This is a genomic window from Acuticoccus mangrovi (assembly GCF_016411865.1).
Lineage (GTDB): Bacteria > Pseudomonadota > Alphaproteobacteria > Rhizobiales > Amorphaceae > Acuticoccus > Acuticoccus mangrovi.
The window spans coordinates 1-54,570 of the sequence record NZ_JAEKJA010000031.1; the positions used below are offsets into that span (position 1 = coordinate 1).

Sequence of the window (54,570 nt, forward strand, 5' to 3'; positions counted from 1 at the left end):
CCGCGTCCCGGAGAGCCCCTCGATGGTGTCGAGGATCTCCTTCACCAGCACCCGCTCCTCCTCCGGCGGCACCTCGTTGAGGCGATGGGTGTTGGTCTTGCCGTGACCCATCAGCTCCCAGCCGTGGGCAAGGCAGGCCCGCACCACCTCGGGCATATGGACGCACACGTCGCTGTTCAGCGCGACGGTGCCGCGGACGTTGTGCCGATCGAGCACGCGGATCACCCGGTCGAGGCCGATGCGGTTGCCGAAGTCGCGCTGGGCCCATTCCCGCACCATCGGCGTGCCGCCTTTTGGCCTCTCGTTTGCATCCCCCGGCATTGGCGTATCGAGATGGAAGATCTCGACATTCGGCACCACCCAGAGTGCCAGCGATTTTCCGTTCGGCCACCGCAGCGGCGGCCGGCTTGAAACCATCGAAAAGCGGAACGGGCCGTAGCGGCTGGGCTCCATCGGATCATTCACTCCGGTAGGATTGTCATTGGGACACCGCTGGCATACCATTGGCCCACCAAGATGTCAGGGGGCTTTTCTGCAAGTTCGCATCGGACGCACCAGCACGGACGATTCGCTCGATCGTCTTGTCGCCTTCGCCCGCGACGTCGCCGCCGCACCGCTTGCGGACGACCTCGCCGCGCGGACGGCGCTTCTCCTCGTTGACGAAATGGCCGCTCTGCTCGCCGCCGCGTCCGACCCCCGCATGCTCGCGGTGCGCGATGGGTTGCTCCCGGCCGGGGTGGCCACGGCCGAGGACGCGGCGGTCGCCACGGCGGTAGCGCTGTCCTGGATGGAGCTCGACGAAGGGTTCACCCGGGCGAGCTGCCACGGCGGTCTCTATCTCCTTCCAGTGCTGATGACCGTCGCGGCGGAGCGCGACAGCACGCTCGGTGAGATCCTGTCGCGCCTCGCTGCGGGCTACGAAGTTCTGGCGCGGCTCGCCGCGGCCTACCGGATCGCCCGCTTCACCTGGCATCCGCACGCGATCTGGGCCCCGGTCGGCGCCGCGCTCGCGGCGGCGCTGTCCCGCGGTTCGGACCAGGGCACGACGATGGCCGCGCTGCGCGGCGCAGCCTCGCTCGCCATGCTCGGCGGATACGAAGCGGCGACGGATGGTGCGGAGATCCGCAACGTCTGGGGCGCGATCGGCACCCGCAACGGGCTCGCCGCCCACCGCCTCGCCGAGCTCGGCGTCGACGGGCCGGCCGCCGCGCCGGGTGCGGTGCTCGAGCGCCTCAACGGCACGGCCGGCGCACCGGACGTTCTGACCGCCGATCTCGGCACGCGCTGGGCCGTGTTCGACACCTTCGTCAAAGAGCACGCCTGCTGCCAGTCGATGCACTCGGCGATCGATGCGGCGCTCGCGCTCCCGGCGCTTCCCGCCGACGCCATCGCGCAGGTGGAGATCGCGACGCCGCGGCTCGAAATGAACGAAGTCGCGCCGATGAACCGCCTCGCGGCGCAGTTTTCCCTACCCCACGCGATGGCCGTCAGCCTGCTCTTCGGTGATGCCGACGCGCCGCGCTTTCGTGAGGACACGATCGCCGATCCGCGTGTCGCGGCGCTGCGCGAGCGCGTCGTCCTGTCGCCCTGGCCGGAACCGCTCGAGGGGCCGAACGCCCGCCCGGCGCGGGTCACCGTCACGTTGCGGGACGGGACCGAGCGGGCGGAGACGCGGTTGTCGGCACGCCGGCTCACCGACGCCGACCGCACCGCCGTCGTCGCGATGAAGCTCCGGCGGTACGGCGAGGGAACGGGGGCCGTCGCCGCGTGCGAGGCTCTTCTGACGGACGTCGGCGGGGCTCTCTCGCGTCCGTGGCGCGACTTCGCCGCGGCCTGTTTCGATGCTCCACAAGGGGCGCCCAGCCCGGCGGAGGCAGCGCAGTGAAGCTGACCCCCCACGCCGTCGTCTGCTTCATCCTCTCGATCGCCGCGGGGATCCTCGCGCACATCGTGCGGATGCCGCTCGCCTTCGTCCTCGGGCCGATGATCGTCACCGCGATCTTCGCGATCTCGGGCATCACGCCGTTCGCCCCGCCGCCGGGGCGCCGGGTGGGACAGATCATCGTCGGAACGTCGGTGGGGCTGTCCTTCACGGCGCCGGTGCTCGCGAGCCTCTTGGACTATGTGCCGCTCATCGTGTTCTCGGCGCTGTCGGCGATGTTGCTCGGGGCGATCCTCAGCATTCCCTATGCCCGGATCGCACGGGTCGATTCCAAGACCGCCTATTTCGCGATGATGCCCGGCGGGCTCGCCGAGATGGCCAATATCGGCGGCGCGCACGGCGGCAAGAGCGCGCCGATCTCGCTCGCGCAGGCGCTTCGCGTCGCGCTCGTCGTCTGCATCCTGCCGCCGCTGATCGTCAGCCTCGACCTGCATGGCGACTTCGAGGCCTTCGACAGCGTGCCGCTCGTCGATCCAGTCCTCCTCATACCGCTGTTCGCGGCGGCCGGCGTCGGCGTCTTCACCATCCGCACGCTGCGGCTGAACAATCCCTGGATGGTCGGCGCGCTGCTCGGATCGGCCACCGTCGGCGTGCTCGGCCTCATCGAGGGGCGTGTGCCGCACGTCCTCTTCTACGCCGGTCAGTTCTTGATCGGCATCTCGATCGGCGCGCGGTTCAAGCGGGAGCTCGTGCGCCACCTCGTCCGCCTCGCCATCACGAGCGTCGGCTTCACCCTCGTGATGACAGCCGCGTTGCTCGCCTTCGCCTTTCTCGTGGCGAAGCTCGGCGGGCTCGACTATGCGAGCGCGGCTCTGGCCGTCTCCCCCGGCGGCTTCGCCGAGATGACGGTGACGGCGCAGACCCTGCACCTCAACGTCGCCCTCGTGGTCGCCTTCCACATCGTGCGCTCGGTGCTGGTGAACAGCTTCTCGACCCACCTCATGACGATGCTCACCCACCTCGGCCTGTTCCGCCTCGGCGATCGCGCCGTCCAGCGGAAGAACCTCGCATGAGTGCCGCGTCGGGATCGGAGTCGCGGCCATGAATCTCGGCCTCGACGGACGCTGCGCGCTGGTGCTTGCCGCGACACGCGGCCTGGGGCGCGCCGCCGCCCGTGCGCTCGCCGCGGAGGGGGCGCGCGTAGCGATCACCGGCTCCGACCTCTCGCGGGCCGAGGCGGCCGCGGCCGAGATTGCGGCCGAGACCGGCGCCACCGTCGTCGGCGTCGCGGGCGACATGATGGCGGAGGGCATCGAGGCCGTCGTCGACCAGGTGGAAGCGGCGCTCGGGCCGGTCGAAATTCTCGTTCTCAACCACCCCGGCCCAGCGCTCGGCGTCGCCGCCGAGATCGATCTCGACGGGCTGCCGACGCAGTTCCGAATGATCGTGTCCAACCCCATCGCGCTGGTGCGTCGGACGATGCCGGCGATGCGCGAAAAGGGGTTCGGCCGGATCCTCGCTACCTCCGGCGGCAGCCTCGTCAATCCGTTGCCCAACAAGGTGATGGACAACACCTTGCGGCCGGCCATCGCCGGCTACCTCAAGGCGCTCTCCAACGAGATCGCGGCCGACGGGGTCACCGTCAACATCATCATTCCCGGCACATTCGTGACGGAACGCGTTCACGCTTCCACGAAAGCGAATGCTGGCCTCGACGGCATCACGGTCGAAGAGGCGATGCGACGGCGACTCGCGGGCATTCCCGCGGGCCGCTTCGGCGAGCTCGACGCCGAGTTCGGAGCCACCGTTGCGTTCCTGTGCGGCGCGGGGGCCAGCTACATAAACGGTTCGATCGTCCGCTGTGATGGTGGGCAGGTGCGGAGCTTATAGGCGCAGGACCAGGGAACGAAACGACCAAGGGCGGGAGAGCCCCACCACACCAAGAGGCACCAACGATGTTCGAACCCATTGCCCGTCTCGTCGGACGCGCAGCGCTCTGCGCCGCAGCGGCCGTGCTGCCGACCGCGACCTTCGCCCAGGACGCCGTCCCGGAGAAGCCGGCTCAGCTCTCGATCCTGTCCGGCTCCACCGGCGGCTCCTGGTACGCCTATTCCAGCGGCCTCATTCCGATCTTCCAGAAGGAAGGCATCACCGTCACGACGATGCCCGGCGGCGGCGCGTCCAACCCGCTGCGGATCTCGGCCGGCGAGTTCCTGGTCGGCTTCGGCCAGACCTCCGCGAACTTCGACGCATCGAAGGGGCAGGGGGCGTTCGAAGGCCGCGACCCGATCACCAACCTGCAGAACATCGCGCTGATGAGCACGGATCACGTCCATCTCATCTGCCTCGCGGACAGCGAGGTGAACTCCTGGAAGGACCTGCCGAAGGCGCGGTTCGCGGCGCCCGCGGCGACCACCGGCTCGTGGGGCAACTTCCTCGCCGGTCTCCACGCGGTGGGTGTCTCCGAGGATGAGCTCAACATCGTCACCCGCGGCAACTCCGGCGACAACATGACCGCGCTGCGGGACCGCGAAGCGGACTGCGCGTCCTACACTAGCGCCTGGCCGGTCTCGACCGTCACCGAAGTCGCCAACTCGGTCGACCTCAAGTTCATCGGCCTCAGCGACGACGAGATCGCCGAGGTCGAGGCGAGCAACCCGGGCTTCATCGCCGGCACGATCCCGGCCGGGGCCTATCGCGGGCTCGACAAGGACATCAAGGTCTACATGGCCGGGTCGGCGCTGATGGCGAGCGAGAGCCTGCCGGAGGGCGACGCCTATTGGATCGTCAAGACGATCTACGACAACCTCGATGAGGTCCGCAAAGTCCACGAGGGTCTCAAGAACCTCGACGGCGAGACGATGGTGCGTGCCCCGGTGTTCAAGATGCACCCCGGCGCGGCGAAGTTCTACCGCGAAGTCGGCCTGATGGATTGATCCGAGCGGCCCTGTCCGGGCGGCGGCGGCGGGCTGTGCCCGTGCGCTGCCGGCCGGGCAGACCCATCCTGCAGGCCATCGCGCACGACGCATTCAGCGCGGGAGTACGGAAATGACGGAAGTCACCTTTAGTCGCTTGTGGCGAGACAGATTCACGCGGCCGTTCCTCCTGTTGTCGGTCGCGCTGTGCGTCTTCATGACGGCATACCATGTCTACTACGGGTATGTGCTGAAGCCTTATTTCTACATCTACTATCCGATGCATCTCGGCCTCGCGTTGGCGATCATCTTCGCCGATTCGATGGCCGCCCGGGTCGATGCGCCGCCCGGCCGTCGTCGCCTCTGCGCCAATCTCGTCGACGGCGCGTTCCTCGTGGTCGTGGCTCTGGCGACGGGCTACCTCGTCATGAACGCTCAGTACGTCATGAACCGGATGACGGGGTTCGACCGGCTGACCATGGTGCAGCTCCTGCTCGGCATCGGTCTCACGATCGCGGTGCTGGAGGCGATCCGACGTGTCGTCGGCATGGTGCTCGTGATCGTCGTCGCGGTCTTCCTCGCCTATGCCGTCGTCGGGCCGTGGCTGCCGGGCCTGTTGTGGCACCAGGGCGTGAAGCCGGAGCGCATCATCGAGCTGCTCTATCTGACGCCCGAAGGCTTCTTCAACAGCCCGCTCAAGGTCGCAGCGGACTTCGTCCTGCTTTTCGTGACGCTGGGGGCGTTGCTTCTCGCCTCCGGCGCCGGCGGCTTCTTCACCGACATCTCGTTCGCGCTGACCGGCCGTAGCATCGGCGGTCCGGCGAAGGCGTCCATCGTGTCGAGCGCGTTCATGGGGATGCTGCAGGGGAGCTCCAACGGCAACGTCGCCACCACGGGGCCGTTCACGATCCCGGCGATGGAGCGCTACGGCTACCCGAAGGACTACGCCGCGGGGGTCGAGGCCGTCGCCTCCACCGGCGGATCGCTGACACCGCCGATCATGGGGGCGGCCGCCTTCCTGATGGCGGAGGTGACCGGCATTCCGTATGTCGAGATCATGATCGCCGCGGCGGTCCCGGCGCTGCTCTACTACCTTGCGGTTCTCTTCATGGTCGACCTCGAGGCGCGCAAGCGAGGCCTTGCCCTCTCCGGCGGATCGGCCCAGTCGGCGCTGACGATCTTCTTGGCGCGCGGCTATCTGATCGCGCCGATCATCGTCATGGTCTGGTTCCTGATGGACGGCTATTCGCCGGCGCGCGCGGGCTTCTACGGCGTCACCTCGCTCGCGGTGCTGCTGCTGCTCGACGGGCAGACGCGGCGGCGCTACTTCGCGGTGCTGTTCGAGGCGGCGGCGCGCGCGCCGAAGATGATGGTCGCCGTCACGGCGGCCTGCGCCGCAGCGGGCCTCATCGCCGGCATCATCGTGCGCACCGGGCTCAATTTGAAGCTCGGCCTCATCGTCCTCAACTACGCCGAAGTCGGCAACTACATCACCTTCCTGGACAACGGCCAGCTCCTCGTCGGTCTGTTCCTGACGATGGTGATCGCCGTCGTCCTCGGGATGGGCGTGCCGACGACGGCGGCCTACGTGGTGCTCGCCTCGCTCCTCGCCCCGGGGCTCGCGAACATGGGCGCCTCGGTCGTCGCGGCGCACCTCTTCATCATCTACTGCGCCTCGAAATCGTCGATCACGCCGCCGGTGGCGGTGGCGTCCTACACGGCGGCGGCGATCTGCGGTTCGGACCCCTGGCGGACGAGCCTCATTGCCTTCCGCCTCGGACTGTCCGTGTTCATCATCCCGTACATCTTCGTGTTCTCGCCGGCGCTCCTGGCCGACGGGTCGCTGGTCGAGATCGTCTGGGCCGGGCTCACGGCGACCTTCGGGATCTTCGCCCTCTCGGTCGGCTCCACCGGTTGGCTGAAGGTCGATCTCGTCTGGTACGAGCGGCTGCTGATGATCCTCGTGTCGCTGCCGATGATCTACGCGGGCTGGGGCACGGATATTCTCGGCTTCGTGATGTTCGGCGCGACGCTCGGGCTCATCGCGCTCCGGGTGCGCGTTGCCCGCGGCCGCGTCGCCTCGACGGTGCACTGACGATGCTGGGCAAGACGACCTCCTTCGACCTCCCCGCCGTCCGCGCGCTGTTTCCCGGCGCCGCGCGCTGGACCTATCTCGACGTCGCGGCGCGGGGGCTGATGTCGACCGAAACGCGGGCCGCGATCGACGCGCACCACGACGAGCGGATGCTCGACGGCGGCGACAAGCCGGCGATGTTTGCCGCCCTCGAGGCGGCCCGCGCCGGCTTCGCCCGTATTCTGAACGCCACGCCGGACGAGATCGCGATCACCAAGAACATCTCCGAGGGCCTCAACATCATTGCGACGAGCGTGCCGATGGCGGCCGGCGACAACGTCGTCGTCTGCGCCGCGCGCGAGCATCCGAACAACGTCTATGTCTGGCACCACCTCGCCCGGCGGCGCGGGATCGAGGTGCGCATCGTCGATGACCGGGACGGCGTGATCGACCCGGAGGCGATGATTGCGGCAATGGACGGTCGCACGCGGATCGTCTCCGTCTCGTCGACGAGCTTCCTGCCGGGCTTTCGCACCGATCTCGACACTATCGGCGCGGCGTGCCGCGCGGGCGGCGCCGTCTTCCTCGTCGACGCGGCGCAGTCGGCCGGCATTCTGCATCACGACATGGCGGCGACGCCCGTCGATGCGATGGCGGTGTCGACGCAGAAGGGCCTGATGGGCCTCTACGGGATGGGCTTTCTCTATGTGCGGGCGGAGCTCGCCGAAGGGCTGGACCCGGTCTATCTCGCCCGCTTCGGCGTCGACCTCGGCGATGCGCACGAGGCCGCGACCGGCACGGCCGACTATGCGCTGATGCCGGCCGCCCGGCGCTTCGACCTCGGCAACTACAATTTTCCCGCCGCGATCGCGCTTCTGCCGGCGCTCGACCTCATCGAGCGGGTCGGCACCCCGGCGATCGAGGCGCACGTGATCGATCTCGCGGGCACGCTCGCCGACGGGCTCGCGGACTGCGGCCTGCCGGTGTGGTCCCCACCCACCGCGGCCGCGCGCAGCAGCATGGTGACGCTCGGCCGCGACGAGGCCGACGCCGCCCGCCTCGCACCCTTCGCCGAGGCCCTCGCCGCATCGCGGGTCAAATACTCGGTGCGCCACGGGCGGTTGCGCTTCTCCTTCCACCTCTACAACGACGCGTCCGACGTGGCGGCGGTGCTCGACGTCGCGCGGCGCATGGAATTGCCTCGATGACCCCCAGCGACTACGGCCCGTTTCCCTTTGTCCCGATCACCGAGCGGCCGCGGATCGTCTGGCCCGGCGGCGCCGGCCTCGCGGTCTGGGTCATCACCAACATCGAGTTCTTTCCCCTGACGCGAGCGCTCGCCGGCCATCCCGGCTATCCCAAGGGCAACCCGCCCTCGGTGCGGCCCTGGGCGCAGCGCGATTACGGCAACCGTGTCGGCGTCTGGCGCATCATGGATGCGCTCGACGAGTTCGGTGTCCCGGGCACGGCGACCGTCAATGCCGACATCTGGCGCCACCATCCGCAGATCCTCACCGCCGCGCGCGAGCGGGGCTGGGAGTTCATGGGCCACAACGAGACCAACTCGGTCTGGCTCGACACCGTGCCGGAGGACGAGCAGCGGGCGATCATCGCGCGCTGCGCCGCGACGCTCGAAGAGGCCGGTGGCGTCCGCCCCACGGGCTGGCTTGGAGCCGGGCTCGCCGAAAGCTGGCACACGCTCGATCAGCTGATCGACGAGGGCTTCACCTACGTCGCCGACTGGGTGAACGACGACCAGCCCTATCTCATGGATGTCGGTGGTCGGCAGATCGTCTCGATCCCCTATTCCTACGAGGTGAACGATTCGCCGGTGATCCAATATCGGGCGCAGTCGATTGACGAATTCGAGCTGCTCATTCGCCGCCAGTTCGACGTGCTCCACCGCGAGGGACAGGAGCATGGCCGGGTGATGGCGATTTGCCTCCACCCCTACATCATCGGCGTGCCGCATCGCATCGACGGTCTGCGCCGCGCGCTCGACTACATCGCGTCGCACGACGGAGTTTGGCTGGCGAACGGGCGGCAGATCGTCGAGCACTATCTGTCGACGCTGCCGCGGTGAGCTCAGAGCCTGTCGGCGATCCACTGGGCGCAGTCGAACAGGGCGAGATCGCGTCCGCGCCCGGCGACGACCTGCAAGCCGACCGGCATCCCTTCGACCCGCTCCGGCAGCGGCAGGCTGAGGGCCGGAACATGCAGCGCGGTCCACGGCAGGCAGTAGGTCGAGGCGCCCGTGGAGGCGATGCCGAGCGAGGCGATGCCTTTCGCCGCCGGCGCGACGACGCAGTCGACCGCATCGAACCAGTCCGCGCTCGCCGCGCGGGCGGCTTCAAGGTCGGCGAGGGCTGCGACGTAAGTCGTATGATCGATGCGCTGACCCTCGGCGAGGCGGCCGTTGCGCAGGTCCTCGCTGAGGAGATGGTAGTGCGTGCGCCGCTCGCTGGCGAGCGAGCGGACGATTTCGTAGGCCGAGACGGTGCGCTGCGCCTTGGCGAGCCGCGACATGTCCACCGGGAGGGCGACGTCGCGCACCTCGGCGACGACGCCGAGCCGGGCGAACGCCGCTTCCAGAGCGTCGGCGGTCGCCGGCTCCATCTCGTCCCACCGGGCGGTGCGGCAGACGCCGATGCGCAGGCGCCCGCCGTCGCCGCGCGGCAGGGTGAACGGCGCTTCGAGCAGCGCGTCGCGCAGGAGGGCGCAGCTTGCGACCGTGCCGGCGAAGAGGCCGACCGTGTCGAAGCTGGGCGAGGACGGTTTCACGCCGACGATCCCCATGATGCCGAAGGTCGGCCGGTAGCCGACCACGCCGCAATAGCTGGCGGGCCGGATGGTCGAGCCCGTCGTCTGCGTGCCGATCGCGAGCGGCACCATGCCGTCGCCGACCGCCGCACCCGACCCGCTGGAGGAGCCGCCCGGCGTACGGGCGAGGTCGTGCGGATTGCGCGTTTCGCCCGGCACCCGGTGGGCGAACTCGGCCGTGACGTGCTTGCCGAGGATCAACCCGCCCGCCGCGCGCACCGCGGCGACCGGCGCGGCGTCGATCGCCGGCTGGTGGTTCGCGTAGATCGGCGAGCCGTAGCGCGTCGGCATGTCGGCCGTGTCGATGACGTCCTTGATGCCGACCGGGAGGCCGTGCAGCAGCCCCTGGCGCGGCGTTCGGTCCAGCGTGCGGGCGGCATCGAGCGCCGCCCCGGGGTCGATGTGGGTCCAGGCCTTCACGTCGCCCTCGCGCGCCTCGATCCGCTCGAGGAGCCGGCGCACCAGTGCTTCGCACGTCAGCGTGCCGGCCTCGATGGCACGGGCGAGGGCGAGGGCGTCGAGCGGCTCGGGGCGGGCAAGCGTCGCGGTCATCGGCGGCTCCTTCCGGTACGGGCGCGGCGGCATGAGCATCCCCAGCGCTTTGCATGCTTCGATGGTATTGGTATGGTGCTGGTATGCCAACTGGCGAAAACGACATGATGCTGAAATCGCGCCTCGACGACCCGGCCGAACCGGAGGCTGCGGTGGGCACGCAATCGCTCGCCATCGCGCGGGGCGTCGCCCGTCGCCTCGCCGAGCAGAGCCGCGCTGCGCTTCCCGAAGACGTGGTGACGCTCGCCCGCCTGACGATCCTCGACACCGTCGGCGCCGTCCTCTCGGGCATCCAAACCCCGCCCGCGCTCGCCGCGCTCGCCGCCGTTGGGGACGAGGCGGGCCCGGCGCCGGTCCTCGGCAGCGCCTGCACCCTCACCCCTCGCGCCGCCGCGCTGGTCAATGCGACCGCCGGCCATGCGCTCGACTTCGACGACTGCAATCTGCAGATGCCCGGCCACGTCTCCGTGGTGATCGTCCCGGCGCTGTTCGCTCTGCTCGCTCACCCGGGCGCGATCCCGGATGAGGCGGACGTGGTGCGGGCGATCGTCGCCGGCTTCGAGGCCGGCTGCCTGTTCGGCCAAACCATCGCGCCCGGTCACTATGCCGCCGGCTTTCACGCCACCGGTACCATCGGCACCCTCGCCGCGGCCGGCGCCGTCGCCACTCTGATGGGGCTCGACGAGACGACCACGGCGCAGTCCTTCGCGATCGCGATGACGATGGCGGCGGGCCTCAAGGGCACGTTCGGGACGATGGCGAAGCCGCTCCACGCGGGCCGGGCCGCGGAGAACGGCCTCCTCGCCGTGCGTCTCGCGGCGGCAGGGCTCGAAACCTACGAAGACCTCTTCGAACGGCCGCAGGGTTTCGCGGCGACGCATGCGCCCGCCGTGCCGGCGCCACTCGGGGCGGCGGGCGGGTACTTGATCCGCCACAACCTCTTCAAGTTCCACGCCGCCTGCTACGGCACGCAGGCTGCGATCGATTGTGCCGCCCGCGCGCTCGGCGACGTCGTTCCGGCCGAGGTTCGCTCCGTCGAGCTCGAAACGTCGGAAACGAATCGGAATACCTGCAGCATCGGCGTCCCGGCTTCCTCGGCGGAGGCGCGCTTCAGCCTCGCCCACTGCATCGGCATGGGAGCTGCCGGCCGCGACACCGCCGATCCCGCCGCCTATGAGGAGACGCTCGCCGATCCGGCCGTCGTCGCTTTCCGCGACCGCGTCCGGATCGCCTACCGGCCGGACGACGAGATTACGCGCGCCCGCCTCACGGTGACGCTGGAGGACGGGACCCTGCGGCAGGTGGAGGCGGACGCCGCCGCGCCGCCGGCCGATGGCGCGGCACACCGCCAGCGGCTCGAGGCGAAGTTCCGCTCGCTCGCCGCAAGCGTCATCGGAGCGGATCGGGCGGAGACCGTCGTCGCCGCGGCGGCGGGGCTGAGGACGGCCGCCGACGCGCGGGCCCTCGTCGCCGAAACGGTTCTGCCGGCGCACGGGGCGTGATGGACCTGTCGCTCGACGTCGCCGGGCTGCGCCTCGCGCATCCCTTCATCCTCGGGTCCGGCCCGATCGGCGTCAGGGCGGACGATCTCGTCGCCTTCGGGCGCGTCGCCGGCGCCATCGTCACCAAGTCGATCTCGGCGGCGCCGTCGCCGGGCAGCCCGCAGCCGCGCATCGTCAAGCTGCCCGGCGGAGGAATGATCAACTACGAGGGTGGCCCCAACCCCGGCATCGATGCGTTCTGCGCCACGCTGCGCGAGGTGCGGGCGGACGTGCCGTGCCCGATCATCGGCTCCGTTTCGCCGCGCACGCTCGCACGCGACGCTTCGCTGGAGCGCCTCGCCGAGCGCTTCGTCGCCGCCGGTGCCGACGCGTTCGAGCTCGACTTCAAATATGTCTACGACATGGTCGATGGCCGGCGCGATTTCGAGCCGGCCACGATCGCGCGCGTCGTGGAGCGGGTGCGGACGGCGACGGGGCGGCCGGTGATCGCCAAGCTCGCGCACGGCGCGCTGCCGCTGCCCGATCTCGCCAAGGCCGCCGAGGATGGCGGCGCGGCGGCGATCAGCGCGATCAACACGATCTTTCCGGCGATGCGGATCAGCCTGAAGAGCCGCCGGCCGATGCTGTCGATGGGCGTCGGTGGTCTCTCCGGCACCCCGGTGAAGCCGATCGCGCTCGCGGCCGTCTACGTGCTGCGCCAGGCGACGGCCCTGCCGATTCTCGGCATCGGCGGCATCGCGACGGGCGCCGACGCCGCCGAGTTCATGCTGGCCGGAGCGAACGCGGTCGAGGTCTACACCGCCGCGCAGCTCGACGGCCCGGGGCTCTTCCCCCGCCTCGTCGAGGAGTTCGCGGCGGCGCTCGCCGGCATGGGGGCTGCGGGGCCGGCCGAGATCGTCGGCGCCGCACAGGGCCACGCACCAAAGACGGTCGACCGACAATGGGACGCGCTGGGATTGGCGCAGGACGAGGCATGATATGATCGACATGACGATCCGCGGTGGCACCATCGTCTCGGAAGAGGGGCGGATGCGCGCCGACGTCGCCGTGCACGAGGGCCGCATCGTCGCGGTCGGCGAGAGCGCCGCGATGCCGGACGCGCGCGAGACGATCGACGCCGAGGGCCTCCTGGTCCTGCCGGGCGTGATCGACATCCACGTTCACTTCCGCGATCCGCCGGGCGACAATCCGGCGGAGGACTGGCAGTCCGGCACCGCGGCGGCGGCCGCGGGCGGCGTCACCACCATCTTCGAGATGCCGAGCACGGATCCGGCGACCGACACCGTCGCCCATCTCGAGGTGAAGCGCCGCATCGCCGAGGCGAAGTCGCACGTCGACTACGGCATCTACGGCCTCCTGGGGCGCGACAATCTCGCCGACCTGCCGGCGCTCGCCGAGGCCGGTGTCGCGGGCTTCAAGTGCTTCATGAGCAGCTCGATCACCGGCAAGCTGCCGCCGCCGGACGACGGGACGATGCTCGCCGCCTTCGAGGTCATCGCGAAGACCGGCAAGCGCTGCATCGTCCACGCGGAAAACCTCTCGGTGGTGACGCGGGCGGAGCGGCTGTTGCGCGAGGCGGGGCGGACGGACGGGCGGGCGCATCCGCTGTCCCGTCCCGGCGTTGCCGCGGCCGAGGCGGTCTCGCGCGCCATCGTGTTCGCCGAGGCGACCGGAATGCGCCTCCACATCGCGCACGAAAGCTCGGCCAACGCGCTCCCCTACATCGCCGCCGCGAAGGCGCGCGGGCTCGACATCACCGTCGAGACCTGCCCGCAATATCTCCTCTTCACGGCGGAGGATTTCGACTGGCTCGGCGGGCTTCTGCGCTGCAACACGCCGGTGCGCGAGGCCGGCCACGACGCCGCGCTGTGGCAGGCGATCGATCTCGGCCTGATCGACGCGATCGCCACCGACCACGCCCCGCACCCCGCCGACAAGAAGACCCGTAACGACATCTTCGACAACGCGTGCGGTCTTCTCGGCGTCGAGACCTCGCTGCCGCTGATGCTGACGGAGGCTCACGGCGGGCGGCTCTCCATCGAGCGCCTCGTCGGTCTGATGAGCGCGATGCCGGCGCGGATCTTCGACCTGTGGCCGTCCAAGGGCGTGATCCGCCCCGGCGCCGATGCCGACATCGTGCTCGTCGATCCGGATGCGACGTGGACCATCGACCGCGCGGCGCTGAAGTCGAAGGACACGACGACCGCTTGGCACGGCCGTGCCGTGACGGGACGCGTCGCGCGGACCTTGGTGCGCGGGCGAACGGTGTTCGCCGACGGCGAGGTGGTCGGCCCGCCGGGCTACGGCCGCGAGGTCCGGCAGGACACCGCGGCGCCCCACCCGCCCGCAAGGCCGCCTCGGCCGCTGCCACCCGACGCGATTCAGACCATGCTGAGGATGCCATGAGCCTCACCCGGACCTCGATGCGCGAGATCGACACCTCGGCCGCGCTCGACCTCTCCCGCCGCCTGTTCCAGGCCCTGGAAGCCTGCGCCACCGACGGGCGCGGCATCACGCGGATGCCGTGGGGGCCGGGCGAAGCGGCAGCGCACGCGCTCCTGCGCGACGCGGGGGAGGCGGCCGGGCTGGAGGCGTCGGTCGACGCGGCCGGCAACCTCTACCTGACGCTCCCCGGCCGCGACCGCACCGCGCCGCGCTGGATGTCCGGCTCGCACGTCGACACCGTGCCGGACGGCGGCAACTTCGACGGTGCGGCCGGCGCCGTCGCCGCGCTGGCGGCGGCGGTCGCGCTGAAGGAGGCCGGCCACGTCCCGCGCTGCGACGTCACCGCGATGGTGATCCGCGCCGAGGAGGTGTCGAGCTGGTTCACCGGTCACACCGGCGGTCATCTCGGCAGCCGCGCCGCGCTCGGCCTCCTGTGGCCGGACGAGCTGACCACCGCCCATCACATCGCGCTCGACAAGCCCGTCGGGGAGGTGATCGACGACGCGGGCTTCGATGCGCGCGCGCTGCGCGACGGCCCGCCGCACCTCAGCGCCGCGAACGTCGCCGGCTTCCTCGAGATCCACATCGAGCAGGGGCCGGTGCTGATCGACCGCGAGCTGCCGATCGGCATCGTCACCGGGATTCGCGGCACGGTGCGGCTGCGCGAGGCCCGCTGCGTCGGCGCCTACACCCATTCCGGCGCGGTGCCGCACGAGCTGCGCCAGGACGCCGTGCTCGCGACCGTCGCGCTGGCCCACCGGCTCGACGAGGCGTGGTCGGAAGCGCGCGCGACGGGCGAGGATCTCGTCGTCACGATGGGTAAGATCCACACCGATCGTGCGGTCGAAAGCCTTTCGAAGGTTCCCGGCGAGTGCGCCTTCACGCTCGACATCCGCAGCCAGTCCGCCGCGACGCTGTCGCGCATGAAGGCGCTGGTGGAGAGCGCGGCCGAGACGATCGGTGCCGAGCGTCGGGTGAGGTTCGAGCTGGGGCGGATCGCTGTCGGCAAGCCGGCGCCGATGGACGAGACGCTGCGTGCGATGATGCGCGAGGTCTCCGCCGATCTCGCCATTCCGACCGACGATGTCGCCTGTGGGGCGGGCCACGATTCGGCCGACTTCCACCACGCCGGCATTCCGGCGGCGATGATCTTCGTCCGCAATACCGGCGGCAGCCACAATCCGTCCGAACACATGGAGATGTCCGACTACGCCGAGGCGCTCCGCGTCCTCACCGAAACGCTGCGTCGCCTCACCGCCTGACGGCTCGCGCGGCGATGGCGGGATCGCCGTCGTCGCCCATCGGGGGGCGTCGCCGCTCAGAGCAGGGCGCGGAGCGACTTGAGGAACGGCTCGAGGAAGCGGGAGGTGGGACGGGCGGAGTTGGTGGAGACCGTCACGTTCATCATGACGGCAGGCGAGAATGGCCGCGAAACGAGGCCTCTGAAGATGTTCCATTGGACGAGGCCGTCCACCAGCGCGATCCCGAGCCCGCCCGAGACGAGAGGGACGGCGCCGACCGACGACGAGATCTGGATGGAGACGTCGCGTGTCAGCCCATATTGCTCGAAGGCGCGGTTGAGAGAGGGTCCGACATCGGCATGATTTCCGTAGGAGATGATCGGCCGGCCAACGAGATCGTGCGGGGTGACTTCCGTCTTCTCGGTCAGCGGATCGTCTTCGCGCATCACCGCCATGATGCGCACGCCCGCCAGGATTTCGGTGCGGACCGTCGGCGCCTGGATCGGTGACAGCGTGACCGCGAGGTCGATGTCGCCGATGATGAGCTGTTCGGTGATCTCCTTCTTCGGCAGAGCGTGGAGGTGCACCTTCACGGTGGGATGCGCCTTGCGGAAGGTGAGCAGCGCCTCGGCGAGAACGGAGTAGGTGACGGGGGCGCTGGCGCCGATGCGCAGGAGGCCGACCTTTCGCTCACCGATGGTGCGGGCGAGATTCTTCAGGACTTCCATCTCGCGGAAGACGCGGTCGGCATCTTCGTAGAGAAGATTGGCCTCCATGGTGGGCACCAATCGTCCGCCGATCCGCTCGAACAGTTTGTAGCCGAGCTGGCTTTCGAGATGATGCAGCACCTTGCTGGCGGCCGGCTGCGACACCGCCAGCGAGTTGGCGGCCGCCGTCACGGAGCCGTCGCGCATGATCGCGCGAAAAACTTCCAGCTGCCGAGCGTTCATGCATGCGTCTCCCGGCGGGACCGAAGCGTCGCGGACCGGCCGTCCATAACCATGGGTTAGGTTATACCCAGCGTTTTCGATTTGTCACAATCACCCGCCGGTGTGAACCTGATCGTGCTGAGCGCGGCACGTCTCAGCTGTTCAGTGGATTGAGATGCAGCCTCGGTTTGTGCGTCTTTGCGAAGAAGAGCGGAAGGCGGTCTCCATGACGATCGACGGCGCGTGCGTCGAGGTCTTGGAGGGCGACACGGTCTTGACGGCGCTGATGATGCATCGCGGCTTCGCCGGCCACTCGCCCTTCGGCGACGGGCGGCGTGCCGGCTTCTGCATGATGGGCGCCTGCCAGGATTGCTGGGTCTGGACGGGCGAGGGCGACAGGCTGCGCGCCTGTTCCAGCCCGATCCAGGACGGCATGGACATCCGCACCGAAGCGCCGAAGGGCTTATGGCCGATCCCCGGATAATCATCGTCGGGGCGGGGCCCGCGGGCACGCGCGCGGCAGAAGTCCTCGTCGCCGCCGGGCTGCGGCCGACCGTCGTCGATGAGGGATCGCGCAGCGGCGGGCAGATCTATCGACGTCCGCCACCGAATTTCACGCGCAGCCACGACGCTCTCTACGGTACGGAAGCGGCGAAGGCCCGCGCCGTCCACGCGGCGTTCGACGCGCTGGGCGACAGGATCACCTATCGGCCGGAGACCCTCGCCTGGGCGATCAAGGACGATCGGCTGCATGCGCTCAAGGGATCGCGCAGCGAAGCGCTTGCCTACGATGCTCTGCTTCTGGCTCCCGGCGCGACGGACCGGGTGATGCCCTTGCCGGGCTGGACGCGACCCGGCTGCTATTCCCTCGGCGCGGCCCAGATCGCCCTGAAGGCGCAAGGCTGCGCCATCGGCGAGCGCGTGGTCTTTCTCGGCACGGGGCCGCTGCTCTATCTCGTCGCCTACCAGTATATGCGGGCGGGGCACGCTCCGGCCGCGGTCCTCGACACCTCGTCCTATGGCCAGCAATTGTCCGGGCTCGCGCTGATGGCGGCGCGGCCGGGACAGCTCCTCAAAGGTGTGCGGTTGCTTCGTGCGCTGCGGCGAGGGGGCGTGCCGGTGCTGCGCAACGTCGAGCCGCTGGAAGTGCTGGGCGATGCGCACGGCGTGGACGGCGTCCGTTTCCGCGATGCCGACGGATCGGAGCGCCGGCTCGCCTGCACGGCGGTCGGCATGGGCTACCATCTGCGGGCGGAGAGTCAGCTGGCGGATCTGGCAGGTTGCGAGTTCCGCTTCGATCCGGCGGTGCAGCAATGGCTGCCGCAGACCGATGCGATGGGGCGAAGCTCCCGTGCCAACGTCTATCTCGCCGGTGACGGCGCGCGACTGCTGGGTGCCGATGCGGCCGAGACGGCCGGCCGGCTTGCGGCTTGCGCCATGCTGGCCGACCTGGGGCATCGGCAGGACGCCCGGACGGTCGCCCGGTTGCAGCGCGCCATGAAGCGGCACGCGCGGTTCGCCGAGGGTGTGGCGCGCGCCTTTCCCTGGCCCCATGCGCTTGCCGCCGAGCTTCCCGACGCCACGCTGGTCTGTCGCTGCGAGGCGATCACGGCTGGGGAGTTGCGCGCCAGCGTGACGGCCTTGGGAGCGCCGGAGGTCAACCGCGCCAAGGCGTTTTCGCGGGTCGGGATGGGGCGCTGCCAGGGTCGGTTTTGCGGGCTCGCGAGCCAGGAAATCGTGGCTGCGGCCTGTAAGGGGCGCGTCGAGGCGGCCGGCAGGCTGCGCGGCCAGGCGCCCGTCAAACCGCTCCCGATCGCGCTTCTCGGAGAGGACGGCCGTGGCTGAGCCGAGGCGGCGGGCGGATGTCGTCATCGTCGGCGGCGGCATCGTCGGATGCTCCACCGCCTTCTTTTTGCGCCAGCGCGGCCTATCCGTCGTCGTGCTGGAGCGCTGGCTTGTCGGCCAGCAGGCGAGCGGCACCAATTTCGGCAACGTGCGCCGGCAGGGGCGCTATCTGCCGCAGCTGCCGCTTGCCAACCGCTCGCGTGAGATCTGGGGGCGCATTCGAGAGCTGACCGGGTCGGACGTCGAGTTCATGCCTGTCGGGCACGTGCGCTTCCTGTGGAGTGAGGAGCAGATCGACGTCGTCGAAGCGTATCGGCGCGAGGCGGCGACATACGGCTTGGAGCTCCACATCTTGGGCCGCAACGCGATCCGCGAGAAGTTCCCGTTCGTCGGGCCGGAGGCGATCGCGGGCTCCTGGTCGCCGCATGACGGGCACGCGAACCCGCGTCTCGTCTCGCCGGCGTTCGCCCGCGCCGCGAGGCGTGACGGGGCGGAGATCGTCGAAAATTGCGATGTCCTCGCCGTCGAGAAAGTAGGCGAGGATTTCCTCGTTTCGACCGCCCAGGGGGACTATCGCGCGCCGGTCGTCATGATCGCCGCCGGGGCATGGGCGGCCGGGCTCTCCGCGGCATTCGGGCAGCCGGTGCCGCTCAAGGCCGGCGGGCCTCAAATGGGCGTCACGGAGCCGCTTCCCTATTTCGTCCATCCCGTCGTCGGCGTGGCCACCGCGACGGCCGAAGAGGTCATCTATCTGCGTCAGATCCCACGCGGCAATGTCATCTTCGGCGGCGTCCGGCGCGGGCCCGCGTCGCTCGGAGCGGAGCGGGCGAAGTATGATCCCGACGGCGTCTTCGCTCAGTTTCGGCAGGTTCTGCGCCTCGCTCCCAGTCTGAGCCATGCGCGGCTGATCCGCACCTGGTCCGGTGTGGAAGGCTACATGGACGACAATATTCCGGTGATGGGCGCGAGCGGCAAAGTCGCGGGCCTCTACTACGCCTTCGGCTTCTCCGGCCACGGCTTTCAGACCGGGCCGGGTGTCGGCGACGTGATGGCCGAGCTCATCGCCACGGGCCGCACGACGACGCCGATCGACGACTTTCACATTCGCCGCTTCGGCGAAGGTGGTGATGCCGGCTCGCCCGGCTGAGGACGGCCACGCGCGGGCGGTTGGTCGGCGCTCGGAAGCCGTCCCGGCCGATCAGCCGTGGCGCGTGGGGTCGGCGGCGGGAGAACCGGAATCCGCCGTTTGAAACGGCGTCTCCGTCGTGCGGCGGACCATGTAGAGGCCCGGGTTTTCCAGGGGTTTGAAGCCGAACTTCTTGTAGACGTCGTGCGCGTCTCGCGTGGCGAGCAGCCAGTAGTGCACGTTCGCCAGAGCCGGATGGTGCAGCACCGTGTCGGTCAGCAGGCTGCCGAGGCCCTGTCTGCGATAGGCGGCATCGATGATGACATCACGGAGATAAGCGAACATCGCGCCGTCGGTGATGACCCGACAGAAGCCGACGAGCGACCCGCTGTCCGCATAGAGTCCGAATGTCAGGGACGCTTCGATGGCCTGAACGAGCCGTTCATGCTCGAGGTCGCTTGCCCAATAGGTATCGCGGAGCATCGCCAGCAACTTGGGAACGTCGAGGCGTTCGCGGTCGGTGCTGACGACGAACGACCCGTGCCGCCATTCGCTGGGCTGCGTTTCGCGAAACTGCAGGACCATTCGACGCTCCGACCTTTGACAGATGTGAGAGTAGGCGACACGGACGAGAAAATGGCGCACCCCGGTGCGAGACCGGGGTGCGCCGTTCGTGCTGGAGGACGAGAGGGCGAAGCCGCTACTGCGCGGCCGTCAGAGAGGCCGAGTCGGCCATCGTCGCCTCCGTCGGCCACGGCTCGTAGCTGATCCCATCGCGCTCGGCGACGATGACGCTTTGATAATAAAGAGGAATCGCGGCGACATCATCCATCGCGATCTTCATGGCCTCTGCAAGCAGAGCGTGGCGCTTTTCCGCGTCGAGCTCGGACAGGGTGGCGTCGAGGACCTTGTCCAGCTCCGGGTTGCTGTAGTTGCCGCGGTTGTAGGCGCCGAGCCCCCGAGCGTCGTCATGGGTGTGCAGGGTCGACTGCAGCACGAGCGCTTCGCCCCGCGTGTCGCTCCACCCGGTGAGCAGGGCGCTGAACTGAGGGCCGCCCGGCTGCGACAGGTTCACCTTGGGGAAGAAGATCGACGCCGGCATGGTCTGCACGTCGATCTTGAGGCCGAGGCGGGACAACATCTGACCGAGCGCCTGGCACACTTGCGCATCGTTCAGATAGCGATCGTTGGTGCAATTGATCGTCAGGGCGAAGCCGTCGGGATAGCCGGCCTCGGCGAGAAGCGCCTTGGCCGCGGCGAGATCGACCTCGGGAACCTCGACACTGTCGTTGTAGCCGGCCAGGAAGTCCGGAGCGAGCTGCCCGGCCGGCGCGGCGAGACCGTTCATCACGCGATCGCTGATCGCCTTGCGGTCGATGGCCATGGACATCGCGCGACGCACCCGCACATCCTTCATCGGATTCTCGATCGGGTTGCCGGCTTTGTCGGTGACCTGGGGCGACTGGTCGCGGCCGCTGTCGACCGTCAAGGCCATGACGCGCAGCGACGGCGTCGTGACGATCTTGAAGCCGGGATCATTCTTGATCCGATCGACGAGCTGCGGCTGAACGTAGTCGATGAGGTCCACGTCGCCGCCGAGAAGGGCGGCGAGACGCGCCGGATCATTGGGCAGGAAACGGAACGTGACGTGGTCCCATTTGGCTTTCTCGCCCCAATAGTCGTCGTTGCGCTCGAGGAGAAGATGGTCGCCTGCTTGGTACTCGACGACCTTGTAAGGCCCGGTCCCGATGGCGGCCTTGCCGGAATTGAAGTCTTCCGTGGTGGCGCTCTCGGCGATCTCGGCGGGAATGATCTCGATGGCGGAGACGTTGGAGGCCAGCAGCGGCTGGGGAGACGAGGTGGTGATGATGACGGTGTGCTCGTCCTCGGCCTCGACCGAAACCACGCCCGGAATGGCCCCGGTGAAGGGACTTCCCGCCTTGATCGTTTTGACGCGGTCGAACGAGGCGACCACATCATCGGCCGTCAGGGGCGAACCATCCTGGAACGTCACGCCGTCGCGCAGGACGAAGCGCCATTTGGTCGGCGAGTCGTTGCTCCAGGACTCGGCCAGTCCCGGATGCACCTTCAGCTGCCGATCCTTTTTCGTCAGCCCGCCATAGATATGGTCGTAGTAGGCGACGTTGGCGTCGGTCCAGGCAAAGTGCGGATCCATTTGGATCTCCGTCCGGACACCGATCGTCAGATCCGTGGCCAAGGCCGGCGTCGCGATCATGACTGCCGCAACGAAGACAGAGGCAAGTAACTTCTTCATCCACGTTCCTCATATTGTCTCGAGTGGCGCGCATCTATGGCGACGTTCCTCGACACCTTGGCTGCGCGGGCGCGTCGAGCACCTCCTTCGCCGGGCTCCGGCCGGAGAGGACATTCGCCGCGGACATGCATCGTCAGGTCTTGCTTTGCGACCTGTCCAATCGCGTTTGATCGAGGCTTGATAACCACGCGTTATGGCTCACCACGGCGGGGGAGAGGGCCCTCCGCCCGTTGCCGCAATGCTGTCGCGACATGTGACGCGGGGCCAAAGCCACCCGATGCGCGCCGCTTCGGACATATATCCTGGTTATGGGCTAGCCACCCGAATTCATTGGTAAAGGCCGAGCGCTGTTGGGACAGTTCATGGACCGTCGCCGTGGCCCGTGCGGGAAGGGGACATGAACCAATCCAGGACCGCGACCGAAACTCTGGCAGAATGGGGTGCGCAAACCCCAGGCGATTGGACGCCTGCGTGTCGCCACAGCGCGAAGCGGGCGTTCATCGACACGGTCGCGTGCATGTTCGCGGGAGCGGGCGAGCCCGTCACGCAGCGGACGAGCGCGGCGGTCGGGCGCTGGGGAAGCGGTCCGGCTCGGCGCGTGGGCGGCGGCGGGCAAGCGGCGCCGTGGGCGGCTCTCGTCAATGGAACGGCGGCCCACGCGCTCGACTACGACGACGTTCTGCAGCCGGCGCTCGCGCACATCAGCGCGGGGCTCGTCCCGGCGATCCTGGCGCTCGCCGAGGAGACGGGTGACGTCTCCGGCGCGCGCTGTCTCGACGCCTACGTCGTCGGCATTGAGATCGCCGCCCGGCTCGGCGAGGCGCTCAACATCTCGCACTATTCGCGCGGATGGCACACCACGCTGTCGATCGGGGCGCCCGCCGTGGCCGCCGCCTGCGCGCGACTGATCGGGCTCGATGCCGGCCAAACCGCCCACGCGCTCGCTCTGTCCACCAGCATGGCCGGCGGGTCGAAACGCCAGTTCGGCAGCATGGCGAAGCCGCTGCATGCGGGACTGGCGGCGAAGAACGGGCTGGTCGCCGCTTCGCTGGCGGCCGCCGGTGTCGACGCCGCGCGGGACGTGTTCGAGGGCGAATGGGGCCTGCTCGGCATGACGGCCGATCCGGACGCTCCCGGGTTCGCCGGACTCGAGAGGCGGCTGGAGGGGCCGGCGGCGCTCGAACAACACGGCCTTTGGGTCAAGGCCTATCCGGCCTGCGCGAGTGGGCACCGGCCGATCGAAGCCGCGATCGCGCTGCACGATAGGGGCGTCCTTGCCGACGACGTCGACACGCTGACGGCGCACGTGTCGCCGATGGCCAAGGCGAACTTGCGGTTCGTTTCTCCCGAGACACCTTCGCAGGCGAAGTTCTCGCTGACGTTCTGCGTCGGCGCCGCTCTGATCGATGGGCACGCCAATCTCGCGACGTTCCAGCCGGAGCGCATCGGCCGTCCCGACATCGCGTCGCTCGCCGAGCGGATGCGGATCGAGATCGACCCCGCGCTCGAAGATCAGGCGATGGATCGTGGAGAATTCGATCGCTGCACCGTCGAGGTGCTGCTGCGCGATGGTACCTCGGCGACCGAGACGTCGGTCGTGCCGGCGGGGTTTCCCGGCAAGCCGCTGAGCGACGCCGCGCTGCGCCAGAAATTTCTCGAGTGCACCGGCCGCGTGCTGGGCGCGTCCGTGCAGGAAGAGCTCTGGGGCGCGCTGGAGACGTTCGATCGCGCCGACGGGCCGGCCGCGATCACTCGCTTCTTCGCGATTCCATGATGCGTTGCCGCGACCGATCCGGTTGTCCGGCCGCCCTGATGACGAGGCCACGATGAAGATTCGCCGCATCCCGGAGTTGCCAGAGCCGCAACATACTTCGTGGTGGCTGGACGAGGCGTTGGAGCAGGAGAAGGGTGCGCCCCCGGCGCCGGCGCTATCGGGCGAGCTGACGGTGGACGTCGTCATCGTCGGTGGCGGATTTGCGGGATTGTGGACCGCTTTCCTGCTGAGCCGGAAGAATCCGACGCTGTCGATCGCGCTGATCGAGGCGGCGATTTGCGGCTCGGGGGCAAGCGGCAAGAACGGGGGGATGGTGTCGGGCTACTGGGCGCGTCTGCGCGCCATGTCGACGCTGTTCGGTGACGACAACGCCCTCGCGATCGCCCGTGCCGGCACCCGCGCTCAATCGGAGATCCGCGAGTTCGCGTCGAGCTGCGGAACGGATCTGTGGTGGCGCGACGGAGGCAGCCTGCGCATCTCCACCCACCCCCAGCAGGACGCGCGCATCCGCGACTGGCTGAGCGAGGCACGGCGGCTCGGCGTCGAAGACACGCTGGTGAAGCTGTCGCCGGAAGAATTGCAGACCTACTGCCGTTCGCCGAAGTTCCGCGGGGCGGTGAAGTTCGCGGAGGGGGCGAGCGTCCATCCCGCCCGTCTGGCGCGGGCGCTGCGCAAGGCGATGATGGCGCAGGGTGTCAAGCTCTACGAGCAGACACCGATGACGGCGCTGGAGCGGGGCACCCCGTCGCGGATCACGACGCCGGGCGGCGTCGTGATCGCCCGCGACGTCGTGCTGACGATCAACGCCGGGCTCGCCCAGTGCCGCGAGTTCGAAGCCGCGATCGCCCAATTCTCCAGCTACGTCGCGATGACCGAGCCGGCGACCGAGGCGCTTCAGGCGGTGGGCTGGAGCGGCGACTATGGGATGACCGATCTGCGCACCTTCTTGCGCTATGCGCGCAAGACGCCGACCGACCGTGTGCTGATGGGGAGCGGCAACGGTCCGATCGCCTCCGGCACCGACTTCACCTCGGACCTTCTCAACCGGCACGAGCCGACGCTGCAGCGCACGGACAGGATCCTCGGCGAACTGGTGCCGGGGCTCGCCGACGTCGGCATCACCAAGCACTGGGGCGGTGCGGTGGATGTGTCGTCGGATCGTTTGCCGTTCTTCGGCACCTTGCCGAACAGCCGCATCCACTATGCCGCCGGCTTCACCGGCCACGGCGTGAACGCGACGCACATGGCCGGCCAATGTCTGGCGTCCTTCGTGCTCGGCGAGAAGAACGATTGGACCAGCCTGGCGCTGTGCAACCGGGAGCTGGCAAAGCTGCCGCCGGAGCCGTTTCGAACGATCGGCGGGCGCGCCGTCCGCTGGGGCCTCGTCAGCTGCGAAAAGGCGCAGGAGGAGGGCGTCACGCCGTCTCTGGCCGCACGCGTCCTCGCCAAGATGCCGGAGATGCTTCACCTCAAGATCGGCACGCGATGACGTTCCGCTTCGTAGCGGTCGTGCATAACCCTGGGTTTGAGAGCGGCACGACGAAGTCATTGGACCAATGCTGAGGTGTGCTGCAACCTCTCGGCCAACCATCAAGGGTTGGACGCTCCGCGGGGAATTGCGCTGCCGACACGATGCGGCGAGCGGCTCGGCACGGGCCGAGCTGCCGCGTCGGCGAGGGTCGTGTTCGGTGTGGTAGGTGCTTCGCTGCCTGGTAGCGGTCAGGCAGGCTCGTATTGAGACGCGTTTGGCTCGGGAATGGGAGAGTTGTCGTTGGGGTGGTTCATTGCCCGGAGGCTCGGCCAGTTTCTTCTTCTCCTCTTCGTCATGTCGCTCGTCGTCTTCGTCGCGCTGTTCGCGCTCGGCAACCCGGTCCTGAACTTCATCAACCCGTCGTCCCCGCCGGACGTCGTCCGCCAAGCGATCCACAATCTGGGTCTCGATCAGCCCGCCTATATCCAATATTTCCGCTTCCTCTCCGGGATCGCGCACGGCGATCTCGGCAACTCCTACACGTCCGGACGTCCCGCCCTGCGGCTCATCCTGGAGCGGCTGCCGGCGACGCTCGAGCTGTCGCTCGGCGCCATGCTGATCGCGACGCTGGTCGGCATACCGCTGGGGCTCGGCGCGGGATACCGTCCCAATTCGCTCGTCGGGCGGTTCGTTGAAGGCTTCTCGCTGCTCAGCGTCAGCCTGCCGACCTTTTGGATCGGCCTCATGTTGATCATCGTCTTCGCCATCGAAACGGGGATCTTTCCGGCGGGCGGGCGGGGACCGACGACCGACCTCCTCGGCATGAAAGTGAGCTTCACCTCCCTGGAGGGACTGCGTCACCTGTTCCTGCCGGCGCTCAATCTCTCGCTGTTTCCGATGGCGCTCGCCATGCGGCTGACACGGGCGAGCGTGGAGGAGAGCCTGCGCATGAACTTCGTGCGGTATGCCCGCGCCAAAGGTCTCCCACCGCGCCGGATCCTGTCCGTCTACGTGCTGAAGAACGTTCTGCCTTCGCTGGTCACCGTGATGGGCATGGTGCTCGGCGGATTGCTGGCCTTTTCGGTGATCACGGAGTCGATCTTCGCCTGGCCGGGCACCGGCAAGCTGGTGATCGACGCGATTCAGATCTCCGACAGGCCGGTGATCATCGCCTATCTCCTGTTCACGGTCTTCATCTTCAGCACGATCAACCTGCTCGTCGACATCGTCTGCGCGGTGCTCGATCCACGCATCTCGCTACGGGGGGCGGCGTCATGAAGAGCGTCGTCAGGCGCTATTTCGCCAATCGCGCGACCCTCGGCGTCGCGATCCTCCTGGTGTGCGTCGGTGCGGCGGTGTTCGCGCCCTTTCTCGCCAATCAGAACCCGTACGATCTCGCCCAGCTCAACATCATGGATTCGGGGCTGCCGCCGGGCTCGGAGGGCTGGGACGGCCACTACTATTGGCTCGGCACGGACGAGCAGGGGCGCGATCTTCTCAGTGCCATCCTCTACGGCCTGCGCGTGAGCCTCTTCGTGGCGCTGGCGAGCACGGCGTGTGCGCTGGTGGTGGGGGTGAGCGTCGGGCTGTTCGCGGCCTATCGCGGCGGCGCCTTCGATGCGCTGCTCATGCGCGTCGTCGACCTGCAACTGTCTTTTCCCAGCATCCTGATCGCGCTCATTCTGTTGGCGGCGTTCGGGCCGGGGCTCGACAAGGTGGTGCTCGCGATCACCGCCTCGCAGTGGGCCTATTTCGCGCGAACCATCCGCAGCTCGGCTCAGGCGGAGCGCAGCCGGGAGTATATTCAGGCGGCGCAGGTGCTGCGCTATTCGTCGCTGCGCATCATGATCGTCCACCTCCTGCCCAACTCGGTCGCCGAGCTTGGTGTGGTCGTGGCTGTGGAAATGGCCAGCGCCGTCGCGCTGGAAGCGACCCTGTCCTTCCTCGGGATCGGCCTGCCGATCACCCAGCCGTCCCTCGGATTGCTGATCGCGAACGGGTTTTCGTTCATGCTGGTGAACAAGTACTGGATCAGCGTGTTCCCAGGCCTCGTGCTGATGGCCGTGCTGATCAGCTTCAACATGATCGGCGAGCATCTGCGCAAGATCAACGAGCCGGGCTACGCCGCATGACATCGTCGCCGCCTGTTCTCGAGGTGAAGGGACTCCGGACCGAATTCCACATGGGCCGATCGCGCCTCTGCGCGGTGAACGATGTCAGCTTTTCGATCGGGCGGGGCGAGGTGATGGGCCTCGTCGGCGAATCCGGCAGCGGCAAGTCGGTCACCGGCTATTCCATCATGGGGCTCGTCGACCCGCCGGGGCACATCGTCGACGGAACGATACGGCTCCACGGCAAGGACCTTCGCGGTTTGCCCGAGCGGCAAATGAACGCCATCCGGGGCGACCGGGTCTCGATCATCTTTCAGGATCCGATGACCGCGCTGCATCCGACGTTGCGGATCGGCCAGCAAATGATCGACGCGATCCGGGCGCACCGGTCCGTCAGTCGGTCGGAGGCCTGGCGCAGGAGCCGGGACATGCTCGGCCGCGTGGGGATACCTTCGCCCGGCGAGCGCCTCTCGGCCTATCCCCACCAGCTCTCGGGAGGCATGCGCCAGCGGGTGTGTATCGCGATCGCCCTCCTCAACGATCCCGATCTCATCATCGCCGACGAGCCGACCACCGGGCTCGACGTGACCATCCAGGCGCAGATCCTCGCCGAGATGCAGGCGCTGGTCGCCGCGCGCGGAACGGCACTGATCTGGGTGACCCACGATCTCGCCGTGGTCGCCAATATCGCCGACAGCGTGGCGGTGATGTACGCCGGCAGCATCGTCGAGCGGGGGCCGACCGACGTGGTGCTGAGGCGGCCGTCGAGCCCCTACACGGTCGGTCTGCTCAACTCGGTTCCGAGCCGCAACCAGGGCGCCTCGCGCCTGTCGCAGATCCCCGGCACCTACACCCCGGCCGTGAGTGAGGAGGCCGTGGGCTGCCGCTTCGCCCCGCGCTGTCCGCGGGCGGACGACGCCTGCACCGTGTTCCCCGCACTGACCGCGGCCGCCACCGGCGCGCCGGGGCATGAGGTGCGGTGCCACCATCCGTATGCTGCGCGAGAGGGGAGGCTGTCGCATGTCTAACGCGGCGCCACTTCTCGACGTGCAAGACGTGTCGAAGATCTATGGCGGCTCCGGCGGTCTGTTCGGCTTTGGCCTCGGATCGCAGGTGCGCGCGCTGGACGGGGTTGCGCTGACGGTCGGCGAGCGCGAGATCGTCGGCCTCGTCGGCGAGTCGGGAAGCGGCAAGTCGACGCTCGGTCGCCTCGTCGTGGGATTGGAGCGTCCCACCTCCGGACACATCATACTGAACGAGGCGGCGCGGCCGGGGCCGCCCCGCGGCAAGGCGCGGTCGCTCGGACCGCAGATCATCTTCCAGAATGCGGTTGCGGCGTTGAACCCGCGGCGGACCGTCAAGGATGCCATCCTGGAGCCGGCGGTGGTGCACGGCCTGTTGACCGGTCCGGCCGATGCCTTCGTGCATCGACTGATGGACAGCGTCGGGCTGCCCGCGAGCCTCAAGGACCGGCGGCCGCACGAGCTCTCGGGCGGCCAGTGTCAGCGCGTGGTCATCGCGCGGGCTCTGGCGGCCTCGCCGAAGCTGCTGGTGTGCGACGAGCCGGTTTCGGCGCTCGACGTGTCGATCCAGGCGCAGGTGCTCAATCTCTTCCTCGATCTCTATGACGAGACGGGCTGCAGCTACCTGTTCATCAGCCATGACCTTCCGGTGGTCGAGCGCCTCAGCCATCGCATCGCGATCATGTATCTGGGACGGATCGTGGAGAGCGCGCCGACCAAGGCGTTGTTCGCCAAGCCGCTGCATCCCTATACCGAAGCGCTGATCGCCTCCGTTCCCGACATCGAGCAGCAACGGCGCACGTTCCACCCGGTGTCCGGCGAGATCCCGTCACCGCTCTCGCCGCCCTCCGGCTGCCATTTCCATCCCCGCTGTCCGCACGCGATGGACGTCTGCCGGGTGGTGCAGCCGCCGCTTCTCGCGATCGAGCCCGGCCATTTTTCCGCCTGCCACTTGAACACGCCTCCGGCGTTCGCGGCTGCAGGCGCATCGGGGCCGCTCGGGTAGAGGCGTCCGCCTGATGCCTGTCGGGCGGGGCCGGGTGGTGCGTCGCTACAGGGCGTAGCGGCGGCGCAGCTGGTCGAAGATCCCGGCCATGGCGGTGGCGGTATCGTGCGTTTCGGGCAGCTCTTCGACCATCTCGAAGATGCGATGCTTCAGGAAGAAGCGCCATCCCACCGGCATCGCGGCGAGGAAGTCGGTCAGAAGGTCGAAGCGCTCGCGCGTCCAGATTCGCTCGAAGGCGCGGCGTTCCTCGCCATAGTCGAACGGGCCATGGTCCGTCGACGCCCGGGCCGAGCGCAGAGCCTCGCTCGCCGCCTTGTCGATCCGTCCGTTGCAGATGACCACGCCGTAGTCGGCTTTGGCGCGCGCGGTCGACAGGTAGCCGCGTTTGACGTCGCGCAGGACGAGGTCCGCGTCGCGGGTGAAAGGATCACCCCATCCGCCGGCACCGGGGCCGACGACGCGGATGACATCGCCCGGACGGCAATTGACGAGGTCCGTGTTGTGGAGCTGGACCTCGTCGGCGGTGCCCGGATTGTGCACGAACTGCGACAGGATCCCCGCGCGGCCGCCCATGACGCCCCAACCCTGAAGAATGGAGCGGTTCCGGTTGCGCGCCGTGACGACGGTCTCCGGCGCGGACACTTCGAACTCCATCACCGCCGACAGCCCGCCGCGATATTTGCCCGGTGCACCGCTGTCGGGCGCGAGGCCGTAGCGCAGGAAGCGGATCGGCACCTCGGCCTCGGTGATCTCGACCGGCGTGTTGCGCAGGAAGCCGGTGGCGCCGCCCGCTCCGTCGGAGCCGTCGCCGAAGGGCGTACCGCCGCCACCGCCGCCGACGGGGCCGATCGACGCCATGATCGGCTTCCCGTTTCGCGCCGAGGTCTTCACATTCATGATGGCGTTGCCGCCGGGAGAGGAGGCGGGGATGAGCTCGGGAAGCGCCTGGACGAACGCGCCGACCGTGACGATCTGCGTCATCGCGCACGTCAGGGAGCGCAAACCGACCGCTGCGGGAGGCTGGCAGTTGACGATCGACCCTTCCGGAAGGATCGCCCGCGCGGGGCGCAGCGTGCCGGCGTTGAGCCAGATCGTGTTGTCGAGCGTGAACAGCACGTAGGTCAACCCGACCATGACGAGCGGATGGCGCTCGTGGCCACCGGTGGGCATGTTGAGCGAAGAGCTCACCTGCGGGTCGGAGCCGGTATAGTCGAGCTCTACCTCGTCGCCCTTGATCCGCACCGTCAGCGCGATCCGGCATGGCTTCCCGCCCACGGCATCCTCGTCCGCGTAGTCGGCGAAGAAATATTCACCATCGGGCACGCGGCTGAGGATCGCCCGCGCTTGCGCCTCCGAATAGTCGAGGATCTGCTCGACGCCTTCCATGAAATCGTCGAAGCCGAAGCGCCGGATGATTTCCTGCATCTTGCGCTCGCCGATATGGATCGAGGCGAGCTGAGCGTTGAGATCACCCCAATTCTGGTCGGGCATGCGAACGTTGGTGCGGATCGTGCGCACCACGAACTCATCCAGCACGCCGTTCTTCACCAGTTTCACCGGCGGGATGCGGATGCCCTCCTGGTAGATCTCGCTCAGGGTGCGGGACAGCGAGGCCGGCACCGCGCCGCCGACGTCGGTGTTGTGGATGTGCCCCACCACGAAGCAGGCGATCTTGCCGTCGTGGAAGATGGGCTTCCAGATGTGGATGTCAGGCGAATGCGTCGCGACGTAGCCGGCGTAGGGATCGTTGGTGATGCAGACGTCGCCCTCTTCGTAGTGCTCGAACATCTTCAGGAGCGGGGCGTAGTCGATGCCGGAATACCACGGCGCCCCGAAGTGATTGGGGCTCGCGAAGGACAGACCGTCCTTCGTCACGATCTGGCAGGAAAAGTCCTCCGTTTCCTTGATGAAAGCGGAGTGAGCCGTGCGCATCAGCGTATAGGCCATCGCGTCGGCGGCGGCGCCGCAGAAATTGGCCAACACCGAAAGGTTGCGCTGGTCGACCGCCATTCCTCTTAGTCCTCCGACGTGATGACGAGATTGCCGAAACGGTCCACCACCACATCGAAGCGCGGCGGAATGACCGTGGTCGTGTCGTCCTGCCCGATGATCGCGGGCGAGGAGAGACGATGGCCGGGGCGCAGGTCGGCGCGGGCGTAGACGGGAACGTCGTGCGCCTTGGCGTCGAAGAAAGCGGTGACGTGCTTCATCGGCCGCACCGGGCCTTCCGCCGGCGGAAGCTCGCGGATGCGCGGCTTCGCCGTCGCACCCGAGACGACCAGCCGGAGGTTCACGAGCTGGACCGCCGCATCCTTCTCGGCATGCCCGTAGAGGCGCCGATGTTCGGCATGGAAGGCGGCCGAGACGCTCTGCGGCGTCAACGCGGCGGGGTCGAGGAGGGTCTCGATCTCGTAGGACTGGCCGAGGTAGCGCATATCGGCCGAGAGCGTCAGCTGCGCTTCGCCGTCGTAGCCCTGTTGGGCGTAGAGCCAGTCGAGGGCAACGGCTTTGAGGCCCTCCAGATGGGTCGCCAGCTCCGCGACCCCGGCCTCGGTGACGTCGACGTAGAGGGTCCGGACGAAATCGTTCTTCAGGTCTGCGATGACGCCGCCGAGCGCCGAGACGACACCCGGCGTGAGCGGCACCACGACGCCCTTCATGTGGAGTTCGCGCGCCAGGAAGCACGCCAGCATCGGGCCGGCGCCGCCGAACGCGAACAGGTGGAACTCGCGTGGATCGATGCCGAAGCGCGAGGCGAGGCCGGAAATTTCCGCGTACATCGAAGAGACCGAGATCTCGATGATGTTGGCCACGGTCTCTTCGATGGAGATGCCGAGCCTGTCCGCCAGCGGCGCGATGGCCGAGCGCGCCGCGTCATGATCCACCGTCACCGCGCCGTAGCCGAGCGCCGTGTGTCCGATCAGGTTCGAGGCCGCGACCGCGTCGGTGATCGTCGGCCGGGTGCCGCCGCGCCCATAGGACACCGGGCCGGGATTGGAGCCGGCGCTGTCGGGCCCCACCTTCAGCACCCCGAGGGCGTCCACCCAGGCGACCGACCCGCCGCCCTGCCCGATGGACGATACCGAGACCGACGGCACATGGATCTGAAAGTCGCCGATCAGTTCGCCGACGCCGTATTGGGCCTCGCCATCGATGATGACGGCGGCATCGGCCGAGGTGCCCCCGATATCGAGGCTGAGGATGTTTGGAAATCCGCACGTCTTGGCAACGTAGCCCGCGCCGATGACGCCGGACGCCGTGCCCGACAGAATCATCTGCACGCACGCCGTCTTGGCCTGCTCCATGCCCATGACGCCGCCGTTCGTCTTGGTGATGTGGAGCGGGCAGGTGACGCCCTTCTCGCGCAGAACCGCCTCGAACCGGTTGAGGTAGTGGACGACAGTCGGCTGCACGTAGCCCGAGATCACGGCCGTGATGGCGCGTTCGTACTCCCGGATGATGGGCCAGGTTTCAGCCGAGGAGAACACGGCGAGGTCGGGCGCCGTCTCGGCGATCATCGCCTTCACCGCGGCCTCGTTCTGTGGGTTGCGATAGGAGTGCAGGAAGCAGACGACGATGCCGGTGCAGCCGGCGGCCTGCGCTGCCCTCGTCGCGGCGGCGACGTCCTCGAGCGAGGGGGTCTTCAGAACGGCACCCGACGCGTCGATGCGTTCGTCGATGCCGAACACCCGCTCGCGCGCGACCAACGGCTCGGGGCGCGTCGAGTAGAGGTTGTGGATCTGCGGGATCTTCAGACGCGCGATCTGAAGAACATCCTCGAAATTGCGCGTGGTGAAGAGGGCGATGTCGCATCCCTTGCGCTGGATCACCGCATTCACGCCGGCGGTCGTTCCATGCGTGAAGTAGCTTATATCCTCCGCGGCGATGCCGTGGCGCTGGTGCAGCGCGTCGAGGCCGGCCGAGATCTCTTCACCCGGAGCATCGGGGCGGGACAGGACCTTGAGTGTGGAAATGGTCGCGTCGGCTTCGTTGAACACCGCGAAATCCGTGAAGGATCCTCCGACGTCGACCCCAACGCGATACCCCATGCGACCGGCCTCCTGAACCTCTCCATGAAGTGGCAGGTGACGCAGGAGGCCGCCAATATCTTGTGGGCCAGAGGACAAAACTGGAAGTTATGTCAGCGTGCCATTTTCATGACCCGGCACGGATATGGTCGCGGGGCGCCTGGAGGGCACAGGGGTCGATGGCCGACGACAGACCGCGCACGCTACGTGAAACGATCCAGCCGCCCGGCAATCAGCTCCCGCATCCTCGCGATGGTCTCGAGCGTCGGCGCACCGGCGGACAGGGCCGCGGGAACCTCGACCTTTTCCAGGCCATGCCGCAGTCCGGCGAGGAGGCCGTCGATCGCCGCATCGGCGTCGGATGCCCGAACGCCGGCCGTTGCCGCGAACGTCCGGAAGTCCGCACGCCGCAGCCGGTCGTCCTTGCCGTTGATCTTCAGCGCCATCCGATCCCGCTCGAGCCCTGGAAACACCCGCGTCGTCACGGCGTCGTAGAGCGGCGCCATCCGGACGGCGAAGTGGTCGCCGCCGGCCCCCGCGACCTCCAGGAGCGCGAGGTTCTTCAGATGCATGTCGCCGTCCGCGATCAGCCACGCGAACAGCGCCCGCTTCAGCAGCAGCAGCACATCGTCGTTCGGCACCGTCGACAGCGGTCGCAGCGCACGGGCGATCCGCTCCATGGTGCCGTCATATTTGGCGTCCGTCGGCACGCCGAGCACCGAGGTGAAGTCCTCGAGCGCCAGCATGCGCGTGTCCGTCCCGCTCATGCGAATGTCGAAGCGCTCGACGAGTAGCGCCGGCGGCATGTCATCCGGCATCGGCACGAGGGCCGTGGCAGGCGCCGCGAGGCCGGCTGCGGCACCGAGCGCGAGCGCCTGCCACTCGACGACGGGCAGGGCCTCGAGGCCGCTCGGGCCGGCCGGCTTCAGGATGTGTGTGAACGGTTTGTCGATGCTCGGGGACAGCGTGCCGTCGGCATCGAGAGACATGGGTGCCTTGATCTGCACGCCGGCGAGGCGCGGCGTCTCCGCCCGAGCGAACAGCGCCGCCAGATTGCGCTCGAAGCCGGCCTCGACCTCGCCACGGCCGGGACCGGCATAGCGGCCGGTGAAGACGCCGGCGTCGGAGAAATCGGCCAGTCGTGTCACGAGGACGTCCGCCGGCAGATCGGCGAGCTCGCGGCCTCGCTCGACGACGGTGATGTTGGACGTGTAGCGCTTGCCCGAGCGCAGCAGGGCACGCTCGTCGCGATCCTTCAGCACCGACTCCAGCCAGCCTTCGGGCAGGAGAGAGAGAATGAAAGGGGGCAGCTTGCCCGGCATCGTCTGGCGGATCAGCGATGGGCCACCGTCGGCGGCCGGCGTCCATCGCCATTCACGTCCGTCATGGCTGAGATCGCCGACCGGTCGCCCGTGCCAGGCGACGGTCAGGTCGAACGCGGCTTCGCTCCGACCGGCGATCGTGATCGCCGGTCGATGGAGCAGATGGCGGGTGGCGAGCTCGCCCTCGCGGCGCCACTGGTTTTCGCCGGCGAGCGCCCACAGGGCGTCCGCCGCACTCTGGGCGTCGCCATATTCCTCGATCAGACGTGAGACCATGCTGTCGCGCATGGCGTCGTCGATCGAGGCGGCGTGCTCGCTCCCCAGCCGGAAGGCTTCGAGGAAACGCTGACGCATCGACGCCACGCCGATGCGGAATTCCCCCATGCCGTCGTCGATCGAGACGGACGTGACGGAGGCACGAGAGGGAGCGACGTTCTGGACGATTTCGAGCGAGCGCAGCCGCGTGCGCTGATTGCGGCGAGCGCAGATATAGAGCTTTCCCTCCCGGGTCGGCCCGAGCAGGACGGCACTGGCGGCCGAGAGATAGGCGCGGGGGTAGAGGTATTTCGCGATCCGGACGGCATACCTCAGCACGATCGCATCGGCATTGTCGCTCGCATCGACGTACACCCCGGGCATGAGCTGCACGAGCTCGCCCGTCTCCGCCCTGTCGTGGCTGCGGGTCCTGTCGATATTTTCGCCGACGAGGTGGAGGGGCACGCCGAATTCTCCCGCAGATCGATGCGCTCAAGGTGGTATGACCTCGTCCCGCCTTCCAGTTCGCCGCGAAAGCCGATGCCCGGCCGATCGGTCGACCACCGTGCGAACAGCCGCCGGGGGAAGGTGGCCACCCCATCCGCGGCGTCTTCTAGCCTCGCTGCACTCGGTTCGTTATGACATCGGCGTTCTGGAGCAATGTCGTTGTCCGCGTCGCTGTCTGATCTTCCTTTGAGGACACTCTACCGGCCCCGCGACACAATTGGCCCTCATGCGGCGGCCTGGGCGCTGGAGGGGGGCGCGGATCAGCCGGTCATTCTCCACTCGCTCTTCGGTGGTGGCACAGTGACCGAGCCGGGGGCACCGACCCTCTGGTTTGGCGTTCCCGCCGACGGCGCACTCTCGTCCCTGCTGTCCGTGCTTCCGGAAGCGGATCGGTTGCACATTCGCCGCCTGCGCAGCGAGAAGGACCGATGGAGTGTCGCCGCAGCCCGTGCGGCGCTACGAATATTGCTGAGCCAACGCCTCGATTGTTCCGCGCAGGACATATTCCTGATCCGCGACGAGCGGGGAAAACCCTCGCTCGATCCGCAGCGTCATGGGGCGATGGCAGGAGAGCTCCACATCAGCATCAGCCACGCCAGAGAGCTGGTCGCCGTCGCGATCGGGCGTTCCCGTATCGGGATCGATGTCGAGGCCGTGCGCGGATTTCCCGATCTGATGGACGTTGCCGACATGCAATTCGCGCGCGAGATGCGCGATGACCTCAGAACGGTCGAGACGGATAGGGAGAGGGTCGCGCTGTTCTTCCGCTTTTGGACCCTGGGCGAGGCGTTCATCAAGGCGACCGGCGAAGGTATCGCGCAAGGGCTGCAATCCTTCGCCTTCTCCGCGCACGGCCGCCCGGCGCTGACCCGGGTGGACGAGCCCTGGGGGCCGTGTGATCGCTGGAGCTTTGGCACGCTGGGATGGGGAGAGGCCCCCAAGGGGCTTCGCTAGCCCGCGCGCTCCTTCGCCGATGCATCCATTTCGCGCACCAGGCTGAGGGGCCGCATGTCGCCCCAGTTCTCGTCGATCCACGCCATGCATGTCTGCCGTTTGCCGCGCGGTCCGACCGCTTGCCATCCGCCCGGCACGTCAAACTGGGCGGGCCACAGCGAGTGCTGGCCCTCGTCGTTGATCAGAATGAGGAACTCACCTTCCTCGTCGTCGAAGGGGTTGGTCATCGGTCATACGCTCCTTCTTCAAGCCGGCGAATATGTTGGTGCCGCGTGTCAGACGGGCAGGCCGACCACGTCGAGGATGGCCCGGTGGAAGGCCTGCACGGCCGGTTCGTTGCGTCCCACGATCAGATCGGGTTTCTCCCCGTCGATTGCCAGATTGGACCAGATGCCTTCGGCGACATCGTAGTCCTCGAGCGTCACGTCGCTCTTGCTGTCGTCGATCGCGCCAAATCTAGCATGGTAGTGCTCGGCCGAAAGACCCGCGATGTGGACCGAGAAGAGGCAGACCATTTCGCCCGGCGTCTCGCCGGGAAAGATGCGGAACATGCGCACGAAGCGCTCGGAGGGCCCGATGTCGCCGGCGACCAGAACGGTGTTGGGGAAGATGAAGTAGGTGCCCGCATGCCGCGCCGCCGGCCACTCCTCCTCGGGCGTGCCGAGGAGATCGGCGAGCGCCCGCTCCGCGAACGTCAGTATCCAGTGCGCGCCATGATCGTCGAACGCGGCCATGTCGGAGATGTAGGCGTCGCCGATGGATCGGGCATGCAGCACGCCAAAGTGATAGCTCTCCGCATACGTGTCGATGGCGATCTTCCAGTTGGTGCGTGCATCGAGGCGGCTCGTCTGGACCGGCACCATCTCAGCGAGCTCGAGGGTGGCGAGAACCGGGGCGAAGCCGCGCAGATGACCCGCTAGGTCGAGCGGCTCGTCGCCCCGCAGCCGCACGAAGACGAGACCATCGCTCTCCGCCACGGCGACGGGCGACAGCCGGCAGTGTTCGAGCGTCTGCGGATCAAAGCCCGCTCGGCCGGGGACGTTCGCGAGGCGACCGGACAGATCGTAGCTCCAGCCGTGGAACGGACAGACGACACGCCGGCCGCGTCTCGCCCGCGGGCCGTCCCCGGACCTCACGAGCTGCGCGGAGCGATGAGCGCAGCGATTGCGAAAGGCACGCACCTGCCCGTCGTCGTCCCGCAGGATCAGCACCGAATGGCCGGCGACCTCGAAGACCGTCCGGTCGCCGGGAAGCGGGATGTCCTGGCTCAGACAGGCGATGAGAGGCCGCTCCTCGAACAACGCCTGGCGCTCGGCCGCCCAGTGTGCCGGATCAGTATAGTAGTGCGCGGGTAGACGCAGAACGGTCGGCGCGAAATCCGTGGTGCCGCCAGCCGCGATATGCGCGACCAAGCGTTGGCGAAGGGATCGAGCTTGCGCGCGTCGTGCCTCCTGAAACATAGTCGTCCGAGCAAGCCTTCATCACTCTTGGAAACAGTAAGCTTGAATATTCAAAAAGGAAAATCGAATTCAACGACCGTGTCCTGGGATCGGGGCTGCCCTGCGTGATTGCGGATGAGATCGACCTGCCCGTCGGTGACGTCGCCGTGGCGCGACCCGGCCACGTGCCGGCGGAGCGGATGGTTGATCTCGACATCTATCGCCTGCCGGGATCCGACGACGATTTTCTCCAAGCCTGGATCGAGGTGGCCGACAGCGCGCCGGCGCGGGTGATCTGGACGCCGCGCAACGGCGGGCACTGGGTCGTGCTGGGGGGCGCGGATATTGCCCACGTCTATGCCGATCATGCGCATTTCTCTTCCCGGATCACGCTCGTTCCTCGCAAGTGGGGCGAGTTGTATCCGCTGCGACCCACGACCCTCGACCCGCCCGGACACCAGCCCTATCGGCGTCTTCTGACCAGCCTGCTGTCGAGCCGCACCGTGCGGCGTTCGGCGCCGATCGTGCGGGCGCTGGCCGCGCGCGTCGCCGACGCCGTCCGCTCGCGAGGCGCCTGCGACGTCGTCGCGGACTATGCGGCGGCGCTCCCCTTCGCGCTGTTCGCGGGGCTCGCGGGCATCGAAGCCGCGCGCATGGACGCGTTACCGGGCTATGCCGCCCACCTGCTCGCGGACGAGGGGACCGATCTCGCTGAGCCGGTGATGGACCGCTTCGCGGCTTTCCTGCGGGCGCTGATCGCGGAACGGCGGGCGATGCCGGGAGACGACATCATCAGCGAGCTGCTCGCGGGCAGGATCGACGGGCGGCCGATCGATGACGACGAGGCCGTCGATGTCGCGACCGCTCTGCTGACCGGCGGTCTCGACACCGTCGTGTCGCTCTTTGCGATGATGATGCGGCATCTCGCCCGCGACGATGCGCTGCGCGACACGCTCGTCGCCGACCCGGCGCTGTTGCCGGCGGCGGTGCGCGAGATGACCCGGCGCTTCGCCATCATGACCAAGGCGAGGCTGGTGCGCGCGGATCAGGTTCTCGACGGCGTCACGCTGAAGGCCGGGGACATGGTGGTGATGCCGCCGTTGCACGGACTGGATCCCGCGATCTTCCCCGACCCGCTGCGCGTGGACCTCGACCGGCCCGCCGCCCCCCATTCGACATATGGCAACGGCGTCCACCGCTGTCCCGGCGCGCAGCTGGCCGAGGCGGAAATCGTCATCATGCTGGAAGAGTGGCTGGCCCGGATTCCGCAGTTCACGCTTGATCCCGACCGGCCGACGCGTATGCAGGGCGGTGTGCTCGGTACGGTGGTCACCTGCCACCTGCGATGGGATACGGCGACCACCGCACCATGAGCGGTGATCCGGACGTCCTGCTGGTCCAGGCAAGGCACGAGGCCGACCGCCTGCCGCTCGCGCAGATCGACGTCAGCGTGGGGGAGCGCTTTCAGACCGAGACGGTCGGGCCCTATTTCGCGCGTCTGCGGCGCGACGATCCGGTCCACTGGTGCTCCGAGAGCGTCTACGGACCCTACTGGTCGATCACGCGCTATGCGGATCTCATCGCGGTCGAGCGGAATTTTGAGGACTTCTCGTCGGCCGGGAACGTCATCATCAACGACGTTCCCCCCGAGTTCGATGCGCCGGCCTTCGCCACCGCCGATCCGCCCGAGCACACCGCCGAGCGCGCCGCCGTGGCGCCCGCGCTCGGCACCCGTCGCGTCAACGCGCTGGAAGACGACATCCGGCGCGAGATCGGGCAGATCCTCGATGGGCTGCCGGTGGGCGAGCCCTTCGATTGGGTGGAGCGGGTCTCGGTCGAGTTGACGACGCGGATGGTCGCCGCGCTGTTCGACTTTCCCCGCGACGAGCGCCACCTGCTGCCCTATTGGGCCGAAGTGCTGGTGACCGGCCCGGAACCCGGCGGGCTGGTCGAGAGCTGGGATCAACGGGCGGCGATCCTCGATGTCTATCTGGCGCGCATCATGGAGATGTGGCGCGCGCGGGCGGGCGGGTGCGGGCACGACATCGTCTCGGCGCTCGCCAACGCGCCCGCCACCTGCACCATGCCGCAGGATCCCAAGCATCTGATCGGCACCGTGACCATGATCGCCGGGGCCAACGAGGCGGCGCGCGGCGCGCTCTCGGGCGGCGTCGTCGCCTTCGACCGTTTCCCGCAGGCGTGGGAGCAGCTGCGCGCCGCGCCGTCGCTCATCCCCAACGCGGCGGCGGAGATCGTCCGCTGGCAGTCTCCGATCATCCACATGCGGCGAACCGCGAGCCGCGATGTCGATCTACGCGGCAAGGCGATCCGGAAGGGCGACAAGGTCGTGCTCTGGTACTGGTCGGCCAACCGCGACGAGGCGGTGTTCGAGGACGGCGACGTCTTCCGCGTCGACCGGCCCAATGCGCAACGCCACGCGGGCTTTGGCTCAGGCGTTCATCGCTGCCTTGGCCGTCGCGTGGCCGACATGGAATTGCGCTTGCTCTGGGAAGAAATCCTACCGCGTTTCCGTCGCATCCGCCTCTGTGCACCACCGGAAAGGCTGGCCTCCAACTTCTCGTCCAACTACCGGCGCGTGATGGTCGTTGTCGAGCGGTGACGAGATTGCATCGGCTTTGGGAAGAAGACCAGTCAACGGCTATGCGCGGATAACGATTGAGCCAGCGGATGACGGGGTCATGACGTAGCGCAAGATAGTGTTTTTATTGCGGTAGAATTGTTGCGCAACAAATATGTATTCTCTGTTGCTGGAAACTCCAACATCGGCGATATGTTCTTTACCTTCTATGGGCAACGCATAGATTTCTGAGCCATCATGGGCGTCATAAACGCGTATCGCAGGGCTTGAGAGTCTATCAAACCGAACGAACAGTGCTCCATCCGGTGAAAAATTGTGAACCTCAGAAAATCCTATGAGGAATAAACCGCCGGACTGCAGGATGTGTTCTCCGGTCTGCGCATTAACAAGCGTGATCCCCAGCACGGGTCCCATGCCTGCGAAGAGCTCGTGACCTCTGAGCACGACCCGTGAGCCGTCTCGATTGGCGTTAATGGCCCAATCCGAATGAGAATTGCGGACACCGACCTCCGGGAAGGTCGATGATATCGTCTTTTCGTCAATTGTACCTTGAGAGATATTCAGTATTTTCAATTTAGATTTATTAGATCCGATATAATCCACGGTTATGAGTAAAATATCCGTGGTTGTAAAGGCAATCGGCGTGGTATTCTTATCGAGGATTCGTCGCATTGAAGCATTAACGTCCTCTGCGAATGCGGTTGTAAATGTTGTAACGAGTGTGCCGTCGGCCGTAGAATAGATTTGTCCCGTCCCATCTTTGCGGAGGGTTAGGAACTGTTCATCGTCTGTCCGAAAAGTAAATATTAAGATCGCCTTGTCGGGCTCCGAAGCCTCAAGGGTGCCGATCCGTTCGCCGTTGTCCAGATTCCAGAGGCAGATCACTCCATCTTTTGATTGCGACAGGGCCTTGCGTCCATCGAGGCTAAACCGAGCACGGACGATCGGAGAGACGTGACCTTTCAATATCCGACGCACGGCCTGGCCTTGGATGTCGATAACTCCCACGCCCGTCTCGTCAATTGTCGCGAGCGCAAGCATGGCATCCGAATGCAGGGCTAAGTGAGTTAGGTTTGTGCCTACTTCAAAGGAGCGTGACGGGTTATTCACTCTGTTACCCCAGACGTCGGTGGCCTGTTCTGAGCGAGAGTTAGTCGAAGAAAGCGATCACGCGCTCGTCGATGCTCTCGCGGGCGGGAACATCGTCGGGGCAAGACGGGTCGGTGAAGGCCGCATGGGCGATGCCCTGCGGACGGGCGCGATCGGAATCGCATCCCGTGAAGATCAGCAAATCACCCCGACGCAAGTCCGGAAAGTAAAACCATCGCTGCGCCGGACTGTAGTGGTAAAGGCTCAGTTCGAAGCAAATCGTGCTGCCGTCATCGGTCGAAATCATCTGATCGCAGCCGACGACATCGGCGGGCGCCATACTGGCAGGCTCGCAGAATGCGAGCGGCGTATCCTGGGGAGGATCGGTCAGGCACCGCCAGACATTGTAGATCGCGTAGCGGCGCGTCAGTCGCTGCCGGGCCTCTTCGGCGGGCAGCAGATGCTCCACCCAGAAACGGGAACCGGCCGCCGCAGGGCTGAAATCGCAATGCGCAAAGCGCCCGAGCACGGTGGTTCCGTCCCGTCTGTGCCGCGTCGACCGCTCACTTCGCCGGACGACGCCGTTGCCGAGCGCCATGGCCTCGGTGGCGCCGGTCGTCCGGGTGACGACGTCTTCGAGCGCTCGAAGATAGGCGGTGCGGCCGTCACCCGCCGACTGGTACGCGGGCAGGTCCGCCCGATGAACGATCTCGACGCCGTGGCGGTCGAGGGTGAACGCCGTCCGCTCGTCATGGACCGCTCGGATGGGAACGGAATGCTGTATGAGCGGAAGAAAATCCTCGTCCGACGGCTTGTCATGAAAGATGGGACGCCTGTCGCACGGCGCCAAGAATGCGATCTCGGCCTCGATCATCGCCGGCAAGCACCTCCATGTGATCAGCATTCGGCGCGACGCGCTTGTTTCTCCAAGACGCCTTTACTAGCAATTAGGCCGTGATGAGGGGAAAGTCCAAGTCATTCCTGACCCGGCGGACACTGGTCGGCGCCATGGCCTGGTCGGCGTTGGTGCCGGGCCGAGGGAGCGCATCGCCGGTGGCCCAGCGCGTCGCCGCATTGGACTGGGCCATCGCCGAGACCCTTTTCGCCCTCGGAGAACCGCCGATCGCGCTGGTGGCGGCGAGCGACTGGGATCGCTTCGTGGTCGAGCCACGGTTGCCGGCCGGCACGGTCGATATCGGCATCCAGCAAGAGGTCAATTTCGAGCTTCTCGCCACGCTGCGCCCCGATCTGATCCTGACCTCGCCGTTTTCGCAAGATCAGGAGCCGGCGCTCGCCCGCATCGGGCCGGTTCGCCGTTTCATCGTGTTCGAGCCGACCGAGACGCCGCTCGAGCGCCCCCGCGCCTTGACCCGCGAACTCGGTGCTCTGCTCAAAGCGGAACGACAAGCGGAAGCCCTCATCGCGCATACCGACGCGCAGCTGGCGGCTTGCCGTGCACGTCTGGCACGTCTGCGGCCGCCCCCCGTTCTGCTCGTCGGCTTCCTCGATGCGCGGCATGTACGCGCCTATGGCGGCGTCGGCCTCTACCAGAATGTCCTCGACACGCTGGGGCTCCAGAACGCGTGGACCAAGCCTTCGAACGCCTGGGGCTTCGCGACGACGGGGATAGAAGGTCTCGCCACCGAAAGGGATGTGCGCCTCGTCGCGTTCCAGCCCGTCCCGCCGGACGCGCTGCCGACACTCGCCCAGAGCCCTCTCTGGCGGGAGCTGCCGTTCGTCAAGGCAGGCCATATGTCGATATTGCCGCCGGTGCTCATGTTCGGCGCGCTGCCGGCCGCCCTGCGCTTCGCACGCCTGATCACGAGCGAACTGGAGCGCGTCGCGGGGTGACGGACGGAAAGGAGAAGCTCGGCCCGGCGCCGCTGGCTCTCGTCCTCGCGCTGATCGCCGGGGCGCTGGTGCTCGCGGTCGTCCATGAGCCGCTGATGGCGCTATTGCGCACGCCCCGCGATGCGGGGGGCTACGATGCCGGCAGGATGGTCTTCCTCTACGCGACGCTGCCGCGGCTCGCCATGGCGGTGCTGTGCGGCGCCGGGCTCGCGGTGGCCGGCGCCATCATGCAGTTCGTGCTGCGCAACCCCCTCGCTTCGCCGACGACGCTCGGCGTCGAGGCAGGCGCGCGCGTGGCTCTGGCGATCGCAACGGTCGCGGCGCCCGGCCTTCTGGGTCTTGGCCGGGACCTTGTCGCGATCTCCGGCAGCGCGATCACCACCGGTCTCGTCTTCCTGCTCGTGCGGCGCCGCGGCTTCGAACCGGTCGCGACGGTCATCGCCGGTCTGATCGTCGGATTGTTCTGCGGTGCGCTGGCGGCGTTGCTGGGCCTCGTCGAGGCGCGGCAAATGACCGCCGTGTTCCTCTGGGGCAGCGGGTCTTTGAGCCAGCAGAGCTGGGTCCCGTTCTCGGGATTGGCGCTGCGCTTGGGGGTGGCGCTGCTCGCCCTGCTGCCGCTCCTGCGTGCCCTCGCCGTTCTCCAGCTGGGCGATGACGGCGCGCGCGGCCTCGGTCTGTCCGTGACACGGTTGCGTGTCGTCGCGATCGCCATCGCCTCGACGATGACGGCCTTCGTCGTGAGCATGGTCGGAGTGATCGGCTTTGTCGGGCTCGTCGCACCGGCCCTCGCACGGCTGGCGGGCGCACGTCGGCTCGGCGAGCAACTGGCCTGGTCCGCTCTGCTCGGCGCGCTGATCCTGCTCATCACCGATGCGGCCGTGCAGCTCTTCGCCGGCCAGCTCTCTGAATTTCTGCCGACCGGGGCGGTCACGGCCGTTCTCGGCTCGCCATTGCTGCTCTTTCTCGTTCGTCGGATGAAGCCGTCGGTGCCGCCCTCCGTCGCCGCACCGCCCGGCTGGAATGATCCGCCGGCGGCGCGGGCGCCTGTCGTTCTGGCGGGGCTGGGGCTTCTGGTCGTCGTCGCCTTGCTCGTCGGGCGTGGTCCCACCGGTGACTGGTCGCTGCCCTTTGGGTCGTGGAGCGCGGTCGCGGTCTGGCGGCTTCCGCGGATCCTGGCGAGCGCCGCCGCCGGAGCCTTGCTGGCTCTGTCCGGCGTGGTCCTGCAGCGCCTGACGCGCAACGAATTGGCCAGCCCCGAGGTGCTCGGCGTTTCGGCGGGCGCACTCCTCGCGGTGGCGCTGAGCCTGTTGATCTTCGGGCAACTCGGCGCGGCGGGCGACGCCGTGACGGCCGTCTGCGGCGGCATGGTGGTCCTGCTGCTGATCCTGGCCCTCGGCCGACGCAGCGGATTTGCCCCCGACCACATGCTCCTCGCCGGGATCGCGGTCAGTGCGCTCGCCGACGCGCTGGTGGGCGTCTTGACGGCCGTCGGCGACCCGCGTGCGATGCGGCTGCTGGGCTGGATGTCGGGTTCCGTCGCCGGCGTCTCGCTCCAGGCTGCTGTGCTGACGATGCTGGCCGCGCTGGTGGCGCTGATCGCGGCGCTCGTCCTGCGCCGCTGGCTGGAGATTCTGCCGCTGGGGTCGGAGGCTGCCCGGGCGCTCGGCGTCAATCTGCCATGGGCGCGCCTGTCGTTGTTGCTGCTGGCCGCACTGACGAGCACGGCCGCGATGCCGATCCTCGGGCCGGTGACCTTTATCGGGCTGGTGGCCCCGCACATCGTCATGACGCTGGGCCTGCGGCAGTCGCGATCGGTGCTCTATGCTGCGGCGGGGACGGGTGCCGCGATCATGGTCGGCGCGGACTGGCTGGCACGGACCGTCAGCTTTCCGCTGCAATTGCCGACCGGGCTCGTGGCCGCGCTGTTGGGGGCGCCGGCGCTGATGCTGTTGTTGAACAGGAGGGGGCGGCGTTCATGAACCGAGCGGCGGCCGGAATGACCCTCGACGGCCTGCAATTCGCGGTCGCGGGCACGACACTTCTGCATCCCTTGACGCTCGAGATCGGCAGCCAGGGCGTGACCGGCATCATCGGCCAGAACGGCTCCGGAAAATCCACGCTGCTTCGGCTCATCGCCCGCCAGCAGCCACCGAGCGGAGGCACGATCCGGTATGACGGGCGCGACGTCGGCGATTGGCCGGACCGGGCCTTCGCTCGTGCCGTCGGCTACCTGCCGCAACAGCTGCCGATCACGGCGCGGCTGACGGTCCGCGAGCTCGTGGCGTTTGGGCGCTATCCCTGGCACGGCGCTTTCCGGCGCTTTGGCGAGGGCGATGCGGTGAAGGTCGAGGAGGCGCTTCGTCTCACAGGGATGGCCGGTCTGGCGGATCGGTTCCTGGAGACCCTCTCGGGCGGCGAGCGCCAACGCGCCTGGCTCGCCATGCTCGTGGCGCAGGAAGCGCGGCTGCTGCTGCTCGACGAACCGATCGCGGCGCTCGACGTGGGTCATCAGATCGAGGTTCTCGGTCTGCTCAGGCAGCTCAGCGAGACGCATCGCGTGGCGAGCGTGGTCGTGATCCACGAGATCAACATGGCGGCCCGCTTCTGCGATCGGATCATCGCCCTGCGTGCGGGGCGTCTCGTCGCCGACGCGACGCCGGACGAGGTGCTGGCGCCGGATCACCTCAATGCGATTTATGGCATACCCATGGGCGTCGCACCTCTTCCGGAGGGAGGGGGCCGATTTGCCTTCCCGATCTGACGACGCGTCAACGAGTCCGTGGGCGGCGCGACTGCTCTTGAGGCACCGGATAAGGTTCCGCGAGGCCAGTTCGAAACTGTTGTATCAGCGGTCACTGAACATTTATGCATTGGCGAACTCAAGAAATTACTACTCTATGGGAGGGGTAAATTGAGTAATTTTAATGATCTTGTAAAATACCTGACTCAATCAGTGGACGATTCAGCGTTTTGGACGAGCGTAATGGCGGGTCTGCTTGTTATGTTCGTGGATTTCGTGCTTCTAGTTATTGGTGTTAGTTTGGCCGTGAGCTGGTGGCAAAAGCGGCAATGGGAAAGAACACGCAAGAGTTTAGCTTATATACTATTAAATTCGACTGGCAGTGTGATGCAGAATTTTCGAGCGTGTTTATTTGAAAAAGACGAAATGATTCTTTTGAATGCTGCAATAGAATTGCATCTTCAGCGACTTGAGCTGTCATTGAGTAATATTAATGAGCAAATGACTGTTCATTTGCCGGCGGCTTTACCCCCTCTTACGGAAAAATTATCGACTATAACTCGCGATATTTCCGTTTTGCGAGAGAGTGTATTGGCTATGCGTCTTTATCTCGGGCGACTTAAGTGGAAAATAGAACTATATGATGGGAAAGGCGAACAAAATAAAAGAATTGATCCCGAACAATTTATCTACGATGAGGATGGAGCTGTGCATTTAAGGCCAGGAACAGCGCGTAGCGATGAAAATTTTTTCTTCCTGTTTACTACTCAAATGACGTACTCGACGCTAGAACTCAATAAGAAAGTTGTGAAGTTCTTTTCATTGTATTCGAATGGTGGCCGACGATATTCGACTGAACAAAAAATGGCTAAAATAACTTTAGCATATCTTGAAGAAGAGCGTCATAAAGCAATTGTCGAAGCTTCAAAAATGAAAGCTGAAGGTCTAAATCTTCTTTTATATGCACCAATAGATGAAGAGTTAAATGAGCGATAGAATTTTGTGAGTAGGAGATGATGCTTGAATATGAGTTTACAGTATGTACAAGTGCAACTGTATACTATGCATAATTGCATGATTCTGTGTCGATATGACGCCAACGTGAGTGCTGACCAAACAACGGATCCGCACCTAAGAGCCATTCAGAGGTGAGGTGTCTATATGGGCGCATTGGATGCAAGTGCGAATGGCCGACGTGAAACTCTGCAAGAAAAACGTGGCCGTCTGAAGCTGCAGGCGACGTTACACAATTCATTTGCACGCCCAAACCCTCGGGCGTTGGTTGACGAATTGCATAATCTCCCGACGCTGTTCGAAGCGCAAGTTGCCCGAACACCCGACGCCGTCGCCCTGACGTCGGCCGGCGCCGCCGTGCGCTACGCCGAGCTCGACGAGCAAGCCAACCGCCTGGCTTGGCGGCTCATCGCAAGGGGGCTCGGTCCGGAAAGCGTGGTCGCCCTGCTCCTCGACCGGACCCCGCCGCTGGTCGCCGCGATCCTCGCCGTGCTCAAGGCCGGCGCGGCCTACCTGCCGATCGACCCCGCGACGCCGGACGAACGCGTGGCGTTCGTCATCGAGGACAGCGCGCCCGGGGTGGTGCTCACGCTCGCCAGCCTTGCGGGACGCCTGCCCTCGCACGTCGACCGCATCGTCCTGGACGACCCCGCGGACGATCGCGCGCCCGCTGCCCGGCGGGTTGCCGCACCGCGAGACGACGATCGCAACGGACGGCTGAGACCGGACAACATCGCCTATATTATCTACACGTCGGGCAGCACCGGGCGCCCCAAGGGCGTCGCGATCAGTCACCGGAATGTCGTCCGGCTGCTCGCCACGGCCGACGCCCACTACGACTTCGGACCAAACGACTCCTGGCCGTTGTTCCACTCCTACGCCTTCGACGTGTCGGTTTGGGAGATGTGGGGCGCGCTGCTCCGGGGCGGCCGGCTGGTGATGGTGGATGCGCGCGTCGCTCGCGCGCCGCAGGAACTGAGAGCCCTGTTCGCCAGGGAGAGGATCACGGTCCTCAACATGACGCCGTCGGCCTTCTATCAGCTGGTTCAGGTCGAGACGGAGTCGTTCGCCGACGCCCCGCCGTTGGCGATACACACGGTGATCCTCGCCGGCGAAGCACTGGACGTCCAACGGCTCGTCGGCTGGCAGGCGCGCTACGATCCGCAGTCGCAATGCGTGGCGAACATGTATGGGACGACGGAAACGACCGTCCATGCCACCTTTGCGCGGGTCGCGCGCGTCTCGCCCGGCAGCGACGACCGTCTCATCGGCTGCGCGCTTGCCGATTTGACGGCCCTCGTCCTTGACGAGAGGCTGCGGCCCTGCCCGCCGGGCACCGTTGGCGACCTCTATCTGGCCGGCCCCGGTCTCGCGCGGGGCTACAGAGGGCGCCCGGGGCTCACGGCCTCCCGCTTCCTCGCCAATCCGTTCGGCCGGGGCGGAGAGCGGATGTATCGAACCGGCGATCTCGCGGCCCGGCGCGCAGATGGCGAGCTTCTCTTCCGGGGCAGAGCCGACGAGCAGGTCAAGGTTCGTGGCTATCGGATCGAGCCGGGCGAAATCGAGGCGGCCTTGCTCGGGTTTCCGACCATCGCGCAAGCCGCAGTCATCGCCCGCGAGGACGTGCCCGGCGACCGGCGTCTGGTGGCCTATGTCGTTCCGGCACGGGACCCGAGCGGCGCGCCCGGTGTTGTCGACACCGCCGCCTTGCGCGCGCACCTCGGCCGCTCTCTCCCGGACTATATGCTGCCGAGCTCCTATGTCGGCCTGGACGCTTTGCCTCTGACGGTGAACGGCAAGCTGGACAGGCGTGCCCTGCCGGTCCCTCGATCGAGCGGCACCGAGGCGAACTACCGCGCTCCGGTCTCGCCCGAGGAGATTCTGGTCTGTCGCCTCGTCGCCGATCTGCTCGGGGTCGAGCGGGCGGGTATCGCCGACAACTTCTTCCATCTCGGCGGCGATTCGTTGCTGGCTGCCCGCCTCGTCGCGCGGATCCGCGTCCACGGCGGGCGGGACGTTCCGGCCTTCGCCGTGCTGGATGCGCCGACGCTCGGTGACCTCGCCGCGTGTCTCGAAGGTGGGTCACCCGCCGGCGACGGGTCGTCCTTCGATATCTTGCTGCCCCTGAGGCGGACCGGCAGCCTGCCGCCGCTGTTTTGCATGCATCCTGTCGGCGGCCTCTGCTGGCCCTACGCGGCGCTGCTTCCGTTTCTTCCCGAGGCCCAGCCGATTTACGGCCTTCAGGGTCCGGGATGGCGGGACGGCGACAGACTGCCCGCGACGATCGATGCGCTGATCGAGGCGTGTTCCGACGCCCTGACGCGGGTGGCGCCGAGCGGCCCCGTCCGTCTGCTCGGGTGGTCGTTCGGCGGCATCCTCGCTCACCTCCTCGCGACGCGGCTGCAGCGCCGAGGCCGGGAAGTCGATCGGTTGATCATGCTGGACGCCTATCCGCCGGCGGCCGATCATCGGGGCTACGAGCCCCGCAGCGATGCGCTGTGGCGCGACATGGCGATCAATCTCGATCTCGCCATTCCATCCGACATGGCGGGACAACGCTTCGATGGTGCGGCCATGCTGGATCTCGCTCGTGCGCAATCGCATGTGCTCGGCAGCTTCTCGCTCGACGAGGTTCACCGCTTTGCCGACGTCATGGCGAACAACAGCCGCCTCTTGGAGCGGGTCCGGTTCGAGACTTTCGCCGGCCCGATCACTTTCGTTTCCGCCGGCCGTCGGGCGCCGGGCTTCGACCGGGAGCGGATGAACCCGGACGGCTGGCGTAGCTTCTCGACGGGCGAGCTCGTCTCGAGCACCGTCGATTCCACCCACAACGAGATGCTGAGCACCGCTTCGTTGAAGCAGATGCCGTGTCTTCAGGCGTTGAACGATGTGCCCGTTCCGCCGTCCGATCACTTCGCCGAGGGGAGCGACAATGCCAGTGCCGTCTGAGTTCACCGAGCAGGCCGTGCGAGAGCGCTCGCCCGAGGGAACCGGCCTCTATGCGGACTTTCTCGACAACGACGATCTGGGGCGATCCCTGTTCGCGGCCAATCCCTGGCTGGCGGCGCCGGACAACGACAAGCCGTTGCCCTGGGACGGCGAGCGATACTGGAAGACCACGGTCGCCCGGAAGCACCTCTATTGGAGCGCGATCGCTCTGCCGGAGCCGACCAAGGACATCCGACGGATGCGTCGCGACCTCCTGGAGTGGGGCTACTGCCTCATCGAGGATGCGATGTCGGACACCCAGTGTGCGACGCTCTACAAGCGGCTGGTGGAGCAGGCGGCCGGCGAGCGGCAAGCCGGCGTGGCGCTCGGCTCGCCCTACGGGCAGTACGTGAACGCCCTCGTGAACAAAGGCGACTGCTTCGCGCGCTGCATCGAGCAGGATCCGGAGGTGGTGCAGGCCGGCCCGGTCATCGAGCAGCTCGCGGACGAGGCGCTCGGCAAGGGCTGGATCTGTCACTCCTTCCTCGCGATCAGCGCCGACCCCGACCGCTATCCGCAGCGCGTCCACATGGACCAGGGATCGCTCATGCCCTGGATCCCCGCGGAGGCGCCGATGCTCCTCAACACGATGTACATTCTCGAGGACGTCGGCGAGCACAACGGCGGAACGCTGCTCATCCCCGGGTCGCACAAGACCATGGCGGAAGGGCGCCGAACCGGCGTCGTTGGCGCGCTGCCCCCCATGGTCCATCTCGAGGCGAGGGCCGGGACGATCATGGTCTTCGACGGTCGCCTGCTCCACGCAACCGGCGTCAATCGAACCGACAAGCAGCGTTTTGTCGCGATCATGGCCTTCATCAAGCCGTGGATGCGCCAGCAGGAAAACTGGGTGCTCACCGTCAAGCCGGAAATTCTGCGCTGGGCGAGCCCGAAGCTGCTTCATCGCATGGGTTTTCAGGCGATGTTCAGCGGCGGGACGGTCGAGGGGTGGGGGATCAACTACGTGAACGGCCAGCTCGGCGATCCGATGGCGCGCATCACGGCCTTTCGGGAGGCGATCGACGCCGGACGCTATCAACGCGTCGGCGTGTTGGCGCCGGGTACGCCCGCCGCGGATCCGGCACACGACTACACTTTGCGGTCTGTCATTTCCATGGCGAAAGATGCCATGGGCGACGCGTGGGAGGCGTAGCGCACGGCGTTGTATGCAAGGGGCCGACGATGGAGACTGCGCTTCTCTTCCTCGTGTTCAACCGTCCACGTCAAACCGCCGCGGTCTTCGAGGCGATCCGTCAGGTCCGCCCGTCGAAGCTCTATGTCGCGGCCGACGGTCCCCGCGAGAACCGGCCAGAGGACGTCGAGTTGTGCGCCACCGTCAGGCGGATTGCGACGGCGATCGACTGGCCTTGCGACCTCCACACCCTGTTGCGGCCGACGAATCTCGGCTGCCGCGCCGCCGTCACCGATGCGCTCGACTGGTTCTTCGGTCTCGAGCCGGAAGGGCTCGTTCTCGAGGACGATTGCCTGCCCGACCCGTCCTTCTTCCCCTACGCGAGCGAGCTTCTCGAGCGCTATCGTCACGACCGGCGCATCATGTGCATTGCGGGTGCGAAGCCGGTCGACGCCGCGCCGGACGGTGCCGCGAGCTACTTTCTGTCGATCTACACGATGTGTTGGGGGTGGGCGACTTGGCGGCGCGCCTGGATGCTCAACGATCCCTCTCTCGCTGGTCTCGATGATTTCCTCGCCCGTCCCGCCTTTCCGGGGCAGGCCCGGTCGGCCGCGGCGTCCCGGCGTTGGGAAGAGCGGTTCAGGCAGGTGCGGGACCATGGTCTCGACTCGTGGGCGACCGTGTGGACCTTCGCGTGTTGGGCGAATGGCGGGCTGACCTGCGTGCCCCGTTCCAATTTGATCAAGAATATCGGCTTCGGGTTAGAGGCCACGCATTTGCGAGACGCGGCGTCGAACTTTGCCGACATGCGCCGCGAGTCGCTGGAATTTCCCTTGCGGCATCCGAGCGTGATCGCGCCGGACGGCCGCTACGACGAAGAGGTCTCGTCGGTCTTCTACCAGATCGGGGCGGACGATCTCGAAAGCGTCGACGTGGCGCTGGCTCGGAATTTGGCGATGAGGGAAGCCGATGCGCAACACCGACACGACTGAGTTGGCGGACGCGGGCCGTGACCCCTTCCGGGCTTACCTGGAATGCGGCTTCGATTCGGTGGAGGGTTGGCCGGGCACCAAGGAATCCGTCCTGTTCCTGGAAGTGCTCAAGGAGTGGTTCCGGCCGCATGGGGAGCGCGGCGGCGCTCTGGAAATCGGCGTCCATCACGCGAAATACCTGATCGCGCTGCACAACCTTCTCGCGCCGTGCCAGTCGCTCGGGATCGACCTCTTCGAGGACCAGGCCCGGAATATCGACTTCTCGGGCATGGGTGGGGCCGACGGGCCCCCGTCCATCGAGACATGCCACAGGCATATATTCGCCTTCGCCGCGCATCCCGAGGCGATCCACCTCATGTCGGCCGACAGTCTGACGCTCGGCCCGCAGGAGATCGCAGAGCTGTTGCGGACCTATCCGCGGTTCGCCGTGACCAGCATCGACGGCGGCCACACCGCGCTCCACCTGTCGGTCGATTTCATGACCGCCAGCCAGCTCACATCACCCTTAGGTGTTATCGCCGTCGATGATCTGTTCCATCCGGACTGGCCGGGCGTCACGGAAGGGATCTTCCGTGTGCTCGACCGGCGGGACTTCCCCTTCGTTCCTCTCTTCATCACGCGCAAGAAGGCCTTCTTCTGCCACGTCAGCGTCCAGACGCAGTTCATGGCCTTCGTCGCCGTAGAGTTCTCTGCACGCTACGCCAGAGACGTTCGGTATGTCGATTTCTTTGGCTGGCGCGTGCCTTCATTCAACTTTGGAAATGAATATTAAACTCATGCCATTCGGCAATGAGAAGACGCTTGGGATACGATAGAGGATAAAGCAAAAATGTTTAGGTGCGGGCTCCGGCCGGGGTTTCATGATGATTTTGAGGTTTTCGCCAGGTCAAAGTCGTTGCCGCGTCAGGATCAACTGGTGGTTGCTGGAGGGCTCTCGAGACTCGGCTCGCCGATCACTGCGATGAATGGGCGGGCCCGCCGATCCTGTACATCGCTTGATTTCCCCGATGGCGAACCGTCGCTTGCGCGGCTATGGTTTCCTTCCCAGTGTTTGGGGGGACAAACCGAAGGATTCGGGCTGAGACGAGCGCCGGGCCATTCTGTCCCAAGGTATCGCAGGGGACGATGAGGAACGAGCGTCTGGACAAGTCGTGCGTGGACAGGCCCGGCTCGAGCGGTCAGATCGTCGATAGTCCCTCGGCGTTGCGCACCGCGACCGACCCTTCCGGCCACGGCGACGTCCCCTTGGTCATGACCGCCCCCGACCTCGACACGCTGCTCGAAGCCCAAGCCGGCGCGACACCCGAGGCGGTCGCCCTGGTCGAGGGCGAGCGTGTGCTGACCTACGCCGAGCTCGATCGGCATGCGGGCCGGTTCGCGGAGCTCCTGCGCCACGCTGGCGCCGGGCCGGAACAGGTGTTCGCGATCCTGTCCCCGGCCACGATCGAGAGCGTCGTCGCGATCCTGGGGGTCCTGAAGGCGGGCGCGGCCTATCTGCCGCTCGAACCGGGCCAGCCCGATGCGCGCCTCGCATCGATGATCGCCAACGCCGGGCCGACCGGCATCGTGGCGGACGAGGCGGCGGCGCGGCGGCTGCCCGAGCCGCTGCGCGCGCGCTGCGTCGCGATGCCGTCGCTGGCGGTCGATCCCCCGGCGGCCGCGCCGACCCCACGACGTCGGTGTTCGCCGGATCGGATCGCCTACCTCATCTACACCTCCGGCAGCACGGGCGATCCGAAAGCCGTCGCGGTCTCGCACCGTGCCGTCATGCACTCGCTTCGCGCGCGCGGCGATCTCTACCCGGAGCCGCCGGGCGTCGTCTGCCTGACCGCGCCGCTCACCTTCGACATCTCGGTCGCCCAGATCTTCGCGACCCTCGGCGGCGCCGGAACCCTGGTGTTGGGCGTCGATCTGGTCGGCTTCCGTGACCTCGCTCCCCGCTGGCGCGATGCGGTGCGGACCGTCATGTTGGCGTCGTCGGCCTATGCCGCCTTGCTCGCCGAACACGATGCGCCCTTCGGTCCCGGCCTGACGCGGGTCATCGTCGGCGGCGACAGCCTGCAGCGGAGCCTCGTCCGGCGGCACCACGAGCGGCGCGCCGAGGTGGCCCTCGTCAACGAGTATGGCCCGACGGAGGCGACGATCTTCGCCACGGCGGGGCTCGTCACGACGGCGGACGAGACACCGCCGATCGGGTCGCCGATCACCGGAACGCGCCTCCATCTTCTCGACGAGCGTCTTACGCCCTGCGGTCCGGGCGAGATCGGCGAACTCTATATCTCCGGCGACAATCTCGCCCGCGGATATTGGAAGCACCCCGGCCTGACGGCGGCACGCTTCGTCGCCAGCCCGTTTCGGCCGGGCGAACGCCTCTATCGCACCGGCGACCTCGCCAGCCGGCTGCCCGATGGGCGCTTCGTGTTCCGAGGGCGCGTCGACGATCAGCTCAAGATTCACGGCATCAGGATCGAGCCCGGCGAGATCGCCGCCGCGCTCCTGCGCGTGCCGGGTGTCGAGCAGGCTGAGGTGCTCGGCCGGTCGGCCGGCGATGGCGAGTTGCGGCTCGTCGCCTACGTCGTGGGGCGCGTGTCCGACGAGGCGGCGTTGCGCCGGGGACTTTGGGCATTGTTGCCGGATTACATGGTGCCGTCGGGGATTGTGGTGCTGGAG

General features: G+C 67.2%; 43 protein-coding genes and 1 pseudogene. 32 read left to right on the top strand and 12 right to left on the bottom strand.

Annotation, left to right across the window (positions count from 1 at the left end; genetic code table 11):
* Window positions 1-279 (bottom strand): annotated as a pseudogene (locus tag JCR33_RS22705) (polysaccharide deacetylase family protein); the annotation flags it as partial.
* A 202-nt stretch (window positions 280-481) separates the two neighbouring features.
* Here JCR33_RS22705 and JCR33_RS22710 point away from each other — a divergent pair.
* The 7 genes from JCR33_RS22710 (at window position 482) to JCR33_RS22740 (ending at window position 8,954) form a co-directional block, all read left to right on the top strand.
* On the top strand, window positions 482-1,885 hold the full coding sequence (locus JCR33_RS22710) for an MmgE/PrpD family protein (RefSeq protein WP_198884434.1): 1,404 nt from the start codon (window positions 482-484) through the stop codon (window positions 1,883-1,885).
* Window positions 1,882-2,955, top strand: a complete 1,074-nt coding sequence (locus JCR33_RS22715; protein ID WP_198884435.1) for an AbrB family transcriptional regulator — start codon at window positions 1,882-1,884, stop codon at window positions 2,953-2,955. Before JCR33_RS22710 ends, JCR33_RS22715 begins: the two co-directional genes overlap by 4 nt.
* Window positions 2,956-2,983: 28 nt before the next feature.
* Window positions 2,984-3,772 (top strand): SDR family oxidoreductase, encoded by a 789-nt coding sequence (locus JCR33_RS22720; RefSeq protein WP_198884436.1) that lies wholly within the window; start codon window positions 2,984-2,986, stop codon window positions 3,770-3,772.
* A gap of 65 nt (window positions 3,773-3,837) precedes the next feature.
* Window positions 3,838-4,818: a TAXI family TRAP transporter solute-binding subunit gene (locus JCR33_RS22725; RefSeq protein WP_198884437.1), complete on the top strand. Its 981-nt coding sequence runs from the start codon at window positions 3,838-3,840 to the stop codon at window positions 4,816-4,818.
* A gap of 112 nt (window positions 4,819-4,930) precedes the next feature.
* Window positions 4,931-6,892, top strand: coding sequence for a TRAP transporter permease (locus JCR33_RS22730; protein ID WP_269751253.1), 1,962 nt, complete (start codon window positions 4,931-4,933; stop codon window positions 6,890-6,892).
* Between the two features lie 2 nt (window positions 6,893-6,894).
* Window positions 6,895-8,079 (top strand): aminotransferase class V-fold PLP-dependent enzyme, encoded by a 1,185-nt coding sequence (locus JCR33_RS22735; protein WP_198884439.1) that lies wholly within the window; start codon window positions 6,895-6,897, stop codon window positions 8,077-8,079.
* A complete protein-coding gene (locus JCR33_RS22740; protein WP_198884440.1) occupies window positions 8,076-8,954 on the top strand; it encodes a polysaccharide deacetylase family protein in 879 nt (292 codons plus the stop codon). The genes JCR33_RS22735 and JCR33_RS22740 overlap by 4 nt, the downstream gene beginning before the upstream one ends.
* Window positions 8,955-8,956: 2 nt before the next feature.
* Here JCR33_RS22740 and JCR33_RS22745 read toward each other — a convergent pair whose 3' ends face one another.
* Window positions 8,957-10,243 (bottom strand): amidase, encoded by a 1,287-nt coding sequence (locus JCR33_RS22745; protein WP_198884441.1) that lies wholly within the window; start codon window positions 10,241-10,243, stop codon window positions 8,957-8,959.
* Window positions 10,244-10,347: 104 nt separating this feature from the next.
* Between JCR33_RS22745 and JCR33_RS22750 the strand changes: the two genes are divergently transcribed.
* Genes JCR33_RS22750 through JCR33_RS22765 form a run of 4 tightly spaced genes read left to right on the top strand, consistent with a single transcriptional unit; the run spans window position 10,348 to window position 15,452 of the window.
* Window positions 10,348-11,745, top strand: coding sequence for an MmgE/PrpD family protein (locus JCR33_RS22750; protein ID WP_198884442.1), 1,398 nt, complete (start codon window positions 10,348-10,350; stop codon window positions 11,743-11,745).
* Window positions 11,745-12,722 (top strand): dihydroorotate dehydrogenase, encoded by a 978-nt coding sequence (locus JCR33_RS22755; protein WP_198884443.1) that lies wholly within the window; start codon window positions 11,745-11,747, stop codon window positions 12,720-12,722. Before JCR33_RS22750 ends, JCR33_RS22755 begins: the two co-directional genes overlap by 1 nt.
* Window position 12,723: 1 nt before the next feature.
* Window positions 12,724-14,151 (top strand): allantoinase AllB, encoded by a 1,428-nt coding sequence (allB, locus tag JCR33_RS22760; protein ID WP_198884444.1) that lies wholly within the window; start codon window positions 12,724-12,726, stop codon window positions 14,149-14,151.
* Window positions 14,148-15,452 carry a hydantoinase/carbamoylase family amidase gene (locus tag JCR33_RS22765; protein ID WP_198884445.1) on the top strand — a complete coding sequence of 435 codons (1,305 nt, stop codon included), beginning with the start codon at window positions 14,148-14,150 and terminating at the stop codon, window positions 15,450-15,452. The genes allB and JCR33_RS22765 overlap by 4 nt, the downstream gene beginning before the upstream one ends.
* A 56-nt stretch (window positions 15,453-15,508) precedes the next feature.
* Here JCR33_RS22765 and JCR33_RS22770 read toward each other — a convergent pair whose 3' ends face one another.
* Window positions 15,509-16,381, bottom strand: coding sequence for a LysR family transcriptional regulator (locus tag JCR33_RS22770; RefSeq protein WP_198884446.1), 873 nt, complete (start codon window positions 16,379-16,381; stop codon window positions 15,509-15,511).
* A 154-nt stretch (window positions 16,382-16,535) separates the two neighbouring features.
* Between JCR33_RS22770 and JCR33_RS22775 the strand changes: the two genes are divergently transcribed.
* The 3 genes from JCR33_RS22775 to JCR33_RS22785 are packed head-to-tail and all read left to right on the top strand — an operon-like array spanning window position 16,536 to window position 19,352.
* Window positions 16,536-16,844, top strand: coding sequence for a (2Fe-2S)-binding protein (locus JCR33_RS22775; RefSeq protein WP_198884447.1), 309 nt, complete (start codon window positions 16,536-16,538; stop codon window positions 16,842-16,844).
* Window positions 16,826-18,205, top strand: a complete 1,380-nt coding sequence (locus JCR33_RS22780) for an FAD/NAD(P)-dependent oxidoreductase (protein ID WP_198884448.1) — start codon at window positions 16,826-16,828, stop codon at window positions 18,203-18,205. Before JCR33_RS22775 ends, JCR33_RS22780 begins: the two co-directional genes overlap by 19 nt.
* The gene (locus tag JCR33_RS22785) at window positions 18,198-19,352 is read left to right on the top strand and encodes an NAD(P)/FAD-dependent oxidoreductase (protein ID WP_198884449.1); all 1,155 of its coding nucleotides are present in this window, start codon (window positions 18,198-18,200) and stop codon (window positions 19,350-19,352) included. Before JCR33_RS22780 ends, JCR33_RS22785 begins: the two co-directional genes overlap by 8 nt.
* A gap of 51 nt (window positions 19,353-19,403) precedes the next feature.
* Here JCR33_RS22785 and JCR33_RS22790 read toward each other — a convergent pair whose 3' ends face one another.
* Both JCR33_RS22790 and JCR33_RS22795 read right to left on the bottom strand, forming a co-directional pair.
* Complete coding sequence (locus tag JCR33_RS22790) at window positions 19,404-19,916, bottom strand: GNAT family N-acetyltransferase (RefSeq protein ID WP_198884450.1); 513 nt, start codon at window positions 19,914-19,916, stop codon at window positions 19,404-19,406.
* Window positions 19,917-20,031: 115 nt separating this feature from the next.
* Window positions 20,032-21,606 (bottom strand): ABC transporter substrate-binding protein, encoded by a 1,575-nt coding sequence (locus JCR33_RS22795; RefSeq protein ID WP_198884451.1) that lies wholly within the window; start codon window positions 21,604-21,606, stop codon window positions 20,032-20,034.
* A 382-nt stretch (window positions 21,607-21,988) separates the two neighbouring features.
* Between JCR33_RS22795 and JCR33_RS22800 the strand changes: the two genes are divergently transcribed.
* The 6 genes from JCR33_RS22800 (at window position 21,989) to JCR33_RS22825 (ending at window position 28,990) form a co-directional block, all read left to right on the top strand.
* Window positions 21,989-23,380: an MmgE/PrpD family protein gene (locus tag JCR33_RS22800; RefSeq protein ID WP_211110529.1), complete on the top strand. Its 1,392-nt coding sequence runs from the start codon at window positions 21,989-21,991 to the stop codon at window positions 23,378-23,380.
* A gap of 52 nt (window positions 23,381-23,432) precedes the next feature.
* Window positions 23,433-24,869, top strand: coding sequence for an NAD(P)/FAD-dependent oxidoreductase (locus tag JCR33_RS22805; RefSeq protein ID WP_198884453.1), 1,437 nt, complete (start codon window positions 23,433-23,435; stop codon window positions 24,867-24,869).
* A gap of 267 nt (window positions 24,870-25,136) precedes the next feature.
* On the top strand, window positions 25,137-26,129 hold the full coding sequence (locus JCR33_RS22810) for an ABC transporter permease (RefSeq protein ID WP_408628779.1): 993 nt from the start codon (window positions 25,137-25,139) through the stop codon (window positions 26,127-26,129).
* Window positions 26,126-26,983 carry an ABC transporter permease gene (locus tag JCR33_RS22815; RefSeq protein ID WP_198884455.1) on the top strand — a complete coding sequence of 286 codons (858 nt, stop codon included), beginning with the start codon at window positions 26,126-26,128 and terminating at the stop codon, window positions 26,981-26,983. The genes JCR33_RS22810 and JCR33_RS22815 overlap by 4 nt, the downstream gene beginning before the upstream one ends.
* Before the next feature lie 50 nt (window positions 26,984-27,033).
* Window positions 27,034-27,990 carry an ABC transporter ATP-binding protein gene (locus JCR33_RS22820; RefSeq protein ID WP_232372779.1) on the top strand — a complete coding sequence of 319 codons (957 nt, stop codon included), beginning with the start codon at window positions 27,034-27,036 and terminating at the stop codon, window positions 27,988-27,990.
* Window positions 27,956-28,990 (top strand): ABC transporter ATP-binding protein, encoded by a 1,035-nt coding sequence (locus tag JCR33_RS22825; protein ID WP_232372780.1) that lies wholly within the window; start codon window positions 27,956-27,958, stop codon window positions 28,988-28,990. The genes JCR33_RS22820 and JCR33_RS22825 overlap by 35 nt, the downstream gene beginning before the upstream one ends.
* Before the next feature lie 45 nt (window positions 28,991-29,035).
* Here the strand turns inward: JCR33_RS22825 and JCR33_RS22830 are convergent, their stop codons facing one another.
* From JCR33_RS22830 to JCR33_RS22840, 3 genes are all read right to left on the bottom strand, one after another.
* On the bottom strand, window positions 29,036-31,000 hold the full coding sequence (locus tag JCR33_RS22830; protein WP_198884457.1) for a hydantoinase B/oxoprolinase family protein: 1,965 nt from the start codon (window positions 30,998-31,000) through the stop codon (window positions 29,036-29,038).
* Window positions 31,001-31,005: 5 nt separating this feature from the next.
* Window positions 31,006-33,039: a hydantoinase/oxoprolinase family protein gene (locus tag JCR33_RS22835; protein ID WP_198884458.1), complete on the bottom strand. Its 2,034-nt coding sequence runs from the start codon at window positions 33,037-33,039 to the stop codon at window positions 31,006-31,008.
* Between the two features lie 182 nt (window positions 33,040-33,221).
* A complete protein-coding gene (locus JCR33_RS22840) occupies window positions 33,222-35,060 on the bottom strand; it encodes a type II toxin-antitoxin system HipA family toxin (protein WP_332461254.1) in 1,839 nt (612 codons plus the stop codon).
* A gap of 201 nt (window positions 35,061-35,261) precedes the next feature.
* Between JCR33_RS22840 and JCR33_RS22845 the strand changes: the two genes are divergently transcribed.
* Window positions 35,262-36,056, top strand: coding sequence for a 4'-phosphopantetheinyl transferase family protein (locus JCR33_RS22845; protein ID WP_198884459.1), 795 nt, complete (start codon window positions 35,262-35,264; stop codon window positions 36,054-36,056).
* Here the strand turns inward: JCR33_RS22845 and JCR33_RS22850 are convergent.
* Complete coding sequence (locus tag JCR33_RS22850; protein WP_198884460.1) at window positions 36,053-36,283, bottom strand: MbtH family protein; 231 nt, start codon at window positions 36,281-36,283, stop codon at window positions 36,053-36,055. The two genes, JCR33_RS22845 and JCR33_RS22850, sit on opposite strands and share 4 nt — an antisense overlap.
* 48 nt (window positions 36,284-36,331) lie before the next feature.
* Complete coding sequence (locus tag JCR33_RS22855; protein ID WP_198884461.1) at window positions 36,332-37,468, bottom strand: aromatic ring-hydroxylating oxygenase subunit alpha; 1,137 nt, start codon at window positions 37,466-37,468, stop codon at window positions 36,332-36,334.
* A gap of 152 nt (window positions 37,469-37,620) precedes the next feature.
* On the opposite strand from JCR33_RS22855, the gene JCR33_RS25605 reads away from it, so the two are divergent.
* Both JCR33_RS25605 and JCR33_RS22865 read left to right on the top strand, forming a co-directional pair.
* Entirely contained in the window at window positions 37,621-38,868 is a 1,248-nt protein-coding gene (locus JCR33_RS25605) for a cytochrome P450 (protein ID WP_198884462.1), read from the top strand.
* Window positions 38,865-40,115, top strand: coding sequence for a cytochrome P450 (locus JCR33_RS22865; RefSeq protein WP_198884463.1), 1,251 nt, complete (start codon window positions 38,865-38,867; stop codon window positions 40,113-40,115). Before JCR33_RS25605 ends, JCR33_RS22865 begins: the two co-directional genes overlap by 4 nt.
* A gap of 39 nt (window positions 40,116-40,154) precedes the next feature.
* Here JCR33_RS22865 and JCR33_RS22870 read toward each other — a convergent pair whose 3' ends face one another.
* Both JCR33_RS22870 and JCR33_RS22875 read right to left on the bottom strand, forming a co-directional pair.
* On the bottom strand, window positions 40,155-41,135 hold the full coding sequence (locus JCR33_RS22870; RefSeq protein WP_211110530.1) for a WD40 repeat domain-containing protein: 981 nt from the start codon (window positions 41,133-41,135) through the stop codon (window positions 40,155-40,157).
* A 109-nt stretch (window positions 41,136-41,244) separates the two neighbouring features.
* Window positions 41,245-42,057, bottom strand: a complete 813-nt coding sequence (locus tag JCR33_RS22875; protein WP_269751254.1) for a CmcJ/NvfI family oxidoreductase — start codon at window positions 42,055-42,057, stop codon at window positions 41,245-41,247.
* A gap of 179 nt (window positions 42,058-42,236) precedes the next feature.
* Here JCR33_RS22875 and JCR33_RS22880 point away from each other — a divergent pair, with 179 nt between their 5' ends.
* The 9 genes from JCR33_RS22880 to JCR33_RS22920 form a co-directional block, all read left to right on the top strand.
* Entirely contained in the window at window positions 42,237-43,034 is a 798-nt protein-coding gene (locus JCR33_RS22880; RefSeq protein WP_198884466.1) for an ABC transporter substrate-binding protein, read from the top strand.
* Window positions 43,031-45,013 carry a Fe(3+)-hydroxamate ABC transporter permease FhuB gene (fhuB, locus tag JCR33_RS22885; RefSeq protein ID WP_198884467.1) on the top strand — a complete coding sequence of 661 codons (1,983 nt, stop codon included), beginning with the start codon at window positions 43,031-43,033 and terminating at the stop codon, window positions 45,011-45,013. The genes JCR33_RS22880 and fhuB overlap by 4 nt, the downstream gene beginning before the upstream one ends.
* Window positions 45,014-45,030: 17 nt before the next feature.
* A complete protein-coding gene (locus JCR33_RS22890) occupies window positions 45,031-45,795 on the top strand; it encodes an ABC transporter ATP-binding protein (protein ID WP_211110532.1) in 765 nt (254 codons plus the stop codon).
* An 18-nt stretch (window positions 45,796-45,813) separates the two neighbouring features.
* The gene (locus JCR33_RS22895) at window positions 45,814-46,770 is read left to right on the top strand and encodes a hypothetical protein (RefSeq protein ID WP_198884469.1); all 957 of its coding nucleotides are present in this window, start codon (window positions 45,814-45,816) and stop codon (window positions 46,768-46,770) included.
* A gap of 282 nt (window positions 46,771-47,052) precedes the next feature.
* Window positions 47,053-49,737 carry an amino acid adenylation domain-containing protein gene (locus tag JCR33_RS22900; protein WP_198884470.1) on the top strand — a complete coding sequence of 895 codons (2,685 nt, stop codon included), beginning with the start codon at window positions 47,053-47,055 and terminating at the stop codon, window positions 49,735-49,737.
* Window positions 49,676-50,929: a phytanoyl-CoA dioxygenase family protein gene (locus JCR33_RS22905; RefSeq protein ID WP_211110533.1), complete on the top strand. Its 1,254-nt coding sequence runs from the start codon at window positions 49,676-49,678 to the stop codon at window positions 50,927-50,929. The genes JCR33_RS22900 and JCR33_RS22905 overlap by 62 nt, the downstream gene beginning before the upstream one ends.
* Before the next feature lie 29 nt (window positions 50,930-50,958).
* The gene (locus JCR33_RS22910; RefSeq protein WP_198884472.1) at window positions 50,959-51,900 is read left to right on the top strand and encodes a hypothetical protein; all 942 of its coding nucleotides are present in this window, start codon (window positions 50,959-50,961) and stop codon (window positions 51,898-51,900) included.
* Window positions 51,878-52,672 carry a hypothetical protein gene (locus tag JCR33_RS22915; protein ID WP_198884473.1) on the top strand — a complete coding sequence of 265 codons (795 nt, stop codon included), beginning with the start codon at window positions 51,878-51,880 and terminating at the stop codon, window positions 52,670-52,672. The genes JCR33_RS22910 and JCR33_RS22915 overlap by 23 nt, the downstream gene beginning before the upstream one ends.
* Window positions 52,673-53,055: 383 nt before the next feature.
* A partial coding sequence (locus tag JCR33_RS22920) for an amino acid adenylation domain-containing protein (RefSeq protein ID WP_198884474.1) occupies window positions 53,056-54,570 on the top strand: 1,515 nt, incomplete at its 3' end.

Bases quoted from the DNA above. Each gene is read 5' to 3' on its own strand.
- JCR33_RS22720 (WP_198884436.1), top strand. From the start codon at position 2,984: ATGAATCTCGGCCTCGACGGACGCTGCGCGCTGGTGCTTGCCGCGACA.
- JCR33_RS22725 (WP_198884437.1), top strand. From the start codon at position 3,838: ATGTTCGAACCCATTGCCCGTCTCGTCGGACGCGCAGCGCTCTGCGCC.
- JCR33_RS22730 (WP_269751253.1), top strand. From the start codon at position 4,931: ATGACGGAAGTCACCTTTAGTCGCTTGTGGCGAGACAGATTCACGCGG.
- JCR33_RS22735 (WP_198884439.1), top strand. From the start codon at position 6,895: ATGCTGGGCAAGACGACCTCCTTCGACCTCCCCGCCGTCCGCGCGCTG.
- JCR33_RS22740 (WP_198884440.1), top strand. From the start codon at position 8,076: ATGACCCCCAGCGACTACGGCCCGTTTCCCTTTGTCCCGATCACCGAG.
- JCR33_RS22745 (WP_198884441.1), bottom strand. From the start codon at position 10,243: ATGACCGCGACGCTTGCCCGCCCCGAGCCGCTCGACGCCCTCGCCCTC.
- JCR33_RS22750 (WP_198884442.1), top strand. From the start codon at position 10,348: ATGATGCTGAAATCGCGCCTCGACGACCCGGCCGAACCGGAGGCTGCG.
- JCR33_RS22755 (WP_198884443.1), top strand. From the start codon at position 11,745: ATGGACCTGTCGCTCGACGTCGCCGGGCTGCGCCTCGCGCATCCCTTC.
- allB (WP_198884444.1), top strand. From the start codon at position 12,724: ATGATCGACATGACGATCCGCGGTGGCACCATCGTCTCGGAAGAGGGG.
- JCR33_RS22765 (WP_198884445.1), top strand. From the start codon at position 14,148: ATGAGCCTCACCCGGACCTCGATGCGCGAGATCGACACCTCGGCCGCG.
- JCR33_RS22770 (WP_198884446.1), bottom strand. From the start codon at position 16,381: ATGAACGCTCGGCAGCTGGAAGTTTTTCGCGCGATCATGCGCGACGGC.
- JCR33_RS22775 (WP_198884447.1), top strand. From the start codon at position 16,536: ATGCAGCCTCGGTTTGTGCGTCTTTGCGAAGAAGAGCGGAAGGCGGTC.
- JCR33_RS22780 (WP_198884448.1), top strand. From the start codon at position 16,826: ATGGCCGATCCCCGGATAATCATCGTCGGGGCGGGGCCCGCGGGCACG.
- JCR33_RS22790 (WP_198884450.1), bottom strand. From the start codon at position 19,916: ATGGTCCTGCAGTTTCGCGAAACGCAGCCCAGCGAATGGCGGCACGGG.
- JCR33_RS22795 (WP_198884451.1), bottom strand. From the start codon at position 21,606: ATGAAGAAGTTACTTGCCTCTGTCTTCGTTGCGGCAGTCATGATCGCG.
- JCR33_RS22805 (WP_198884453.1), top strand. From the start codon at position 23,433: ATGAAGATTCGCCGCATCCCGGAGTTGCCAGAGCCGCAACATACTTCG.
- JCR33_RS22810 (WP_408628779.1), top strand. From the start codon at position 25,137: ATGGGAGAGTTGTCGTTGGGGTGGTTCATTGCCCGGAGGCTCGGCCAG.
- JCR33_RS22815 (WP_198884455.1), top strand. From the start codon at position 26,126: ATGAAGAGCGTCGTCAGGCGCTATTTCGCCAATCGCGCGACCCTCGGC.
- JCR33_RS22820 (WP_232372779.1), top strand. From the start codon at position 27,034: ATGGGCCGATCGCGCCTCTGCGCGGTGAACGATGTCAGCTTTTCGATC.
- JCR33_RS22825 (WP_232372780.1), top strand. From the start codon at position 27,956: ATGCTGCGCGAGAGGGGAGGCTGTCGCATGTCTAACGCGGCGCCACTT.
- JCR33_RS22830 (WP_198884457.1), bottom strand. From the start codon at position 31,000: ATGGCGGTCGACCAGCGCAACCTTTCGGTGTTGGCCAATTTCTGCGGC.
- JCR33_RS22835 (WP_198884458.1), bottom strand. From the start codon at position 33,039: ATGGGGTATCGCGTTGGGGTCGACGTCGGAGGATCCTTCACGGATTTC.
- JCR33_RS22850 (WP_198884460.1), bottom strand. From the start codon at position 36,283: ATGACCAACCCCTTCGACGACGAGGAAGGTGAGTTCCTCATTCTGATC.
- JCR33_RS22865 (WP_198884463.1), top strand. From the start codon at position 38,865: ATGAGCGGTGATCCGGACGTCCTGCTGGTCCAGGCAAGGCACGAGGCC.
- JCR33_RS22870 (WP_211110530.1), bottom strand. From the start codon at position 41,135: ATGCTTGCGCTCGCGACAATTGACGAGACGGGCGTGGGAGTTATCGAC.
- JCR33_RS22875 (WP_269751254.1), bottom strand. From the start codon at position 42,057: ATGATCGAGGCCGAGATCGCATTCTTGGCGCCGTGCGACAGGCGTCCC.
- JCR33_RS22890 (WP_211110532.1), top strand. From the start codon at position 45,031: ATGACCCTCGACGGCCTGCAATTCGCGGTCGCGGGCACGACACTTCTG.
- JCR33_RS22905 (WP_211110533.1), top strand. From the start codon at position 49,676: ATGTGCCCGTTCCGCCGTCCGATCACTTCGCCGAGGGGAGCGACAATG.
- JCR33_RS22910 (WP_198884472.1), top strand. From the start codon at position 50,959: ATGGAGACTGCGCTTCTCTTCCTCGTGTTCAACCGTCCACGTCAAACC.
- JCR33_RS22915 (WP_198884473.1), top strand. From the start codon at position 51,878: ATGCGCAACACCGACACGACTGAGTTGGCGGACGCGGGCCGTGACCCC.